This window comes from Leisingera coralii, assembly GCF_049056525.1.
Lineage (GTDB): Bacteria > Pseudomonadota > Alphaproteobacteria > Rhodobacterales > Rhodobacteraceae > Leisingera > Leisingera coralii.
Genome location: NZ_JBHUPT010000004.1, coordinates 1 through 55,689, shown reverse-complemented (window position 1 = coordinate 55,689; position 55,689 = coordinate 1). Strand labels below are relative to the sequence as shown.

The window sequence follows — 55,689 nt, the reverse complement described above, 5'->3', positions numbered from 1 at the left end:
CGGGCCGGCGCGTTACACGTCCCAGTGCTGCCGGGTGAATTCGGTAAAGGCCTCCATTTCCTCCGGCAGCGGCTCGCGCCCGGTGAACACCTTGAGGTATTCCGGCGTCACCTCCAGCCGGTGGGCGTGGCTTTCGTTCGGGTCGGCCATGTCATAGCCGAGCTGCATGTAATAAAGCACCTTGGCGCGGGTCACCGCCTCGCGCTCCGGGTAGCCGTAGCGTTCGAACATGCCGGTCAAGGCTTCGACGCGGCGGCGGTCCGAGCGGTCCAGCAGGCTGCGCACCTTGCCGGAGCGGCGCGACCAGTCACGCACCGCAAAATCCAGCGCAGTGTTGAACAGATTGGGGTTGGTGATGCAGTGGAACACGTTCAGCACCGCCCCGGTAATGGTCTTGGCAGGCGCCTCTGCCTGGCGGACCATGCCGGCGGTGTTGGTCTGCTCCCAGGTCTTGAGCAGCGCGTCCAGCAGATCCTGGCGCGACTTGAAGTACCAGTAGAAGGACGAGCGCGAGACCTGCATCCTTTCCGCCAGCGCCAGCACCTTCACCTGCTCCACCCCGTCAGAGATCAGCACGTCCATCGCCACATTCAGCCAGTCATTGCGGGTGACCTTGATATTGCCGACCAGCGGCTCGGCCTCCGGATCGTCGCGGTGAAGAACAGGTTTCTGCGTCATGTGCGGCCCTTCGGATCATTCGCGTTTGCGGGCATCTTATGCCGGGTGCCCAGCCAGCGCCAACATGGCAATTCCGCAGACCGGTAACAGCGGCGGTAATCAAGTGCCCCTGTGGCCACAGGCCCTGAACTGTAGGGCTGTGCCGCACTGGAGTGGCCTGGCACGCGTATGTGACCAGATGTGATCGCCGCGCCTCCGGCGGGCGGAACCGTCACGAATCCGGCACGGATACAGCGTGGCAGCCCCAATCGGCATCAGACTGCGCGCAGCAAATACCGGCAAAATTTCCCTTTCACCGCGGGCCTCTGGCCAAATGGGGTTTGACTAAACCGCCCCCGGCGCGCGAAGGTGAGGCAAAAAAACAGGGGAAAACACGAACTCATGCACGCCTTGAACCAGCCGGGCGGACACATCTGAATGCGCCCGCTGCTGTCCGTCGAAAACCTCAGCATCGGATTTAACAAGGACGACTCCGTCGTTCAGGACGTGAGCTTTGCCGTCCGGCCGGGTGAGACACTGGCGCTGGTCGGGGAAAGCGGGTCGGGCAAGACGATCTCCTGCCGCGCGGTTCTGCGCATCCTGCCGAAGGTGGCGCAACTGCGCTCCGGGCGCATCCTGCTGGACACCGGCAAAGGCCAGATGGATCTGGCCACGCTGGAGGAACGCCGGATGCGCGATGTGCGCGGCAACACCGTGTCGATGATCTTTCAGGAGCCGATGCGCTCCTTGTCCCCTTTGCACCGGATCGGCAACCAGGTGTCCGAGGTGCTGTGGCTGCATGGCCGCAAAAGCGAGCGCGAAGCCCGCGAAATTGTGCTGGAGTGCTTTGAGCGGGTTGGCTTCCCGGAACCCGACCGGACCTACCGCTCCTATCCGTTTGAACTGTCCGGGGGCATGCGCCAGCGGGCGATGATCGCCATGGCGATGGTAGCCAAGCCACAACTGCTGATCGCCGACGAACCGACCACGGCGCTGGATGTGACGACCCAGGCGCAGGTGCTGGGGCTGATGAAGGATCTGCAGCGCGAAACCGGCATGGCGATGATCCTGGTCACACATGACCTGGGCGTGGTCGCCAACATGGCCGAGCAGGTGGTGGTGATGCACAAGGGGCGGGTGATGGAATCCGGCGGGGCGGAGCCGATGCTGCGCGCGCCTGCTCATCCCTATACCCAGGCGCTGTTCAAGGCCGCACCCGGCATTCCGGATGAGGCGGTGGTCGCCATCCCGCCCTCGCGCGATGACCTGATCATGGAGATGACGTCGGTCTCCAAGACCTACACGCTCAGGGCCAGCAAGGGCTGGCAGGCGCCCACCCTGATCCACGCCTGCCGCGAGATCGACCTGCGGGTGTCCCGCGGAGAGACACTGGCGATCGTCGGCGAAAGCGGCTCCGGCAAAACCACCGCGGCGCGGATCGCGCTGGGAGCGGAACTGCCCGATCCCGGCGGCGAAGTTCTGTTCCGCCCGGCTCCGGGAGAACCTCCGGTTACCGTCCACGACATGGACCGCGCCGCGCGCACCGCCTTTCAGCGCCAGGCGCAGATGGTGTTCCAGGACCCCTATTCCTCGCTGTCGCCGCGGATGCGCATCCAGGACACTCTGGTGGAACCGCTGGACATCCACCGCATCGGCAGCCGCGCCGACCGCCGCGACAAGGCGGCGGAGATGCTGCGCCTGGTCGGACTGTCGCCGGACATGCTGAAACGCTATCCGCACGCGTTCTCCGGCGGCCAGCGCCAGCGCCTGTCGATCGCCCGGGCGCTGATGCTGGACCCGGCGCTGATCGTCTGCGACGAGCCGACCTCGGCGCTGGATGTCTCGGTGCAGGAGCAGATCCTGCGGCTGCTGGAAGAGATCCGCGACCAGAAAAAATTGTCCTACCTCTTCATCAGCCACGATCTGGCTGTGGTCGCCCGGATTGCCGATGAAGTGGCGGTGATGCGGCGCGGGCTGATTGTCGAACAGGCACCGCCGGAAACCCTGTTTTACAATCCCCAGCACCCTTACACCAAGGCGCTGATCGCTGCCCAGCCCGAGCCCGATATCGACCGGCCCATCAACCTGAAACTGGTGGCCCAGGGAGCCGGCGCACCGGAATGCTGGCCCGAGGAGTTCCGCTTCAATGGCTCCGAAGCGCCGCCGCTAGTGAACATGCTCCACCTGGAACACGGCCACAAGGTACGCTGCCATGTTTGATGCCCTGAAACCCCTCCTCGCCGCTGCGCTCTGCCTGGCACCTCTCACCGCTCAGGCCGGGCCCGAGGTGCAGGAGAGCGCCTTCTGGAGCTCCGAGGTCAAAGCTGGTTACATGCCGCCTGCCGCCAAGCGTATACCCGAGGTGCCGCTGGTGGTGGATCTGGCGGCCAAGGGGCGTGAATTCGGCATTCAGGGCGGCACGCTGAACACCATGGTCACCCGCTCCAAGGATATCCGCCAGATGGTAGTCTATGGCTATGCGCGGCTGGCCGGATACGACGAAAACTACCAGCTGCAGCCGGACGTCCTGCTGAGCTTCGAGAGCGAAGACAACCGCCGCTTCACGCTGAAACTGCGCCCTGGCCACCGCTGGTCCAGCGGCGACCCCTTCACCTCGGCCGATTTCCGGTACTGGTGGGAAGACGTTGCCAACAACGAATTGCTGAGCCCGGCCGGACCGCCCGATTTCATGCGGGTGCAGGGCAAGCTGCCGCGGGTGAGTTTTCCCGACGAGACCACTGTCATCTACGAGTGGGACGCGCCCAACCCCGGCTTCCTGCACCTGCTGGCCCAGGCCCGCCCGCCCTTCATCTACCGGCCGGCAAAGTATCTGAAACAGTTCCATGCCGATTATGCCGATCCGGAGATTCTGGCAGAGGAAGTCGATTACGCCCGCGTCAAAAGCTGGGCGGCGCTGCACAACAAGTACGACAACATGTACAAGTTCGATAACCACGAGCTTCCGACATTGCAGCCCTGGATCAACGCTTCGCCTGGCAAGAAGATCCGCCACCAGTTCGTGCGCAATCCCTATTATCACCGGATCGACAGCCGCGGCGTGCAACTGCCCTATATCGACACGGTGGAAATGGAGATCGTCACTGCCGGGCTGGTGGCGGCCAAGTCAAACGCGGGCGAGACAGACCTGCAGGCCCGCGGCCTTGGTTTCCGAGACATTCCGATCCTGCGCAAGGGCGAGAAGGACGGCCGGAACTATACGACCTACCTCTGGGGCTCGGGCGCTGCGTCGCAGATTGCCATCTATCCGAACCTCAACGTGAACGACCCGGTCTGGCGCGAGATCCTGCGCGACGTGCGGGTGCGCCGGGCGCTGTCGCTGGCCATCAACCGGCGCGCCATCAACCGGGCGCTCTATTTCAATCTGGCCAAGCCCGGCGCCATGACAGTGCTGGAGCGGAGCGAATTCTTCGACCCGGCGCTGCGCGAGGCCTGGGCGGACTTCAACCCGGAGCTGGCCAACCAGCTGCTGGACGAGGCAGGCCTCACCGAAAAGGACGGCTACGGCATCCGCTATCTGCCCGATGGGCGGCGGATGGAGCTGGTGGTGGAAACCGCAGGCGAGCGTGAAGAGGTGGAAAACGCGCTGCAGATCATCACCGACGACTGGCGCGATGTCGGGGTGAAACTGGTGATGCGGCCGCTGGACCGCGACATCCTCCGCAACAGGGTGTTTTCGGGCACCACCATGTCGTCTGCCTGGTTCGGCTGGGACAACGGGCTGCCGCAGGCCTATACCTCGCCCGCCTATCTGGCACCGACCGATCAGGTGTTCCTGTCATGGCCCAAATGGGGTCAATACTACCAAACCGGCGGCAACGCGGGCGAGCCGCCGGATATGGCCCCCGCCCAGCGGCTGATGGAGCTGCTGCAGGACTGGAACATGGCCTCCACCCATGCAAAGCGCGCCGCCGCCTGGCGCGAAATGCTGAAGATTCATGCGGACCAGGTCTATGCCATCGGCGTGGTGGCCGCCGCACCGCAGCCCGTCGTGGTCAGCAACCGCCTGCGCAACGTGCCGGAGAAGGCGATCTGGGCCTGGGACCCGGGTGCGCACTTCGGCGTCTACCACCCGGATGAGTTCTTTTTCGAAGATGGCGAGGGCTGATGGAAATCCTGCGATACGCCATTTACCGCTTTGGCACCATGCTGCTCACGCTGCTGGTGGTGTCGGTGCTGATCTTTGCCATCATCAACCTGCCGCCCGGCGACTACCTGTCGAACCAGATCGCCGAGCTGCAAGCCACCGGCCAGTCCGCGGGCGTCGCCAAAGCGGAGTTCCTGCGCAAGGAATATGCGCTCGATAAGCCGCTGTGGCAGCAATACATGATCTGGATGGGCTTCATGCCCGGTCCGCACGGATTCTCCGGCATGATCCAAGGCAACTTCGGCTGGTCCTTCGAGTTCGATAGCCCGGTGGCCGATATCGTCGGAGACAGCCTGTGGCTGACCGTTCTCGTGAACCTGGCGGCAGTGGTGTTTGTCTATGCGGTGGCGCTGCCGCTGGGCGTTCTGGCCGCCGCCCGGGCCCGCACCTGGGTCGACTACTCCACCGCCTTTGTCGGCTACCTGGGGCTGGCCACGCCGAACTTCCTGCTGGCACTGATCCTGTTCTACTACGGCCACCGCTGGTTCGACCTGCCGATCGGCGGACTGATGGCACCCGAATTCGAAGGCGCGCCGATGAACTGGGAGAAGGTGAAATCCATCCTTGTCCACCTGATCGTGCCAACCTTCGTGATCGGCACCTCCGGTGCCTCCGCCATGATGCAGCGGCTGCGGGCCAACATGCTGGACGAATTGGGCAAGCCCTATGTGGAAACCGCCATCGCCAAGGGCATGGCGCCCTCCCGCATGCTGGCAAAATACCCGCTGCGGATCGCCTTCAACCCCTTTGTCGCCGATATCGGCAACCTGCTGCCCGCGATGATTTCCGGCTCGGTGCTGGTGTCGGTGGTGCTGGGGCTGCAGACCATCGGCCCGACCCTGCTGACCGCGCTCAAGACCCAGGACATGTTCCTCTCGGGCTTCGTTCTGATGTTCGTCGCCCTGCTCACCCTGATCGGCACCATGATCTCTGACGTGCTGCTGGTGCTGCTCGATCCCAGAATCCGCTACGAGGGACGCGACGCATGACCCAGCTGCCCGATGGACGTTACGTCGACGATGAACCCTTCGACCCGCAGGCCTCTTTGCTGGAGCTGGAGCGAAAGGACCTGGACGCCCCCAACTGGCTGCTGGTCTGGCGCAAGTTCAAGACGCACAAGCTGGGACTGATCTCGGGCATTTTCCTTCTGATTGCCTACGGCCTGATCCCGTTTGCCGGCTTCATTGCGCCTTACGGCCCCAATCAGCGGTTTTCGGAGCATCTTTACTCGCCGCCGCAATCCATCAAGCTGTTCCACGAGGGCGAATTCGTCGGGCCTTTCGTTTACCCGATGACATCCGAGGCAAACCTTGAGACCTTTCAATGGGAGTTCAAGCCGGACACCTCGCGCCCGCTCAAGCTTTCGTTCTTCTGCGAGGGCAGCACCTATAACCTGGCCGGTTTCATCGAAAGCAACCGCCACCTGTTTTGTGCCAGCGAGGAGGCAACGATCTTCATCCTGGGATCCGACCGTCTGGGCCGCGACATCTTCAGCCGGGTATCGTATGGGGCGCAGCTGTCCCTGACGGTGGGCCTGATCGGGATTTCGGTTTCCTTTGTTCTTGGGATATTCTTCGGCAGCGTCGCCGGCTATTTCGGCGGCCGGATCGATTGGATGGTGAACCGGGTGATCGAGATCCTGCGGTCGCTGCCGGAGCTGCCCTTGTGGCTGGCGCTTTCTGCCGCGGTGCCATCGAACTGGTCGCCGGTTGCGGTGTTCTTCATCATTTCGATCATCCTCGGCATTCTTGACTGGCCCGGACTGGCCCGTTCGGTGCGCTCCAAGTTCCTGTCCCTGCGGGAAGAGGAATATGTCCGCGCAGCCGAGATGATGGGCGCCTCCTCCGGGCGGGTGATCCGCAAACATCTGCTGCCGAACTTCATGTCGCACCTGATTGCCTCGGCCACCCTGTCTATCCCGGCAATGATCCTGGGCGAAACCGCGCTCTCATTTCTTGGCCTTGGCCTGCGGGCGCCTGCGGTCAGCTGGGGGGTGATGCTGAATGACGCGCAGAACCTGACCGCGGTCGAGATCTACCCCTGGCTGGCCGTTCCGATGCTGCCGATTGTCATTGTCGTGCTGGCTTTCAATTTCCTCGGCGACGGTCTGCGCGACAGTCTGGACCCCTATCAGCAATGACGCTGCTTGCCGCCCTGCCTGCTGCGGGCGCCTACCGCCTCACCGGCACAGGTCAATGGCGCAGCGCCTTTGCGGTGACGGAGCTGGCCAATGCCTCGATTGCCGCCGTGGGCCTGGAGCTTGCGCAGCTGATAGAGGCGCTGAACCTCGCGCCCTCAGCCCCGGAGGTCACCGTCAATCAGCGGCTGGCGTCCCTCTGGTTCAGCTACAGTTTCCGCCCCGATGGCTGGGAGCTCCCCAGCCTGTGGGATGCAATCGCGAGTGTGTATGAATCGCAGGACGGCTGGATCCGCTTGCACACCAACCTGCCGCACCACCGCCGGGCCGCGCTGCGGGTGTTGGGATGCGCGGGTGAGCGCAGCGCCGTGGCCACCGCGGTGCGCCAATGGCAGGCGGACAGGCTGGAGAGTGAAATCGTGGCCGGAGGCGGGGTGGCAGCTGCCATGCGCAGCCGCGCGGACTGGCTGGCGCATCCGCAAGGCCGCGCCATCGCGGCGGAGCCGCTGGTCCAGTGGGCCTCCCCCCGCACCGTCCGGCTGCGGGATCGGCCCCAGGCTACGGCGGAACGCCCGCTGGCGGGGCTCCGCGTGCTGGACCTGACCCGGGTTCTTGCGGGGCCGGTTTCAACCCGAACCCTGGCCGGGTTCGGAGCCGATGTGCTGCGCATCGACCCGCCCGGATGGGATGAGCCAGGGGTGATCACCGACATTTCCCTGGGCAAGCGCATGGCCGCACTGGATCTCACCAAAGGTGAAGACAGGCTGGTGTTAGAAACCCTGGTGGCGAAGGCGGACGTGCTGGTGCACGGCTACCGCCCCGGTGCTCTGGACGCGCTGGGATACGGTGCAGACAGCCGCCGCCAGCTCGCGCCAAACGTGGTGGAGGTGACGCTGGACGCCTACGGCTGGACCGGCCCCTGGGCGGCCCGCCGTGGCTTCGACAGCCTGGTGCAGATGAGCGCGGGGATTGCCGATGCCGGCCGCGCCTGGGCCAAGTCGGACAGGCCAACTCCGCTACCGGTACAAGCACTGGACCACGCCACCGGCTATCTGATGGCTGCCGCGGTGCTCTCAGCGCTCACCGCAGCGGCCCGGAGAGAAGAGGTTCCCTCAGCGTATCTCTCCCTGGCGCGCACGGCTGAGCTGCTTGCGGGATTGGCAATAACGGCCGAAGGCCCGGGACTCTCCACGCCTGCGGGCAGCGACTATGCCGAAGAGATCGAGAACACTGGCTGGGGCCCGGGCCGCCGTCTCGCGCCACCGCTCAGGGTTGGGTCAAGCCCGATCCGCTGGAACCTGCCTGCTGGCCGCTGCGGCAGCAACGCGGCCTCTTGGCCGGAATAACCGCATAGGAAGGGGCGCTGCCCCTCTTGGCCTGCGGCCAATTCACCCCGGGGTATTTTGGACCAGAAAGAAGCCCGGTTCTGCGGGCTGCGTGTCTGTATGAGGCAAATACTCCCGCCGGAGGCAGCGGCGCGCGGCAGCGCGGCGCCACGCCCAACCCCAAGCGGAGCGCGCCAGCGGTCCGGCGCGGGGGCAGGAGAGCGTCCGTGCGCAGCCTCAGCGGTCGTCGCCTCCGGGTCCGCCCATTTCTTCCAGCATGTCTTCGTCGATGGCCGCCTGCACCGCACCCACCGCAGCGTCCTTCTGCTTCGGGGTCAGCTCATCCTCCTGGTCCGGCGCCAGCCGCACTGTGACTTCACGATGGGCAAACTTGACGCCCTCGCGGGCAAACAGCTCGCGGATCTCCTGGTACACACGTTTCCGGACGATCCACTGATCCCCCGGCTTGGTCATGAATTTCACCCGGATGATCATCGCCGAGTCCTGCATCTCGATCACGCCCTGGGACTTCAGCGGCTGGATGAAGGTGTGGCCGACAACCGGATCATCCATCAGCCTCTGGCCCAGCTTCTTGATCAGCTTGCGGACCTTCTCCACATCGGTGTCATAGGTCACCCGCAGCGGCAGCTTCATCATTACCCAGTCGCGGGAATAATTGGTCAGCACCTTGATCTCGCCAAAGGGAATGGTGTGCAGCGCGCCCAGATGGTGGCGCAGCTGGAAGGAGCGGACCGAAATCTTCTCGACCGTGCCCTTGACGTCGCCAATGTCGATGTATTCGCCCTTACGGAAGGCATCGTCGATGAGGAAGAAGGCACCCGAGAAGATATCCCGCACCAGCGCCTGCGAGCCGAAGCCCAGCGCCAGGCCGACCACACCGGCACCGGCAAAAAGCGGACTCACGTTGATGCCAAGCTCCAAGAGCACAATCAGCACGATCGACACCAGCACCACGGCCAGAATCCCGCCGCGGAACAGCGGCAGCAGCGTTGCCAGCCGGCTGGCGCCCCCCGCACCGCCTTCATCACCCAGTTCTGCCTCGGGAAGGCCGCCTGCCTCCTCGTCGATCTTGCTGTCAATCCAGATCCGGAACAGGTGATAGACGATGTAGCCGATGAACAGGATCACCGTCACATCGACCACCCGTTCGGCGGCGGTGGTCCCGGTCCAGCTGGCCTCCGGGTTCCAGACGATTACCAGCGAGTAGGCTCCGACCACAAAGGCGAGAATGCCTGCAACCCTGCGGGCAAGATCCTCATAGGTGGCAATCGGGTGCTTGGACCGCGGCGCTATTTCCTCTTCCTCGGCTTCGTCTTCCGGTTCCGGCACTGCACCGTCCTGCGGCACGTCCACGGCTTCCGCATTCATCGTCGCGGCAGCTGCCGGTCCGGGCGTCTCCGGAAGGATCTCCGTCGCGGCAGGCGCCTCAGCGGCCGGGGTGGCGGGTTCAGCCTCCCCAGCTTCCTCCGCCTCCGCCGCCTCGTCCTTCACCAGGCGGGCGCGGCTGAAATACCGCTCGATGCCATAGTTGATCGCCCCGTAGACAACCAGGATCGTGGTGAGCACGAAATAGCTCCCCGCCATCAGCGGGATCGAGATGTCCTGTTCCAGAACCAGATCAAAGGCCAGCTTGAGCCAGCCGAAAGCCATATAGACCATCAGGACAGGCGCCCAGGCCACGGCCAGGACCCGCACCAGCCAGGAGCAGCCCTCGGGCGCCCTACCCGCGCGGATGGCGTTTGAAATCGCCCGCCTGTTGACCAGAACCATCAGCAGATTGCCCAGGGTCCCCACCAGGGCAAGAACCCCGTAGACCAGCGCATAGACATTGTAGTTGAGGCCGAAATCCCCGACCCAGGTGGCAAAGAGCGTCGAGGAAATGTCATAGGTCGCCAGCAGCGATGCCCAGATATAGAGCCGCTTGGCATCCCGGTCGGAAAACACCGGTATCCGGTACTGGGCCAGGAACGGCGACAGCACCATCCGCCACAGGTCGGACACCGTGCGCGCCAGAAAGAAGGCGGTGTAAACAGCCGTCACGGTGAATTCGATGGACGGATCGCCAGAGGCGCCGAAAATCAGGTAGGAGATCAACGCCGCGAACACCATCGCAAAAACCGTGGCGCCAATCCCCATCAGAAACCGGAAGACCAGGAAGGGCATCTTTTCCTGATATCCTTTTGGGGTCTCCTGGATTCGCGCGACCACGAACCGTTTGGCAAAGCGCTTGCCGTAGATCTCCGTCGACAGCCAGCGGCCGATCAGCAGGAACAGCACGCTCCAGCCCATCACCTCGACATAGGTCATGATACGCCCGTCGGGACTGGTCTGGCGCAGGATGTACTGCATTTCGAAGACCGAATAGGGCAGCGCCTCCAGCCGGCTGTTCAGCTCCGCCCGGAAGGCGGCGACCCTGGATTGCGCCTTCATCAGGACCGAGGGCTGCTCCATCGCGTCAGAGCCCGGATGCCCGGCGTCCGGCTCCGCCGCAGGCGGTGCATTCAGCAGCTGGCTGCTTCTGTCGACCACAACCACGCTGACACCGCTTTCCGCCGCCTGTTCAATCGCCTTGGAGAGCGCGTCCGCCGCGGCCGTTTCACTTTCCTGCGCGCCAGCGTGAGGCGCCACCCCGACACTCAGCAGCAGGCACAGGAGGAACCGGAACAACATTTGCAGCATGGCCGCCTATCCTTTTGGAAACTTGCATCAAATTAACCACGCGCAAGAGCGTTGCGCAAATGGCGCGCGCGCAATTTCCTGTGCGCTGCGCAACAGAGGCGCATGATTGCATGCGCACTGGGTCCGGGCTATACAATTCCAAATATCCGCCCTCTGGGCGGTCAGCTGTTCCAAGTTCCTGCAAAACCCTGCCAGGACCGGACGCTGCAAAGGCAATTACTGACCGCGCCCCGCCCAATCCGGCTGCGGTGCGCGCAATCTGAGGCGGACGATGGCGGAGCACAACAGCACGCGCCCGGGGACGAGCGGCAGCACAGGCCGGCGTGCCCCCGGCGCCGCCGGATCCACCCTCTTGCCCGGCGCGCTCCGGGACCCCGATCAGGCACTCCTATGACGGCAACAGGCACCCATGAGACCGCAGCGGACACCGGCACTCGCGGACCGCGGATCATGTTCTACAGCCACGACACCTTCGGGCTGGGGCATCTGCGCCGCTCGCGGGCGCTGGCGGGGGCGATTACCGCAGCCAACCCGGACGCCTCAGCGCTGATCCTCACCGGCTCGCCGGTGGCGGGGCGGTTTTCCTTTCCGACCCGGGTCGACCATGTCCGCCTGCCCGGTGTGATCAAACGCGCCGATGGCTCCTATGCCTCGCGCACAATGGGCATGAGCATCGAGGAAACCGCCGAGCTGCGCGCTGCCCTGATCCGCTCGACGGTGGAACAGTACGAACCGGATGTTCTGGTGGCCGACAAGGAGCCCACAGGGTTTCGCGGCGAACTGATGCCGGCGCTGGAGCTGCTGAAGTCCAAGGGCCGCTGCAAGATGGTGCTGGGCCTGCGCGACGTCCTGGACGAGCCCGAGGTGCTGGCCGCCGAATGGGAGCGCAAGCACGCGGTAGAAGCCACCCGCGACTTCTATGACGAGATCTGGGTATACGGGCCGCGTTCTGTCTATGACCCGACCGCAGGGTTGCCCTTCACACCCGAGATGCAGGCCCGGATGCATTGGACCGGCTACTTGCGCCGTGACCTTGGCCAAGTGGGCGAGCCGCCGGAGCAGCCCTATCTGCTGGTCACCCCCGGCGGCGGCGGTGATGGCGAGATGATGGTGGACCTGGTGCTATCGGCCTATGAAGCCGATCCGGAGCTGTCGCCCCGCGCAGTACTGGTTTACGGCCCCTTCCTGTCCGGCGAAACGCGCGAGGATTTCGAGGAGCGCGTCGCCAGGCTCGACGGCCGCGTCACTGCTGTCGGCTTTGAATCTCAGATCGAAACGCTGTTTGCGGGCGCCCAAGGTGTGGTTTGCATGGGCGGTTACAACACCTTCTGCGAGGTGCTGTCCTTTGACAAACCCGCAGTGATTGTGCCCCGCACCACCCCGCGGCTGGAGCAATGGATCCGCGCCAGCCGCGCCGAAGAAATCGGCCTCACCACCATGCTGGACGAGACCCGCGACGGCTGGACCGCCCCGGCGCTGGCCAAGGCGATCCGCGCGCTGGCGACCCAGCCGCCGCCCTCTGCCGCGGGCTCCGAGGGGCTTTTGGACGGGCTGGACTATGTGACCCGCCGGGTCTCTGCACTGCTGCAGGCCACGCGCCGGGAGGCTGCTGAATGAGCGCTCCCCGCCCGCCCCTTGCGGTGGTGGTCAAGGGCTGGCCGCGGCTGTCCGAGACCTTCATCGCCCAGGAACTGGTCGCCCTGGAAGCGGCTGGACACACGTTCGAAATCTGGTCCCTGCGCCACCCCACCGATATCAAGCGCCACCCGCTGCATGCGCAGCTGCAGGCCAAGGTCAACTACCTGCCGGAATACCTGTACCAGGAGCCGGAGCGGGTCTGGCGCGCCCGTGCCGTTGCGCAGGACCTGCCCGGCTACGCCGAAGCTTACCGCATCTGGCGCGCCGATCTGCGCCGCGATCTGACCCCCAACCGTATCCGCCGCTTTGGCCAGGCCTGCGTGCTGGCGGCTGAAATGCCTGACGAAGTGCTGGGCCTCTACGCGCATTTCCTGCACACACCCTCCTCCGTCGCGCGCTATGCCGCGATCATGCGCGGCCTGCCGTGGAGCTTTTCGGCTCATGCCAAGGACATCTGGACCTCGCCGGACTGGGAGCTTCAGGAGAAACTCTCCGCCGCCCATCACGGCGCGGCCTTTGGTGCCACCTGCACCGGCTTTGGCGCCAGGCACCTGCAAGATCTGGCGGATACACCGGGCCGGGTTGATCTGGTTTATCACGGGCTCGACCTGTCCCGCTTCCCTGCCCCGCCGGAGCGCAAAACACGCCAGCCGCAAGATCCCGTGCACTTCATGTCCGTCGGACGGCTGGTCGAAAAGAAAGGCTTTGACCGGCTGATTGCCGCGCTGGCGCTGCTGCCCGCGGGCCTCGACTGGCACTGGACCCACATCGGCGGCGGCGGTCTGGGCGATCTTTTGCAGGGCATGGCAGAGGATGCAGGTATCGACCAACGCATCACCTGGCGCGGGGCCTGCGACCAGCCCGAGGTGATCGAGGCGATGCGCAGCTCCGACCTGTTTGTGCTGCCGAGCCGGGTTGCGGCGGACGGTGACCGTGACGGGCTGCCCAACGTGCTGATGGAAGCCGCCTCGCAAACTCTGCCGATCCTGTCGACCCCGGTCTCCGCCATCCCGGAGTTCATTACCCACGGCACCCACGGCCTGCTCAACGAAGACAGTCCGGAGGCCTTGGCCGAGTCCCTGCTCTACGCCGCCCGCCATCCGCAGAAAATGGCAGAGATGGCCGGCGCCGCACTGGCCCGGCTGCGCTCGGATTTCGGCATGGAGCCCGGCATTGCCCAGCTCTCCAAACGGCTGACGGCGATGCTGCAGGACAGTTGACAGGTCATGCCGCAGGGAGCCGGAAAGCGGGTCGCCTTCTACGCGCCGATGAAGCCGCCGCACCACCCGGTGCCCTCCGGCGACCGCGAGATTGCCCGCAACCTGATGGGCCTTCTCACCGCCAGTGGCGCAGACGTGCAGCTGGCCTCGGACCTCAGGACCTATGACAAGCACGGCGATACCGCGCTGCAGGCAGACCTGCGCAAGGCCGCAGAGGGCGAGACCGCCCGGCTGATCCGGGAGTTGCCGGCGGCTGACCTCTGGGTCACCTACCACAACTACTACAAGGCGCCGGATCTGATCGGCCCCGCCGTGGCCCGCGCCCGCCGCATTCCCTATGTGCAGATCGAATCCACCCGCGCGAAAAAGCGCCTGACCGGGCCTTGGGCTGGCTTTGCCGAAGCTGCCCACGCTGCCGCCGATGCCGCTGCGGCGATCTTCTATTTCACCGCGCAGGACCATTTCGCACTGGAGCGCGACCGCTGCGGCGGCCAGACCCTCGCGCACCTGCCGCCCTTCCTGCCGTCTGAGGATCTGCCCGCAGCGTCTTCCCTGGACGGCCCGATGCTGACCGCAGGCATGATGCGCGCGGGCGACAAGCTCGCCTCCTACCGCATCATTGCGGAGACACTTGCGCACTTGCCTGGTGACTGGCGGCTGGACATTGCCGGCGGCGGCCCGGTCCGTTCCGAAGTTGAGACGCTGATGGCCCCCTTTGGCGGCAAGGTCCGCTTTCTCGGCCAGCTTGACCGCGAGGACCTGTCAGCTGCTTACTCCAACGCCTCCCTGTTCCTGTGGCCTGGTGTGAACGAAGCCTTCGGCATGGTCTATCTGGAGGCGCAGGCCCATGGCCTGCCGGTTGCCGCTCAAAACCGCCCCGGCGTGCGGGATGTGCTGCTGCCCCGGCCCTACCCGGAGCCCGAAGACGGCCCGGAAGCTCTCGCAGCTTTCACGGCGAGCCTGCTTGCAAACCCCGCGCTGCGTTCCGGAATTGGCCGGGAGGCACGCGGGTACATCGCCCGGCACCACCTCGCCCCTGCCGCCGCCCGCCGCTTTTGGGAGGTTACCGCCCTGCTGATGGAGACACGCGCATGATCCGCCTCGCCCTTCTCCGCCACGGCCATACCGCCTGGAACCGCGCCGGCCGCATCCAGGGGCGCAGTGACATCCCGCTGGACGATCAGGCCCGGGAGGAACTGCGCGGATACGCCCTGCCCGACCCCTGGAACGCCGCGGAACTCTGGTCCAGCCCGCTGATGCGTGCGGCGGAAACCGCCGAACTTGTCGCAGGCCGCCCGCCCCGCACCGCTCCGGAGCTGACCGAAATGAACTGGGGCGACTGGGAGGGGCTGCACGGGCTGGACCTGAAGGCCGACCCAGACAGCGGCTTCCGCGATATCGAGGAATGGGGCTGGCACTACCGCCCTCCCGGCGGTGAGAGCCCGGCTGAAGTCTGGGCCCGCATCGATCCCTGGCTGCACAGCCTGGCGCGGGACACGGTCGCGGTCTGCCACATCGGCATCATGCGGATGATCCTGGCCCGCGCCCACGGCTGGAACTTTGATGGCCCCGCCCCCTTCCGCATCAAGCGCAACCGGCTGTTTGTGGTGGAAATCGGGGGAGCCTCCCTCTCCCCCTGGGCCGAGCCTGTCCGGCTGATCCGCGAGGGGAGCTCATGAAAGTCCTGATTGCCGTCACCCACCTCCTCGGCACCGGCCACCTTTCGCGCGCGCTGACACTGGCACGTGCCTTCACCGCGGCCGGGCACCAGGTCCAAGTGGCCTCCGGCGGTTTCCCCGCCCCGCAGCTCAATGCCGAAGGGGCCGGCCTGATCCAGCTGCCGCCGCTGCGCTCGGATGGGGTGGATTTCACCCGGCTGCTGGCCGGGGATGGGTCCCTGGCGGAGGAAACATATCTGGCCCGCCGCCAGGACGCCCTTTGTGCAGCACTGCACAAGCTGCAGCCCGATGTGCTGATCACCGAACTTTACCCGTTCGGCCGCCGCTCCCTGCGCCGGGAATTCCTGGCGCTGCTGGAAGCGGCCCATGCGCTGCCCCGGCGGCCGGTGGTCCTGTCCTCCATCCGCGACATCCTCGCCCCGCCCTCCAAGCCGGAGAAAGCTGAAAAGGCCGATCAGGTCATCGCCCGGTACTACGATGCGGTGCTGGTCCACTCCGATCCCACGGCTACCAAACTGGAAGCCAGCTGGCCGGTTTCGCCAATGCTTGCGGCCAAGCTGCGTTACACCGGGTATGTGGCGCCACCCGCCGCCGGGCCGCATCCCAAGCTGAAAGGCCGCGGCGAGGTGCTGGTCAGCGCCGGCGGCGGCAGCGTCGGCACGCCTCTTTACCGGGCAGCCCTGGAAGCGGCCAAACATATGCCGGACACCCCCTGGCGCCTGCTGGTCGGCGGCACGGACGCCGAAGCGCGGATCGCGGAGTTTGCCGCCACAGGCTCCCCTGCCCGGCTGGAACCGGCGCGCAGGGACTTCCGGCAGATGCTCTCTCACGCCGCCGCCTCGGTCAGCATGTGCGGCTACAACACTGCGCTCGACCTGTTGCAGGCCGGCACGCCCGCGGTCCTGATCCCCTTTGATGCGGGTAACGAGACCGAACAGGGCCTGCGTGCCGCCAGCCTTGCCCCGCTGAACGGCATGGAAGTGGTCAAAACGGCAGAGCTCACCCCCGAAACGCTATGCGCTGCGGTCAAGGCGGCAATGCAGGCGCCGCCGCGGCTTGCAGGCGGTTTCAGGTTTGACGGAGCCGCCCGGAGTGTGGAGATTGCCGCAGAACTTGCGGGAGGGCGCGGATGACACCGGATTGGAGCGGTCTGGACCGGGAACTGGAGCACTGGCAGGAGGCAGGAATGACGCTGCCCTTGTGGTGGCGGGACGACGATGCAATGTCCCAGTCGGCCGAACTGGACCGCTTGGCAGAGCTCTCCGCGGAGCTTGATCTGCCAGTGCACCTGGCAGTGATCCCCCAAGGCACTACGGCAGATCTGGCCCGTTTTGTTGCAGACAATCCGCAGCTGATCCCGGTGGTGCACGGCTGGGCGCACCAGAACAACGCCCCAGCAGGCGAGAAAAAGGCAGAGTTCGGGGCCCACAGGCCGCTGGACGAACTGCTGGACGATGCCGAGCGCGGACTGGCCCGGCTGCGGGAACTATTCGGCGCCAGCCTGCGGCCGATGTTTGTGCCGCCCTGGAACAGGGTCTCGCCGGAAATGCTGACCTGGCTGGCCGGTGCCGGGTTCACAGCGGTCTCCACCTTCGGCCCGCGCAGCAGCGCCAAACCCGCCTCCGGCCTGTTGCGGGTGAACACTCACCTGGATCCGATCGACTGGAAGGGCTCCCGCAGCCTGCTGCCTCCGGACCAGCTGATCGCGCAAGTAACGCGCCAGCTGCGCGACCGACGCCTGGGCGATGCGGACAACGCAGAGCCTTACGGCCTGCTGACCCACCACCTGGTGCATGACGAGGCTGTCTGGAGCTTCACCGCCGCGATCGCCAAACGCCTGCTGGCTGGCCCGGCCGAGGCTTGGATCTATGATGAAAGGATGTCCTGAATGAGCCGCCTCGACTCCATGCTGCGCCGCCTCACCGCCCAGCGCGACGGCCTGAACTGGGCCGCAGAGCAGATCAGCGCGATGGAGGGTGATGTGCTGGACATGGGGCTTGGCAACGGGCGCACCTATGACCATTTGCGCGAAATCCTGTCCGGCCGCCGGATCTGGGTGATCGACCGGGTGCTGCAATGCCACCCCTCCTGCATCCCGCCGGAACAGGACTTCCTGCAGGGCGAAGCGAAACCGATGCTGGAGCGGCTCGCCGGCGAAGGCCGCCGTATCGTTCTCGCGCATTATGACTTCGGCTTCGGGGTCAAGGAAAAGGACGTCGCCGAGGCCGCCGCCCTGTCTCCCGCCATCGCCCGCGTCATGGCCCCGGGCGGCATCATCGTTTCCGGCCAGCCGCTGGCTGGGTTCGAGGAGCTTGACGGCCCCGAAGGCATCCCGCCCGGCCGCTACATGTTTTATCGGGCCGGCTGATTCAGGTCCCGTCCGGCCCCGGGCCGGGCAGCGCACGCCCCCGCCCCAAGAGGGCGGGCGCTTCCCCCGCTCCCGCGGCAGGACGGTCAGGCCACCCGCAATCCGCGCGACCAGACCCCGCGCACCGCAGGCGTGCCAGCGGTCACACGGAACCGGATCAGATCGGCGCGCTTGCCGGTCTCCAGCCGCCCGCGGTCATCCAATCCCACCGCATCGGCCGGCGCATGGGTTACCGTGCCCAGGCCGCGCGCCATGTCGCCCCACAGCCCGCCCAGCCTGACCGCCGCCATCAGCAGCGCGGCCGGCACATAGTCCGAAGACAGGATGTCCAAAAGCTCCAGCTCCGCCAGCTCATGCGCCGCCACATTTCCGGAGTGCGAGCCGCCGCGGATCAGGTTCGGCGCGCCCATCATCACCCTGATGCCATGGGCATGGCAGGCCTGCGCCGCCTCCACCGTGGTCGGGAACTCCGCCAGCTGAATACCGTGGCCTGCCGAAACGGCCACCTGCCCTGCGGTGGTATCGTCATGGCTTGCCAGCACCGCACCGAACCGCTTGGCCGCCTTCACTGCCTCGGCCTCATGCAGATCGCCATAGGTGTCGCGCAGCTCCTTCAGATGCGCGATATGCGCCTGAAAGCCCGCGTCGTCGAACCCGTGCTTGCCCTTCACATACTGCTCCAGCTTGGAGAGGTCGCGGAATTGGCGCTGGCCCGGGGTGTGGTCCATCAGCGAGACCAGCCCGACCCGGTCCACCTCACCAAAGGCCTCCAGTTCCTCGACCAGGGAATCCGAGCAGACCTCCGCCCGCAGGTGCAGGAAATGCGAAATCTTCAAAGCCTCCGCCGCCCGCAGCTCCAGCAGCTCGCTTGCGAGCTCGCGGGCATAGGCACCATAGCGGCTTTCCTTGCGGCTGATCGAGCCGACGCGCATCGCATCGAACACCGTGGTGATACCAGTGCCCGCCAGCTCCGCATCATGAGCAATGATCGCGCTGGCATGCGGCCAGTCGACCTTGGGGCGCGGCTGGATATGACGTTCCAGGTTGTCGGTATGCAGCTCCACCAGCCCCGGGCAGACAAAATCGCCCGCACAGTCGATGGCACCCGCCGGAACCGCAGTGCCCTCTGCGAGATCTGCAATCTCGCCGCCGGCAATCTTCACGCTGCCGGTGCGGGTTTCGCCCGGAAGCACCAGCGTGGCATTGGCAAGGATCAACTCTTCTGTCATCTGAACTTCACATCTTTCGAGCTATGGAAGGCCACGTTTAGGAGGCCAATGTGACATTCACGCGATACGCGATCTATTACGCTCCCCCTGCGGATGCCGAGTGGAGCCGGTTCGGTGCCAGCTGGCTGGGCTGGGACATGGAGGCAGGCCGCAGCCTGCCCCACCCGGAAGGAACCGGACTGGACGTTGCCGCGATCACGGATGTTCCGCGCAAATACGGGCTGCATGCGACCCTGAAGCCGCCGATGCGCCTCGCCGAAGGACAAACCCAAGCCGGGCTTGAGGCCGCCTGCGCAGCGCTGGCTGCTGCGCAAAAGCCGGTCACGCTGGACGGGCTGCACCTCGCCCGGCTGGGCCGTTTCCTGGCGCTGCGACCCACCGGTGACGAGAACGCGCTGAACGCCCTGGCCGCCGCCTGCGTCACCGAACTGGACCAGTTCCGGGCGCCGCCTGCCGAAGCGGAGCTGCAACGACGCCGCGCCGCGGGCCTGAGCCCGGAACAGGACAAAAACCTCTCCCTCTGGGGCTACCCCTATGTTCTGGAGCAGTTCCGGTTCCACATCACGCTCTCCGGCAAGCTGCCCAAGCCGGAGCTGCCCGCCGTCGAGGCGGCTCTTGAGGAGCACCTGATCCCGCTGCTGCCCGCACCGCTGGTGATCCGCGATATCGCGCTGGCGGGCGAAGCGCCGGACGGAAGATTTCACCTGATCCACCGCTACGCCCTTTCCGGATGAAGGGCTGACAGCGCGGCGGTCACAGCCGCACTGAGCGCACCGCTGTTGTCGATCTCATGCACTCTGCGCAACCCTTCCGGCAAGGGATTGGCCGCCCGGGACAGCCGGCGCTGGACCTCTTCGGCATCCTCCCGCCCGCGGCCAGAGAGCCGTTTAGCCAGCACCTCGGGCCGGGCCGTTACCGAAAGCACGATGAAGCCGCCGAACGCCTCCTGCGCCTCCAACAGCACGGCGCGGGAGAGATTCACCAGCACACCGCCCGATCCTTCCCGCAGCTTTTCGATGTCACGCGGGATGCCATAGTGCAGCCCATGCGCCTGCCAGTGCAGGGCAAAGACACCATTCTCCGCAAGGGCGGAAAATTCGGCCTCCTTGACGGCGTGGTAATCCTCCCCGCCCGCCTCGGGCGCGCGGGTGATCACCCGGCGCATCAGCCGCAGTTGCGGACCTGAGACCGCCAGGGCAGACATCAGGCTGTCCTTGCCTACCCCCGAGGGCCCGACCACCCCGATGACGGGTCCCTTTTCAGCGGGCGCGCTCATGCCGCGGCCTGGGGCGCAAAGCCCGACACATCCACGAACCGGTCGCAAACCTGCTGACGCGCCGCCTCATCGTGAAAAATGCCGATGATCGCCGCCCCGCGCGCCTTGGCGCCTTCGATCAAGCCCAGAACGGTGCCGCGGTTCTGAGCATCCAGGCTGGCCGTGGGCTCGTCCAGCAGCAGCGCCGGGTAGCCATAGGCAAAACCGCGGGCAATGTTCACCCGCTGTTGCTCGCCGCCCGAGAAAGTGGTGGGGCTGATGCTCCACAGACGTTCCGGGATATTGAGCTGCGCCAGCAGCGACGCTGCCGTGTCGCGCGCCTGCTCCAGCGGCGTACCGACGGCCAGCAGCGGCTCGGCCACCACATCCAGCGCCGGCACCCGCGGCACCACCCGCAGGAACTGGCTGACGTAGCCCAGCGTCTTGCGGCGCAGCGTCAGGATCTCGCGCGGCTCGGCCTTGGCGACATCGACGCCGCCAACCATGACACTGCCCGAGGCCGCCAGGTAATTTCCGTAGATCACCCGCATCAGGGTGGACTTGCCCGCCCCGGAAGCCCCTGTCAGACCGACGCATTCACCGGGCTTAACGCTCAGGCTGGCATTTTCCATCACCGGGATCACCGCGCTGCCCTGATTGTGCAGGGTGAAACTCTTGCTCACATTGTTCAGTTCAATCATCGCCCTGCCCTCAGACTTGCAGCACGCTGGAGACCAGCAGCTGGGTATAGGCGTGCTGGGGATCGTCCAGCACCTGATCCGTCAGTCCGGTTTCCACCACGCGGCCATCCTTCATCACCATCAGCCGGTCCGCCAGCAGGCGCACGACGGCCAGGTCGTGCGTCACGATAATGGCGCTCAGCCCCATTTCCCGCACCAGCCCGCGGAGCAGGTCCAACAGGCGCGCCTGCACCGAGACATCAAGCCCCCCGGTCGGCTCATCCATGAACACCAGCCGCGGGCCGGTCACCAGATTGCGGGCAATTTGCAGCCGCTGCTGCATACCCCCGGAGAAGGCCGAGGGGCGGTCGTCGATCCGGGTCTCCGAGATCTCAACCCGGCCCAGCCAGTCGGCGGCACGCTCACGGATCGAACCGTAGTGCCGGTCCCCCACGGCCATCAGCCGCTCGCCGATGTTGCCGCCGGCCGAAACCGACATCCGCAGCCCATCGCGGGCGTGCTGGTGGACGAAAGCCCAATCGGTCCGGCCCAGCATCCGCCGTTCCGGCTCCGGCATGGTTACGGTGTCGAACGGCCCGTCGGCGCGGGTGTCAAAGATCACCTCGCCCCGGTCCGGTGTCAGATGGCCCGCAAGACTGTTCAGCAGGGTCGACTTGCCTGACCCGCTCTCGCCCACGATCCCCATCACCTCGCCGGGGTACAGGTCAAAGCTCACATCGGTGCAGCCGATCCGCGCGCCGTAAAGCTTGGCCACGTCCCTCACTTGTAGCAAAGGGGTCATCACGCTGCCTCCTCCCCCAGGCGGCCGGTGTGGCCTGCCTCGCGCCGCGTGCGGCAATAGTCGGTGTCCGAGCAGACAAACATCCGGCTGCCCGCGTCATCCAGGATCACCTCATCCAGATAGCTGTCCTCCGCCCCGCACAGGTCGCAGGGATGGTCCGCTTTGCTGGCTTCAAACGGGTAATCCTCGAAATCCAGCGACACGACCTGTGTATGGGGCGGCACCGCATAGATCCGCTGCTCGCGGCCGGCACCAAACAGCTGGATCGCCGCCATTTCCATCTTCGGGTTGTCGAACTTCGGGATCGGCGACGGGTCCATGACATAGCGCCCCTCCACCTTCACCGGATAGGCATAGGCGGTGGCAATTGCGCCGTGCTGCGAAATGTCCTCATAAAGTTTCACGTGCATCAGCCCGTATTCCTGTAAGCTATGCATTTTGCGGGTCTCAGTCTCACGCGGCTCCAGAAAGCGCAGCGGCTCCGGGATCGGCACTTGGTAAACCAGGATCTGGTCTTCGGTCAGCTCCGCCTCGGGGATCCGGTGGCGGGTCTGGATGATGCTGGCTTTTGCCGTTTCCTCGGTGGTTGCAACGCCCGCCGTCTTTTCAAAGAACTTGCGGATCGAGACCGCGTTTGTGGTGTCATCGGCGCCCTGATCGATCACTTTAAGAGTGTCATCTGGCGTCAGCGCCGCGGCTGAGACCTGCACGCCGCCGGTGCCCCAGCCATAAGGCATCGGCATCTCCCGGCTGGCAAAGGGCACTTGGTAGCCTGGCACCGCCAGCCCCTTGAGGATCGCCCGGCGGATCATCCGCTTGGTCTGCTCGTCAAGGTATGCAAAGTTGTAGTCAGACATCTTGCCCTCGAATTAGAAAATTGTGACCCAAACCGGATTGGAGCGCAGTATTTTGATGGAAAACATTCTCGGTTATGTCTTGGCCGTTGGACTTGGCGTCCTGATTTGGGCTCTCGTGCGCATTTTTCGCACCTTGCGCGCAGGCGGCTATGACCACGCGATGCGCCGCCCATCTGGACATAATCACACGAGTATTGACCCGGTTGATGCAAGCCTTGCGTCCCATGGCCCTGGCTCTGGCCGTCCTTGGGGCCGAGGCCACGACAGCGGAGGATTCGACGGAGGTGACGCAGGCGGCGGTGGAGGCGACTAAGCTCATTCCGCAGCCTCCTTTGCCGCCAGCGTCTCAGCCAGCTCTGCCGCTTCCCGGCGCAGTTTGCGGACCAGTTCCAGCTCGGACTGGAAGTCGACGTAATGCGGCAGCTTGATGTGCTCCAGGAAACCAGTGGCCTGAATGTTGTCGGCGTGGCTTAGCACAAACTCCTCGTCCTGCGCGGCGGCGCCGACATTGTCCTCGCCCAGCTCCTCCCAGCGCAGCGCCCGGTCGACCAGCGCCATGGCGATGGACTTGCGCTCTGACTGGCCGAAAACCAGCCCGTAGCCGCGGGTGAACTGCGGAGGCACTGTCTTGGAGCCCTTGAACTGGTTCACGGTCTCGCATTCGGTCAGCTCCACCTCGCCGATCTCGATGGCGAAACCCAGCTCCGGGATTTCCATCTCTACCGGCACCGTGCCGATGCGCAATTCGCCAACAAAGGCGTGGTTGCGCGCGTAGCCTCGCTGAGTGGAGTAGGCCATGCCGAGGATAAACCCCTCATCCCCGCGTGTCAGCGACTGCAGCCGCACCGCGCGGCCCGCCGGGAAGGACATCGGCTCCCGGGTCAGATCGCCCGGTACCGCGTCCGAGGCCGGCTCTCGCTCGATTATATCCTCGCCCTGCAGGAATTCGGTGATATGCGGCGTGGCCTCATTGCGCGGCTCCGCGACCGGCGCTTCGGGCACCTCGCCGTCGGCGGCCAGTTTGAAGTCCAGCAGGCGGTGGGTGTAGTCAAACGTCGGCCCCAGCACCTGCCCGCCCGGCGCGTCCTTGAAGGTCGCCGAGATCCGGCGGTCGCAAGCCATGTCCCCGGTCTCTACCGGCTGCGAGTAGCCGAACCGCGGCAGGGTGGTGCGGTAGGCGCGGATGAGGAAGATCGCCTCGATCAGATCGCCGCGTGCCTGCTTGATCGCCAGCGCGGCAAGGTCCGGATCATAGAGCGAGCCTTCGGCCATTACCCGGTTCACCGCCAGGCTCAGCTGCTCGCGAATCTGGGCGAGCGACAGCTCGGGCACATCCTTGTCGCCTCGGCGCTCCTCGGCCAGCCAGGCATGGGCGTTTTCAATGGCGCGCTCGCCGCCTTTGACTGCAACATACATGGGCTCAAGCCTCCGCCGTGATCTGAATCGACCGCGGCAGCGCGGCCACCTGCGCCCCCGCGGTGAAGAAGAAGTCCACGCCCAGCGGGTAGTGAGCCGCATTGTTCTGGAATGCGGCAAGCTCCGGCAGCTGCATCCGGGCGGTGCCCTTGATGCCGGGACCGCTCAGCACCGCATTGGGTGCGCCAAAGCCGGGTGTTTCGACAATCAGCGTGGCCGAGCGGTCGGGGAATTCCGGGGTGCCGATGCGGAAGCGGTTCAGCGGCATCAGCGCGTCCCACCTGCCGAGCGCGAAATCCGCTTGCTCCGCCGGGACAACCGGCGCGCCGGTGTGAAACGCCAGCCAGCCGCGCAAGGCGCCCGTGTCCACGTCCGGCGCCAGGTAGACACCTGTTTCCGGGTCGCAAAGCGTCAGCAGCAGGCTGCCCGCCGCGATCGAGATCCCCTCGGGCGGCGTGGCACCGGTGATCTCCTGGACCCGGCCGGGCCGGGCCATCGCGTTCATCGCGGCGCGGAAAGCATGTGCCGAAGCCACCGGCGGATTGCCGAAGCCGCCCGCATAGACGGCGTTCCGGGTGTCCAGGCTCATCAGTCCTCTCCCCGCACCATGGTGAAAAACTCGACCTTGGTCGCTGCTGCCTTGGCGGCGCGCGCGTCTTTCTGCGCCTGCCGGTCTTCAGCCAGGGGCGCCAGAACCGCTGCCCGCAAGCTCGCCGCCGCACCGGTCTGCATCAGCGCATCGACCTTTGCAGCGATCGTTGCCTTGGCCTTGCTGCGGCCCTGCACGTAGCCGTGGCCGACGGTGCCATCCTCCAGCGACAGCGCACAGCGGGTGACGGTCATCTCACCCAGGTTGAAGGGCGCGCCAGTCCCGCCCATGCGGCCCCGCACCATGACGCCGCCCGCCTCAGGCGCGCGCAAAAATTCGCAGGCCGGATCTGCTCCGCAGGCCTGCCACAGCTCGGTCAGCCGGGCCTCGTCAGCAGAAGCCAGCAGGCTCATCCAGCCCTTCCGGTCCTCTGCAGAAAAAGTGGTGTTCATCTGTCTATGCCTCTTGGCCGGGTTGTCTACATTAACTATACAACTAGACAAATATTACCCGAGTCGCCCTGACCGGCGCAATCCGGGAGTTGTGAAAGTTACGTGACATGGCCCGCACCCCCGTCTGGAAATCCATCGCCATCGCCCTGACCGACGATATTGCGCAGGGCCGGTACGAGACCGGAGGCAAGCTGCCGGCTGAGGCGCAGCTGTCGGCCCGGTTCGGTGTCAACCGCCACACCGTGCGCCGCGCACTGGCGGAGATGGCAGAGCAGGGCCTGGTGTATTCCCGCCGCGGTGCAGGGGTGTTCGTGGCTGCCAAGCCAACCGACTACCCGATCGGCAAGCGGGTGCGGTTCCATCAGAACCTGGCGCGAGAGGGCCGTACTCCGGCCAAGAAGCTGCTGATGCTGGAAACCCGCGCCGCCGGGCTGCGCGAGGCGGAAGCGCTGGGACTGGAGGCAGGCGATCCGGTGCATGTCTACGACGGGCTGTCGCTGGCCGATGGCCAGCCCATCGCCCTGGCCCAGGCGGTGTTTCCCGCCGCGCGGCTGCCGGGGCTGCGCGACGCGCTGGAGGAGGACAGCTCGATCACCAGCGCCCTGAAACGCTGCGGGGTTGAGGATTATACGCGCCTGGAAACCCGCATCGCCGCCAAGCTCGCCACCGCCACACAGGCGCTGCATCTGCAGATCAGCGAAGGGGCGCCCATCCTGCGCACGACGTCAGTCAGCGTGGACACGGATGGCACCCCGATCGAGTTCGGCCGAACCTGGTTTGCAGGCGACCGGGTGACACTGACGGTTGGCGGCGAAATCTGAAGCGGAGTGCTCCCGCCTGCTCAGGTGCAATTGAAATTGCCCCTCACAGTTGGGCATAGCGCCGCGCTGACGCGCGGCGCGGCAGCTCTCCGCCAGAGCCGGGCCAAATGCCACGCCTGCGGCCGTGCGTCAGACCGGTTCCTCGTTGGCGCGGCGGAGGCAGATCATAATTAGCACAGCACTTCGGGGCGCTTATCTCACTGGTTCCCGGGACTGCACCGCGCGCAGCGCGGTGCTGCGCCCAACCATTCAGGGCATCTGTGATGCCCGGAATGGGCGGGAGTGCCTCCGCTGCGTTATTGCTCGGCGTTGAAGACAAACAGCGTCTCGCCGTTGATCTGGTAGCCGTTGATCAGGTCCTTCGCCTTGTCAGAGACCAGCCAGCTCTCCAGCTGCATCGCCGGATCGTTCTTCACGTGGCGGTGCTTTTCCGGGTTCACCGGGATATAGGCGTACTGGTTGAACAGCACCGGATCCCCCGCAAACAGAAGCGCCAGACCGGCCTTGTTGCCGAAGTTCAGCCAGCTTGCACGGTCCGACATGATATAGGCATCCATGCCCGCCGCCGTGTTCAGCGCAGCGCCCATGCCCGCGCCAACCGCCCGGTACCAATCGCCAAACCCCTCGGGCTCAAGCCCCGCAGCCTTCCACAGCGACCGCTCCTTCTTGTGGGTGCCGCTGTCATCGCCGCGGCTGACGAAGGAGGCCTCCGCCGCGGCAATCTTCCGCAACGCCGCGGCTGCGTCCTCGGAACCGGCTACCCCGGCGGCATCGCCCTTGGGGCCGATGAAGACAAAGTCGTTGTACATGATCTCGCGCCGGTGGGTGCCGTTGCCGCCCGCCAGAAACGTCTCCTCGGCGGTCTTGGAATGCACCAGGATCGCGTCCACGTCGCCCGCTTCGCCCAGGCGGATCGCCTGGCCGGTGCCGACCACCAGCAGCTGCAGATCCAGCCCCAGATCCTTCTTGATCTCCGGCAGCAGGATCTCCGCCAGGCCGGAATTGTGGAAGGAGGTGGTCACCGCCATCTTCATCTCTTCCGCCAGCGCGGCGGTGGCAAAGGCCATGGAGGAAATGGCACCAATAATCAGACGTTTCATTCGACAATATCTCCGTTCAGAAATGCACGCCCCTGCGGCGTTTGCGGCCCGGTAAAGAAATTCTCCGCCGGGCTGAATTCGTGGATGCGGCCGCCCAGCACAAAGATCACTTCATCCGCCAGCCGCCGCGCCTGCCCCATGTTGTGTGTGGACATGATGAGCCGTGTGCCGCTCCCGGCGGCATGGGCCAGGATCTCTTCGATCTCGCGGGTGGCGCGCCCGTCCAATGCGGCGCAGGGCTCGTCCAGGAACAGAACCTCCGGCTCCCGTACCAGGGCCCGGGCCAGCGCCAGCTTCTGCCGCTCTCCGCCGGACAGCATGGTGGCCTGGCGCTGCAGGATTCTGCCCAGGCCGACACGGGCCGCCCAGTCCGCCGCCCGCGTGCGCGCCTCGCGGCGGCCCACGCCCGTCAGCCGCAACGGATAGGCGATGTTGTCGATCACTGTGCGGCGCATCATTACCGGGGTTTGAAACACAAACGCCTGCCGCTTCTGCGCCTCTTCCACCGGGCAGGCCCAATCCAGGCTGCCGCCGTTCATCCGAACGATGCCGTGCAGCATCTTCAAAAGCGTGGTCTTGCCTGCCCCGTTGGGGCCAATGACAATCGAGGTGCCCTGCCCGCCCAGCGTCAGGTCAACCGGCCCGACCAGCACCTTGCCCCGGCGGCGCACTTGCGCGCCCTTGGCCACCAGCGGAAACATCTGCATCACCAGCGCCCCTCGCTCTCGGTGCGGCCCAGCCAGTGGATCGCCAGGTTGACCGCAATCGCCAACGCAATCAGCACGAACCCAAGCCCCAGCGCCATGGCGAACTCGCCCTTGCCGGTCTCCAGCGCAATCGCAGTGGTCAGCACCCGGGTGGCATGGTCGATATTGCCGCCCACCACCATGATCGCGCCCACCTCGCCAATCGCGCGGCCAAAGCCCGCCAGCGCCGCAGTCAGCAACGCCCGCCGTCCGTCCCACAACAGCGCCTGGATGCGCTGGAACTGGGTAGCGTTCATCGAGATCAGCAGATCGTGGTAATCGCTCCACAGCTCCCGCAGCGACTGATGCGCGACCGAGGCCACCAATGGCACCACGATGATCACCTGCGCGATGATCATCGCCGTGGGCGTGAACAGCAGGCCAAAGACGCCGAACGGCCCGGCGCGGGACAGGAATACATAGACCACCAGCCCCACCACCACCGGCGGCAGCCCCATCAGTGCGTTCAGCACCGCAATCGTGGCCCGCCGCAGCCGGAAGCGGCGCACCGCGAGAAAGGCCGCCAGCGGCAGCGCGATGGCACAGGCGATGGCCAGCGCGGTCAGCGTCACCCGCAAGGAGCGCAGGGTGATCTCCACCAGATCCGCGTCCAGCGTCACCAGCAGCCAAAAGGCCTGGCACAGTCCTGCCCACAGATCATTCATCGCGTCCGGTCGCTCTCCCAAAGGGCCCCAATTCAGCCCGGTTTAACATGGCTTTGCGCGGCTCCAAATCACAGGACAGGACGCCGGGACAGCCAAAAACGGCACTCCAGCTGGAAATTTATGCCATTGATCCCCATCTCTGAAATACCAGCGTCCCTAAGATGCCGCCTGTTAGCGCCAAATCACCGCATTTGGGTGCAAAACACCTCACGCGCGCTTGCGTGCGCGTTTTGAACGTGAAACAACCCCCGCCCAAAGTGTCACCCCGGACGCAACCTTGAGGAAACGCCATGTTCGACCTGCAATCCATGCGGGATCAGCTCGCCGCCCACTATGATCTGGCCCCCAACCCGGCCCTGGCCGAACAGATGGCGGATATCTACGCCCGTATGGACCGCGTGGTGAATCCCATCGAATGGGCCACCCATGCGCCTTATGTTGCGGCCATCCTGGAGCTGAAAAAGCAGCGCAACGCGGTGATTCTGGCGCATAACTACATGACGCCCGAAATCTATCACGGCATCTCGGACTTTGTCGGCGACAGCCTGCAGCTGGCGATCGAGGCCACCCGGGTCGAGGCCGACGTGATCGTCCAGTGCGGCGTGCATTTCATGGCCGAAACCTCCAAGATCCTGAGCCCGGAGAAGACCGTTCTGATCCCCGACATGGAGGCCGGCTGCTCGCTGGCCGAAAGCATCACCGCCGAAGGCGTCGCGGAAATGCGCCGCCGCTACCCGGGCGCGCCGGTGGTCACCTATGTGAACACCACCGCCGAGGTGAAAGCCGCGTCGGACATCTGCTGCACCTCCTCCAACGCCGCGCAGATCGTTGCGGCAATGGAAGAAGACACAATCATCATGACGCCGGACCAGTATCTGGCCCAGAACATCGCCCAGCAGGTTCCGGAAAAGAACATCGTCTGGTGGGAGGGCTCCTGCATCGTGCATGAGCAGTACACCGCCAAGGACCTGCGCGACTTCCGCGAGTGGAACCCGGGCACCCGGCTGATCGCCCACCCCGAATGCCCGCCCGACGTGGTGGCCGAGGCGGACTTCTCCGGCTCGACCAGCGGGATCGTCAAATACGTGACCGACGAAAAACCGGAAAAGGCGCTGCTGATCACTGAATGCTCGATGGCTTCGAACATTGCCGATCAGCTGCCTGAGGTGGAATTTGTCGGCCCCTGCAACATGTGTCCCTACATGAAGAAGATCACGCTGGAGAAAGTCCTGTGGTCGCTGCACACCATGACCGAGCCGGTCGAGGTGGATCCCGAAGTGGCCGAAAAGGCCCGCGTGGCGGTGCAGCGGATGATCGACCTCAGCCAAAAACTGGGCATCTGATCCGTGATCGAAACCGGCCGTATCGTCATTGCCGGCGCAGGTCTGGGCGCGCTTTACGCCGCGCTTGAGCTGGCACCCCGGCCGGTTCTGGTGATCTCCCCCGAATCCTTGGGCGAAGGCGCAAGCTCCGCCTGGGCCCAGGGCGGCGTGGCTGCCGCCATGGCCAATCATGACACGCCTGAGGCCCACGCCGCCGATACCCTGCAGGCAGGGGCCGGCACAGTCGACCCCGAAGTCGCCGCCATGGTCACGAAGGTGGCGCGCGAGCACATCATCGACCTCACCGAGCTCGGCACCCCCTTCGACCGCGACGCGGACGGCAACTACGTGATGAGCCGCGAGGCCGCCCATTCCGCCGCCCGCGTGGTCCGGGTGAAGGGTGATCAGGCGGGTGACCAGATCATGCGGACGCTGATTGCCGCCGTCCGCGCGGCACCGTCCGTGCAGGTGCTGGAAAACACCCAGGCCGTGCGGCTGGAGACCGAGGGCAGCACCGTCACCGGCATCTGGATCACCCGCGCAGATGCGCCCTCTGCCCCGGTGCTGATCAAGGCGCCCGGCGTGCTGCTGGCGGGCGGCGGCTCCGGCGGGCTTTATGCCCACACCACCAACCCGCCCCGCATCCGCGGCCAGGTGATCGGTTTTGCCGCCCGCGCCGGCGCCCGCATCGCCGACCCGGAATTTGTACAATTCCACCCCACCGCCTTTGACATCGGCGAAGACCCGGCGCCGCTCGCCACCGAAGCCCTGCGCGGCGAAGGCGCGGTGCTGATCAATGCGGACGGCGAGCGCTTCATGCTGGCTGAGCATCCTGACGCCGAACTTGCCCCCCGCGACATTGTCGCCCGCGCCATCTTTGCCGAAACGCAAGCCGGCCGCCGCCCGATGCTCGACACACGTGAAGCTTTGGGATCGGAGGTGCTGACCCGCTTCCCAACCGTAGCCGAAACCTGCGCCCGCGCGGGCATCGACCCGGTGCAGGAGCCGATCCCCGTTGCCGTCGCCGCCCACTACCACATGGGCGGGGTCGATGCGGACATGAAAGGCCGCACCAGCCTGGCAAACCTCTGGGTCTGCGGCGAGGCGTCCTCGACCGGGCTGCACGGCGCCAACCGGCTCGCCTCCAACGGCCTGCTGGAGGCGCTGGTCTATGCCCGCAATGCCGCGCAGGACATGGCGTCCTTGGACACCCCAACAGACGCAGAAGAGGTCCGCCCCAGCTTCCCGGAAGGCGGGCAGGACCTGGATCCGGCCGCGCTGAAAGCCTTGCGCGAAACCATGACCGCCCACGCCGGGGTGCGCCGTACCGGCACCGGCCTGAAACAGGCGCTCGCCGCCATTGCCCGGCTTGAAGCCGAACAGGCGGCGGACGAAAACTTCACCAACATGTGCGCAACCGCCACGCTGATCGCCGCTGCCGCGCTCCAGCGCGAGGAAAGCCGCGGCGGTCACTTCCGCGACGACTTCCCCGAGGCCGACCCTGCGCAGGCCCATCGCACCCGCATCACCCTGGACGAGGCGCTGGCCATCCGCGCCAAGGTTCAAAAGGAACTGACATGAGCACCCAATTCGCCACCCTGCCCGACCTGATCCTGGAACCGATGGTGCGTGCCGCCCTGATGGAGGACCTGGGCCAGAACGGCGACATCACCACCCGCGCGGTGATCCCGGCCTCCGCCACCTACTCCGCCCGGCTGAACGCCCGCGAGGACGGTGTGGTCTCCGGCATGCAGATCGCCCGTATCGCCTTTCACCTGGTGGATGCCGGGCTGAAGGTGGAAACCCTGCTCCCCGACGGCTCGCCTTGCAAAAAAGGCGACACGCTGATGACCATCGAAGGCTCTGCCGCCTCGATCCTGTCGGGCGAGCGCGTCGCGCTGAATTTTGCAGGCCGCCTGACCGGCATCGCCACGCTGACCGCGGCCTTTGCGGCAGAAACCAGGGGCACCGCGACCCGCATCACCTGCACCCGCAAAACCACTCCGGGCCTGCGCATTGCCGAGAAACAGGCGGTGCTGCACGGCGGCGGCTACAACCACCGGTTCGGCCTGTCGGACGCAATCCTGATCAAGGACAACCACATCGCGGCTGCCGGCGGGGTGAAAGCAGTGCTGGAAGCCGCCAAGGCCAGCGTCAGCCACATGATGAAAGTGGAAATCGAGGTCGACACCCTCGGCCAATTGGCCGAGGTCATCGCCACCGGCGGCGCCGATGTAGTGCTGCTCGACAACATGGATACGCCCACGCTGGCCAAGGCAGTCGAGATGGCCAAGGGCCGTGTCGTGACCGAAGCTTCCGGCAACATGCGGCTGGAGCGCATTGCCGAGGTGGCAGCGACCGGGGTCGACTACATCTCCTCCGGTGCGCTCACCCATTCGGCGCGCACCCTGGATCTGGGCCTCGATTTCTGATTTTGCCCGGGCAGGCAAGCCGCAGGCGGCAGGTCCCCGCCTGCCAGCCCTGATTTGCCTGGACTAGTCCGTCTGACGCAGCCGGCGAGCCGCCTCCAGCTTGCCCTCCCGCAGCGCCTCGGGAGACAGCATCAGCACTGAACCGCCTGCTACCTGACGCACCTCGAACCCTCTTCCGCCCTGCAAGCCGCCGCGCAACTCGTCCGGCAGCGCTGCGCAATCCTCGGGGCGGCTCTCGCACATCACGATGTCCCGCCCGGTCAAATGATGCAGGCGGAACGCAACCGACTGGTCGTTTTGCAGATCCGATTTCCTGGCGGCCTCCAAAGACAGATAGGTGCCGGTGACATAGACCGGGCCCTGGCCCTCTTCCAGCTCCACTGCCATTGCCCGGCTTACCCTGTGCCATTCAGACAGGAACCGCTGGGTCAGCCCGCCGAAGATCACGTAGACCGCTGTCACCGTAAACAGCAGGTTCCGGCTCAGCCGCGCGCGCCCGCCGTCGCGCAATGCGGTCACGAACAGCCCGACGAACACGGCTCCGAAGATCCACAGGAACCCGCCGGACCGCACCGGCATATCAATGCCGCTGCGGATCACCTGCAGGCAGATCAGCGCCAGCCCCAGGACGGACCCGGACAGCAGGTAAAGCGCCCGCCATTTGTCCTGCCGCAGCACAACCCAAACGGCGCAGGCCAGCAGCCCCGCCTGCAGCAGCGCCAGGACCTCGTTGTTGTAGGATCCCTTCTGCGCCAGGCCGATCAGGAATAGCCAGGCCAGTTTCGAGTTCTCCAGCGCAGAGGCCAGATCCTGTGCCGGGCTGGGGTTGCGCCATTCCGCCATCGGCACGCCGAACACCCCATGCACAGCATAGTTCAGCGAATAGATCGCCAGCATGCCCAGCGCGAAACTGGCGATGAACAGCGCCAGCAGGCCCGTCAGGTCCCTGGCCGAACGTGCAACACCGGCGCGGGTCAGGCTCAGCCCCAGAATCAGGAACGGATAGGTGGTGTAGGCCATCAGCGAGGCCGGCACAAAGGCCAGCATCAGCCAGCGGCAGGCCCGCTCGTTCAGCCTCGTGGCCAGCCAGGCATAAAGCGCCACGATGGCCAGCCCCGGGATCAGCGTGTTGAACCACATTGAGATCAGTACCCAGGGAAAGCCGAGTCCGGCGAACAGCGCCACCATCACGCGCTGCCAAATCTCCGCCTCGCGGCCAAAGGCGTTGTGCACCAGGCAGCCGAGGTAGACCGCCCACAACAGCTGATAGGCCAGGAAATTCAGCCAGGCCGGAGTCACGAAACCGCGCAGATGCCACAGGTAATTGACCCAGCGCCCCTCGGTCAGGGTCTTCGAGTAGAACAGCGATGGATCCGCCAGCAGCGCCGGGTAGTCATCGTGCCGGATCATCGGGTCCGGCAGCTGGAACAGCGCCGCCAGCAGCAGCATCGCAAAGACCGCAGCCACCGTGACCGGCAGCTGCGGCAGGGCGCGCCGCTGCGCAAGGCTGCTGCCGGCGGAGGCCAGTGTCATCCCGCAGCCTCCTGCAGGCGGCGGGCGCGGCGGGCCAGCACCGCGGCACGGCCCTGGGCGATCCTGGTCACCATCGGCTGCGGCATCAGCGAAACAATGCCGCGCCGCATCCGCCAGCCCAGGCTGCCCGCCAGCGGCACCTTCTGCCCGGCGGGGATTTCCGTTGCCTGCACCTCCTGCGGCAGCCCTTCCCGGCCCGCGGCATTGGCATAAAGCACGGTGTTGTAGCGGTACCAGGGCTCGACACCCTGCATGTGCTTCAGACGGGGGCGGGCAAAGTCAAAGGCGGTGAAACCGCGCGCCGCGAACATCTCCTGCCAGAAGGACAGCGGCTTTTCGTTGATATGGAACTCGCCCCCCTGCCCCGGCACCGCAGCCGAGAACAGCACCCTGTCGGCATGGCGGGCCAGGCTGTCGACCAGCTTCTCCGAGGCCGCCTCGGGCAGGTGCTCACCCACCTCCAGGCTTTGCGCCAGATCGAACTTGCGGCCCAGGTCAAAGGGTTTGGTCAGGTCGGCGGCATGGAATTGCTGGCGCGGGATCGCCAGACGGTCGCGGTCGACATAATCACCGTCAACGCCGGCCACATCGGTCACACCCGCGTTAATCCATTCGCTCAGCCACACCCCGCGGCCGCTGCCCAGGTCCAGCACGCTGGCGGCCTGCAGTTGCGGCTGCACCACCGAAATCATCGCCTGTGCCGAGGAGCGCGCGCCCTGGTCGATATAGTCGTAAAACTCGTTGGAATAGATGTGGGACATGATTGCTCCGATCGTTCCTCAGCCAGCCGCGGCATACACCCAGAGGCGGAAAATGACGAAATTCTGAACCGGCAGGATCACCGTGACGGCAGCGGCGGACAGCCAGTCCGCCCAGCCCAGAGCCGGGCCGATCACGCCGGTGATCAGCGCCGAGACGGCAAAACCCGCGGCAATGGTGCAGGCAAACCGCGCCATCTGGTCCGGCAGAGCCAGCGGGCGGCGGAAGGTCCACCAGGTTTGCAGCACGTATTGCACCGCAACCGCAGCGGCAAAGGCCAGCGCATTGGCCGGCGCCTGCGCCAAACCGGCCGCCAGCAGCGCGGTATAGCCCAGCACATACAGCCCCGCGACCGTGGCGCCCACGATGGAAAAGCGCAGGATCTGCCCTGCGTCCCCCATGGTCACGACGCTTCCTTGCGCAGCGGCGCGGGCTCGATCTTCACCGGCTCCGCAGGTGCGCCTTTGCCGGTTTCCTCCGACAGGAAATACATTGGCCGCTGCTTGCTCTCCATATAAAGCCGCCCGATGTACTCCCCCATGATCCCCAGCGTCAGCAGCTGAATCCCCGAGAAGAAGGAAATCGCCAGCAGCATCGACGCCCAGCCCGGCGCGGTCTGGTACAGGATCAGCGACAGGAACACATAGACCGCCATCAGGAAGGTCACGTAGAGGCTCAGGAACGCCAGCCGCGTCGCCATCTTCAGCGGTTTGGTGGAAAACCCGGTCAGCGCATCCGTGGCAAAGCGCAGCATCGCCCGGAACGGGTACTTGGTGACGCCGGCGACCCGCGCATCACGCACATACTCCAGCCCGATCTGCTTGAACCCCGCCCAGGCGAACATGCCGCGGATGAACCGCGCGCGTTCCGGCATCGCCAGCACCGCATCCAGCGACCGGCGGCTGACCAGGCGGAAATCGCCGGTATCCTTGGGGATGTCCACATCCGACAGCGTGTTCAGGAAGCGGTAGAACAGATAGGCAGTGGCCTTCTTGAACAGGGTCTCCCCCTGCCGTTCAGCCCGGCGCCCGTAGACCACGTCATAGCCGCGGTCCATCATCATCATCATGTCGGGCAGGATCTCCGGCGGGTCCTGCAGGTCGGCGTCCAGCATGAAGATGCGGTCGCCCCGCGCCGCTTCCAGACCCGCGGTCAGCGCCACCTGGTGGCCGCGGTTGGCCGACAGCCGTATCCCCCGCACCACCGGGTGCCTGGCATGGGCCGCCTCGATCGCCGCCCAGGTGCCGTCGCTGGAGCCGTCATCCGCCAGGATGATCTCGGCGTCCTGCGCCCATGGTTCAATGGCCTGCACCAGCCGCTCCACCAGCAGGGGGACCGACTCTTCTTCATTGTAGCAGGGCACCACTACGGAAAGCTGCACTTTCTCGCCCTCAAATCTGTTTGTTAACCGCTCGTTAACCACGATACTGGCCGATCCGGCGCAGGAAGGGCAACGGCAGCCCGATGAGAGCTGAATTTGCAATCAAATGGTTAAGGGCCTGTGTGCTTTGAGTAACGCACTGTGGCAAAACCAAGGCAAATGCGGACGAATTGCCGAAAATCCGCCCGCATCCCGCCCCGGTCTACAGCACGCCGCGGGGAATCGTTTCCTGCCACTCCTTGGTCAGGACAACCTCCCTGCCTGCACCTTCATAGGCGGTTACCTTGCGCCAAAGATAGAAGTTCTCCCGGTCGCAGGTCACCTTGTTCTTGGTATCGATCGCAACCTGCCAGCCGCCGCGCTCGAACTCGAAGGTCCAGTCGCTGGCAAAACCCGCTGTGGCGGGATCCTCCGGATGCACCTCGTAGTGCATGGTCACATGGCTGCCCACGCACATGCCGTGATAGGGATCCACCGCCTTGCCGTAATCGTCAAAGGTATCCAGCACCAGCGCGCCGTCCTCCCGCGTCCAGGTCCTGGAGGTGCCGCTGGCCTCCCGCAGCCGCTCCGCCTGCAGCACGGGGTAATCGCGCGGCGCGCCGGGATTCTGCGGATTGATTTCCTGCTCCACGTTGCGCTCCGGCAGCACCAGAGCGCAGTCCTCCAGATGCAGCGTCACTTCCGCGGTCTCCGGCGCAGGCCAGACGATGGGCCAGTATGACGCCGACAGCGCCAGCCGCAGCACATGCCCCGGTCTCAGGCGGTGCGCGCATTCGTTCAGCTCGATCTCCGCCTCATAGCGCTGCCCCGGCACCAGCTTTGCCGGCGCTTCAAACCCGTTGCGGCAGGTGAGGTTCAAGGGGCGGAAAGTGATCCGCTGCGACACCCCTTCGGGTGAGACATCGCACAGCCGCGCCACCAGCTGCGCCACCGGCTTGTCGACGCTGAACGCGACCTTCACCCGCGGCCGCCCCAGCAGTTCCAGCGGCTCCGCCAGCGGCGTGGTGTCGAAACAGGCCGACAGCGCATCATCAACCGCCTGGTCCCCCGCCAGCTCATTGTCAAACCGCATCCCCGGGCAGAAATAGCCGGAAGCCTGCCCCACCGTGGCGGGATTGCTGACAGCTGCAGTCCCTTGCCCGGGCGTTTCCGCCAGCACGCCCTGCCCCAGATGCATCACCCGGTCCCGCACATTTGGCGAAGGCCATTGCGCCTCCGCCACCCAGCGGCCCTGGCGCGGTTTGTTCTGCATGGTGGGGTTGAAGTGTTCCTGCATGAAGACACGGTAGTCCGGCAGGTCTTCGGCGCCGGTCTCCCCGCCCTTCAGCCACTTGCCGAACCAGCGCAGCACCTCTCCGTGGAAATCCGCCGGATCCAGCTTGGCGATATGGGCATAACGGTGCTCCCAAGGTCCGATCAGCGCCTTGGCGGGCACGGTCAGATTGGCCGCCAGCGCGGGCGGTGCATTCACATAGGCGTCCGCCCAGCCGGTAGTCGCCAGCACCGGCGCCTGGATCGCGGACCAATCCTCGCAGACCGAGCCGTGCTTCCAGAAATCCCCCCGGGTCTGGCGCCGCAGCCACTCGGCAGCCATGAAGGGCATCCCCTCGATCCGCTTGATCCAGTCCTCGCGCCAGTCCGCCCGGTGCTCCGGATCCGCGGGGCGCGACTGATAGGCAAACATCTGGCTGCCCCAGTTGGCGTTGTCGCTCAGCAGGCAGCCGCCCATGTAGTGAATATCGTCAGCATAGCGGTCCACGGTCGAGGCCACCGACACCACTGCTTTCAAAGCCTCCGGACGGCGAAACGCCAGCTGCAACCCGTTGAACCCGCCCCAGCTGATGCCGATCATGCCGATATTGCCGTCGCACCATTGCTGCGCGGCAATCCAGGCCAGCACCGCCTCGCCGTCACTCAGCTCCTGTTCGGAGTACTCATCGTCAAACACCCCTTCGCTGTCACCGGTGCCCGCAATGTCCACCCGGATGCAGGCGTATCCTTCAGCGGCAAAAACCGGATGCGTGGTCTCATCCCGGGGCGCGGTGCCATCGCGCTTGCGGTAGGGCAGATATTCCAGAATGGCGGGAAACGGCCCCTCCCCCTCCGGCATCCACATCCGCGCCGACAGCCTGCGGCCGTCCGGCAGAGCGATCCAGGTGTTCTCAATGATGCTGTAAGCGCCAGCCATGCTCATGTCCTTTGTCTGGTCCGGGCAAAGCCCCTTGGCGGCACTCTCGCCAAACCAGCGCCATCTGGAAAGTGAGCACTTGTGCGCAGGAGTAAGCGATTGTACGCAGTCTGGCAGCTCCCTTGAGAAAGCCAGCGCCGATGACAGCAGATTTCTCCCGCAACCTGCGCAGGCTGTGCGCCGATACCGGCAGCATCGCCCAGGTCTGCCGCGAGATCGGCATCAACCGTCAGCAGTTCAACCGCTATCTCAACGGCCACGGGCTGCCCTCGGCCCATAACCTGTACCGTATCGCCCGCTATTTCGGACTGGAGGAGGAGGCGCTGTTTGCCCCGCATCAGAACTTCCGCCAGCAGCGGGGCGCGGCCGCCGCTGTCTCGGCCCCGGCGCTGCACTTCAGCAGCCTGTTCCGCGATCAGGCCCGGCATCTGCGCCGGTTCATGGGGGTCTACCACGGCTATTTCCGCACCCCGACCTGGCCCGGCCAGATCGTGCGCTCGCTGATTTGGCTGCGGCCCCAAGACGGCTGCGCCGTCACCCACACGTTTGAGCGTGCCACCGCCCGCGACGGCAGCATCCGCCAGCGCAGCCGCTATGCCGGCCTGGCCACTTTCCGCAACAACCGCATCTGCATGTATGAATCACCCCGCCGAGGCGGCGGCTATTTGTCGGAAACCGTGCTGATGCCCGCCCATGCGCAGCAGGTGTCTTATCTGCAGGGGCTGACACTGGGGATCTCCGCAGGTCCCGGCCAGGCGCCCTTTTCCACCCCCACCGTCTGGGTCAGGATCAGCGAAAAGACCTCCGCCCGCGAGGCCCTGGCCGCCACCGGCGCCTACCCGGAGGCAAGCCCTCGCATCGAACCGAAAGTGCGCCGCCTGCTGGGACAGCAGCCGCCGCTGAGCGTGGATCTGAGCACTTAGGGCAGATGCACGCCAGGCTGCGCGCCAGGCTGCGCCTTACATCGGCAGCTTCGGCGCCGATTTCTCCAGCGCCAGCTCCGCGTCCGAGAATTTCCACGGCCCCCGCACTCCCGGCACCCCTTCCGGCGCGATCTGCATCCCGCGGTGCTTGATCTGCGGATCTTCGAAGGCCTGGCCAATGGTGTTGATCGGACCGGCCGGCACTGTCGCCGCTTCCAGCGCCGCCAGCAGGTCCGCTTGCGTCCACTCCGCCAGCATCTCCTCCAGGATCGCCGTCAGCGCCTTGCGGTTGGCGACCCGCAGCTGGTTGGTCTGGAAGCGGTCGTCCGCCTTGGCCTCCGCCAGCCCCAGCACATCGCACAGCCGCTGGAACTGCCCGTCGTTGCCCACCGCCAGGATCACGTGGCCATCCTTCACCGCCATCACCTGGTAGGGTGCGATGTTCGGGTGGTCGTTGCCCAGCCGCGTGGGGCTGTCGCCGGTCGCCAGATAGTTCATCGCCTGGTTCGCCAGCAGGGCCGTTGCGCAATCCAGCAGCGACATGTCCAGATGCTGGCCGCGTCCCGTCCGGTGGCGCTGCTCTACCGCCGCCAGAATGCCGATCGTGCCGTAAAGCCCGGTGACAATATCGGTAATCGCCACACCGACCTTCTGCGGCTGGCCGTCCTGCGCGCCGGTGATCGACATCAGCCCGGACATGCCCTGCAGCAGGAAGTCATACCCCGCCCGCTTGGCATAAGGCCCGTCCTGGCCAAAGCCGGTCACGGAGCAGTAGATCAGCCGCGGATTGACTTGGCTGAGGCTTTCATAGTCCAGCCCGTATTTCTTCAGTCCGCCGACCTTGAAGTTCTCGATCAGGATGTCGGCGTCCTTGATTAACTCGATTACCGCCTGCTTGCCTTCCTCGGTGCGGAAGTCGGCGGTCACACAGCCCTTGCCGCGGTTGGCCGCATAGTAATAGGCGGCCGTCCGGTCGCCATCGCGCTCGATGAACGGCGGCCCCCATTTGCGGGTATCGTCACCGTCCGGGCTTTCCACCTTCACCACATCGGCGCCCAGATCCGCCAGCGACTGGCCGATCCAGGGCCCGGCAAGAATGCGGGCAAGTTCAACCACCTTGAGGCCTGCAAGCGGGGTCATGGGCACTCCTCCCTATTGGTGCCGTCGTCTTCGCTAGCATGCTTAGCGGCTGCACCGCTATCCTGCAATGTTTGATCAAATCCCAGTCCGGCGAAAGCGCCCCGCAGACTGGACGCCGGAATTCGGCGCGAATTCCGGCCCGGAAAACACGTGTTTTCCAAGCCGTTTCCCGCGCCGGGAAACGGGCCTCTCCTTGTTACGGCGTCCGGTTCTCTCCGCGCATATCAGCCTGTGTATCCAGAGCTGGGTTCAGCGGGCAATTTCCTGATGGAATGCCGCAGGACAATATGTTAGCGATAACTCAACTTTAACCGGCCACATGCCAGCTGAGGCAATTGAATTGCCCCGTCTCAGGCGGCACAATGACCCGGCCCCGGGTTCTTTCCTGGCCTCAATGGAACAGCGATGTAAAATCAATGGTTTCCCGCGTCATCCCCGTCCAGCCCTTTGACCTCGTGCTGTTTGGCGCGACCGGCGACCTGGCCCGCCGCAAGATCCTGCCGGCCCTGTTCCACCGGTTCCAGATCGGCCAGTTCAACACTGAATGCCGGATCATCGGCAGCTCGCGCAGCGAGCTGAGCGCGGAAGAGTTCCGCAGCCAGACCGCCGAAGCCATCCGCGATTTCGGCCAGGATGTGGAGACCACAGCCGAGGAAATCGCCGGTTTCACCGCACTCCTGGACTATGCCGCGGTGGATGCCCGCGGCGAGAGCGGCTGGGACGTGATTCACGGGAAACTGCGCGACGATGCGGTCCGTGCGTTCTATCTCTCGGTGGGCCCCGGCCTGTTTACCGATATTGCCCGGCGTCTCAGCGAAACCGGCATCGCCACGCCCCAAAGCCGCATCGTGCTGGAGAAGCCTTTTGGCCATGACCTCGCCTCGGCCCAAGCGCTGAACGCGGCGCTGCGGGAGCACTTCGAGGAACAGCAGATCTACCGGATCGACCATTACCTGGGCAAGGAAACGGTGCAGAACCTGATGGCGCTGCGCTTTGCCAATTCGCTGTTCGAGCCGTTGTGGAACTCCTCCCATATCGACCACGTGCAGATCACCGTCGCCGAAAGCATCGGCATCGAGGGGCGCGAGGAATACTACGACAAATCCGGCGCCATGCGGGACATGGTGCAGAATCACCTGATGCAGCTCCTCTGCCTGACCGCGATGGAGCCGCCGGCCCATTTCGCCCCCAATGCGGTGCGCGACGAGAAGGTCAAGGTGATCGAGGCGCTGCGCCCGGTGCCGCAATCCAGCATCGCCCGCGGCCAGTACCGCGGCCGCAACGGCGGCAAGGCGGGCAGCAGCTACCGCGATCACGCGGGCAACCCCGCCAGCCGCACCGAAAGCTATATCGCGCTCAAGGTCGAAGTGGCGAACTGGCGCTGGGCCGGCACGCCGTTCTACCTGCGCACCGGGAAATGCCTGCGCGACCGGGTGAGCGAGATCGCGGTCTATTTCCGCGACCCGCCGCACAACATCTTCGAAGGCTCCGGCCCGGTGCACGGCAACGTGCTGGTGATCCGGCTTCAGCCCGACGAAGGCATCACCCTGAAAACCACCATCAAGGACCCCGGCCCCGGCGGCATGCGCCTCACCGGCGCCAACCTGGACATGACCTTCGCCGATGAGCTGCCGGAGTCCGGCCGCCCTCAGGACGCCTACGAGCGGCTGATCATGGATGTGATCCGCGGCAACCAGACCCTGTTCATGCGCGGCGACGAGGTCGAGGCCGCCTGGGCCTGGGCCGATCCGACCATTGCCGGCTGGGAAGACACCGGCGACGCCCCGCAGCCCTACGACAGCGGCAGCGCCGGCCCCGACGACTCGCTTTTGCTGATCCACCGCGACGGCCGCCGCTGGCGCGGTATCGGAGCCTAAGACCGCCGCCCTCCCCTTTGCCCCCGCAGTTTGCTACAAAGGCCTCCCATGAGCTTGAATTCCACACTGGCCGCCGTCACCGACCGCATCATCGCCCGCAGCGAGACCACCCGCGCCGCCTATCTGGAACGGATGCGCGCTGCCCGCGGCAAGGGGCCAGCGCGGGCGCATCTGTCCTGTTCCGGCCAGGCCCATGCCTATGCGGCCACCGGGCCCGACCAGCAGGAGCTGGCCGCAGGCAGCCAGGGCCACCTCGGCATCGTCACCGCTTACAACGACATGCTGTCGGCGCATCAGCCGTTTGAGACCTATCCCGCACTGATCCGAAATGCAGTGCGCAGGACAGGCGGCACCGCGCAGGTGGCTGGCGGCGTGCCCGCGATGTGCGACGGCGTCACCCAGGGCGAGGCCGGCATGGAGCTCAGCCTGTTTTCCCGCGACACCATCGCCCTGGCTACCGGCGTCGCGCTCAGCCACAACGTCTTCGACGCGGCCGTGTTCCTCGGCGTCTGCGACAAGATCGTGCCGGGACTGGTGATCGGGGCGCAGGCCTTTGGCCATATCCCGGCAGTGTTCCTGCCCGCAGGCCCGATGACCAGCGGCTTGTCCAATGACGAAAAGGCTCATATCCGCCAGAAATTCGCCGCTGGCGAGATCAGCCGCGAGGAGCTGCTCAAGGCCGAGATGGCCGCCTACCACGGCCCCGGCACCTGCACCTTTTACGGCACCGCCAATACCAACCAGATGCTGATGGAGTTCATGGGGCTGCACCTGCCCGGGTCGTCCTTCGTGAACCCCGGCACCCCCCTGCGCGAGGCGCTGACGGTGGAGGGCGCCAAACGCGCCCTGTCGCTCAGCGCCCTTGGCAACAATTACACCCCGGTCTGCGACGTGCTGGACGAGAAGGCCTATGCCAACGGTATCGTCGGTCTGATGGCCACCGGCGGCTCGACCAACCTGCTGATCCACCTGATCGCCATGGCGCGGGCGGGCGGCATCCTGCTGGACTGGCAGGACTTTGCAGAGCTCTCCGACGTGGTGCCGCTCCTGGCCCGTGTCTATCCCAACGGGCTGGCGGACGTGAACCATTTCCACGCGGCCGGCGGCCTCGGCTACATGATCGGCGAGCTGCTGAAGACAGGCCTCCTGCACCCGGACACAAGGACCGTGGCGGGCGAAGGGCTGGAGCATTACACGCAGGAACCCTTCCTGACCGAGGACGGCCTCACCTTCCGCCCCGGCCCCGGGCAAAGCCTGAACGACGCGGTGCTGCGCCCGGCGGAGGCGCCGTTCCAGAAGACCGGCGGGCTTAAGCGGCTGACCGGCAACCTGGGCACCGCCGTCATCAAGGTCTCGGCGGTCGCGAAGGAGCACCATGTGGTCGAAGCCCCCGCCCGCGTCTTCCACGACCAGGAAGAGGCCAAGGCGGCCTTCAAGGTGGGCGAGCTGACCGGCGACGTGATCGTGGTGGTGCGCTTCCAGGGCCCGAAGGCCAACGGCATGCCCGAACTGCACAGCCTCACCCCTTTCCTCGGCATCATGCAGGGCCGCGGCCAGAAGGTGGCGCTGGTCACCGACGGACGGATGTCTGGCGCATCCGGCAAAGTGCCAGCCGCGATCCACGTGGTGCCAGAGGCTCTGGATGGCGGGCCGATCTCCCGGATCCGGGACGGCGACCTGCTGCGGCTGGATGCGGTGAAGGGCACGCTGGAAGTCCTCACCGAAGGCGCGGTGGAGCGCGAACCCGCCACCGCCGATCTCAGCGCCTATCAGCACGGCACCGGCCGTGAGCTGTTTTCCCTGTTCCGCCGCTCGGTTGCTTCGGCCGACGAAGGCGCCAGCGTGTTTGGAGTGTAAACCATGCGGATAACCCCTCAGGACGCCAGCCTGCGCACCTGCGAGATTTGCGCCCTGGCGCCGGTGATGCCGGTGCTGGTGGTGGAGGACGCGGCCCACGCCCGCCCCCTGGCCGAAGCGCTGGTTGCCGGTGGCCTGCCTGCGCTGGAGGTCACTCTGCGCACCGGTGCCGCGCTGGACGTGATCCGCGAGATGGCACAGGTGAAGGGCGGTGTGGTGGGGGCCGGGACGCTGATAACCCCCAAGGACGCCGAAGCCGCCAAGGAGGCCGGCGCCCAGTTCGGTGTCTCCCCCGGCGCCACGGACTATCTTCTGGATGCCTGTGAATCCATCGGCCTGCCGCTCTTGCCCGGCGCCGCCACCGCGACCGAGGCAATGCGCCTGCTGGCCCGCGGCTATGGAATGCTCAAGTTCTTTCCGGCCGAAGCCTCCGGCGGCGCTCCGGCGTTGAAGTCCATTGGCGCGCCGCTGCCGCAGATCTCCTTCTGCCCCACCGGCGGCATCAGCCCCGCCAATGCCGAAACCTACCTGAGCCTGCCCAATGTGGTCTGCGCCGGCGGCAGCTGGGTGGCCCCCACGGATCTGGTCAGGGCCGGCAACTGGAGCGCCATCGAAGCACTGGCGCGCGACGCCAGCCGGCTTGGAAAAGGTTAAGCTACCGCAAAATCATTCTGGTATTTCCGCCCGCCACGGCGGATTTGCTCCGGCACGCGAAACCGAGACCGCCGCCGCCCTCACGGCAAATTGCAGGCACACCCGCAGATCCTCCCCGGTAATTTCGCCTGCCGCAGCAGCTCTCAGCAGACCCCGCTCCTGCGCCTTGGCCAGAAAGCCCGCATTGAACGTATCGCCTGCCCCGACCGTGTCAGCGACCGCGACGGGCACGGCATCTGCCGTCATAATCCGTCCGTCCGGCAGATGGGCCTCAGCCCCCCGTGCGCCGAGGGTCAGCAGCACCAGTTTGGGCCCAGCGGCGAACAGGCTGCGCAGTTTCGCGCCCGTGTCCCCGCGGGGACAGAGCCAGGAAAGGTCCTCTTCCGAGACCTTCACGATATCCGCCAGCGCAACCATTTTCTCCAGCCGCGCACGGTAGGCCGCCTCATCCCTAGCAAATCCCGCGCGCACATTCGGGTCCAGCATCAAGGGGCGGCGGCCTGCCTCACGCTGAGCCAGCGCCAGGTAGGTGTCTGCCGCGGGCGGGTTGCACAGGCTGATGCCGCCAAGCAGCAGCGCTTCCACGCTGTCCGGCAACTCCGGCAGGTCCTGTGGTATGAGTGAGGATCCGGCGGAGCCGGTATCATAGAAACTGTAGCTAGCGTTCCCGTCCGTCAGGTGGACAAAGGCCAGGGTGCAGGGCCGCGGGCTGATCACAGCCAGGGAGCTATCCACCCCGGCCTCCGCCAGGGCCTGCGACAGCTGCTGCCCGAACACATCCGTGGACAGCCCGGTGAACAGCCCTGCCCGCCCCCCGAGACGGCCCAGCGCCAGTGCGGTGTTGAACGACGCGCCGCCGCCATGCGGGACATATGCCGTCTGCCCGGCAGAGGTCTTGCCGGGGATCATGTCGATCAGCGCCTCGCCGCAGCAGAGGATCATCGCGCGGCCCCGCCGCTGCCGAAGCCAAGCGCGTTCTGATAGGCAAACAGCGCGGGCAGCCCGCCGGTGTGCAGCAGCAGCACTTTCTGCCCCTTGCGGATGGCGCCCTCCTCCAGCAGCCCCAGCAGCCCGGCAAAAGTCTTGGCGGAGTAGACCGGGTCCAGGAGGATGGCTTCGGCAGCGGCCATGCGCTGCAAAGCGTTGCGTGTCCCGCGTCCTGCTCGGCCATAACCGGGTGCCAGGGCGCCGTCCCAGGTGAGGATGTCCCCGCCGGGAAAAGGCCGCGGGATGTTCATCAGATTGGCCAGCTCTGCGGTCACCTGCTCCAGCCGCGCCTTCTGGGCTTGTGCATCGCGGCGCACGCAGATGCCAAAGACCGGCGCGGTAATGCCGGCCAGGCGCACACCGGTCAGAAAGCCGCCATGGGTGGCCCCGCTGCCCGAAGGCACCACGGCGGCATCGAAACCGCCGATCTGCGCCGCCAGCTCCGCTCCGCCCTGCACATAGCCCAGCGCACCCAGCGGCGGATGGCCTAGGCCCAGCGGGATGATGTAGGGACTGCGGCCTGCCTTGCGCAGCTCCTCTGCCCGCGCTTCCAAAGCGGCATCGGCGCCGGCTTCGTCCTCTCCCTCCGGGTAACTCATGGTCTCCGCACCCAGGATATCCGACAGGAAGACGTTGCCCGAACTGTAGTAGAGCGGATCCATGCCCGGCACCCGCTCCTCGCGCTGCAGCACCGCCTGCATCCCGTATTTCGCGGCCGCCGCGGCGGCGGTGCGGGCAAAGTTCGACTGCACCGCGCCGGTGATCAGGATGGTGTCCGCCCGGGCCGCCCGCGCAGCGCCGATATAGAACTCCAGCTGCCGGGTCTTGTTGCCGCCGAAACTGAGGCCGGTCAGGTCGTCGCGCTTGATCCAAAGGTCGAGATCCAGCTCCTCCGACAGACAGTCCAGCCGTTCCAGCGGGGTCGGCTGCGACAGCAGGCTGGCACGGGGGAAAGCAGAAAGGAGCGTGTCAATCCGGGGCATGGCAGCCTCCTTCGGTTGATCAAATCAGGCGCAGCGGCCGGCTTGCAGAACAGCCGTGCGTAAAAACACCGTAAAAGCCTGAGTGCCGGCGGAACACCTGTATCGCGGTTCAAGTGTGGTTCGACTGTGGCGCAGCCGCCTGACAGGTCAACAGAAATCTGTGCTTGCCACGCCCCAAGGCCACGGCAGCCCGGCATTCTGCGGCGCAATTCTTTCATCCAGTTGCCTGTGTGCAATTTGCCGTCCCCCTGCGTCAGCCTGCTTGAGGCCAGGGGCACGGTTGCTTTCCACCCCAGCAGCCCCCATGTCCCCTGCAACATACTGGAAATCAAAGGACCTGCATGATGGCAGACAGCTCAAACCGCCCCGCCCTGCGGGTCGACATCATCTCCGACGTGGTCTGCCCCTGGTGCGCCGTGGGCTACAACCAGCTGGCCTTTGCCGCCCGCCGCGCCGGGGTGGCTCTGGACATCCACTGGCAGCCGTTTGAGCTGAACCCGGATATGGCGCCCGAAGGCGAGGACCTGCGCGAGCATCTGGCCGCGAAATACGGCAGCACGGCGGAGCAGTCGGCCCAAGTGCGGGCGCAGCTGACAGAAATTGGCGAAGCGCTGGGGTTCACCTTCCGCTTCTTTGACGGCATGCGGATCTACAACACCTTTCAGGCGCATCAGCTGATCGAATGGGCCGAAGAGCACGGCAAGGGCCACGAAATGAAACAGGCGCTGCTGAGCGCTTACTTCACCGATGGCAAGAATGTCTCGGATCCGGAGGTGCTGGTGGAAACCGCCGAAAGCCTCGGCCTGGACGGCGCCGGTGCGCGTGCGGCCCTGGAGAGCGGCAAACACGCGGACAACGTGCGCCAGCGCGAGGCGTTCTGGATGCAGCAAGGCATCCGCGGCGTGCCTGCCATGGTGTTCAATGGCCGCCACTTGGTGACCGGCGCGCAAGGGGTGGAGAATTACGCCAGCATTCTGGAGCAGTTGGGGCTGACAGCAAAAGCGTTTTGACTGCCGGGATTTCGGAAAACGCCTAGGTGCAGATCAGTACGCTGAGCGTTCGCCCGGGCGGGAGCGGAACGCGCCCGCCGTGGGGCGGGCGGACGCGTGCCTGCCGCTGGCGCGACAGGCGAAAGGACACTAGACCAGTCAGGTCTACCCCTGCGGCAAGCACTGGGTGATTGCGGTTTCCAGCTTGTCCACCACCTCGGTGATCTGCTCATCAGTGATGATGAAGGGCGGTGCCAGCAGGATGTGGTCGCCGTTCTGGCCGTCACGGGTGCCCGACATCGGGTAGCAGATCAGCCCGGCCTGGAAGGCTGCCTTCTTGATCCGCCCCGCAAGCCCCAGCGCCGGATCAAACGGCTCCTTGGTGTCCCGGTCGGCGACCAGCTCCACCCCGCGGAACAGCCCGCGGCCGCGGATGTCGCCCACATTGGGATGCTGGCCGAAACGGTCCTCCAGTGCCGCCTGCAGCTTCTCTCCCATCTGAGCGCAGCGCTGCACCAGGCCGCGCTCCAGCATCGCCTTGACCACGGCCAGGCCCGCGGCGGTCGCCACCGGGTGGCCGATATAGGTGTGGCCGTGCTGGAAGAAGCCGGAGCCGTGCTCGATCGCCTCATAGATCTGCCGGGTGCAGAGCATCGCGCCGATCGGCTGGTAGCCGGCGCCCAAGCCCTTGGCGATGCAGAGGATATCGGGCGCCACGCCGTCCGCCTCGCAGGCAAACAGATGCCCGGTGCGGCCCATGCCGCACATCACCTCGTCCAGGATCAGCAGCACGCCGTATTGGTCGCAGATCTCGCGGATGCGCTTGAAATAGCCCTCAACCGCCGGCACCGCGCCGGAGGTGGCGCCAACAACCGGTTCCGCCATGAAGGCCATTACGGTCTCGGGGCCGAGGCGGAGGATTTCCGTCTCCAGCTCATTCGCCACCCGCTGGCCGTAGTCATAGGTGCTCTCGCCCTCAGCCCGGCCCACATACTCATAGCAGGGCGAGATATGGGTGATATCGATCAGCAGCGGTGCAAACTGGGTGCGGCGCCATTCATTGCCGCCTGCCGCCAGCGCGCCAAGGGTGTTGCCGTGGTAGCTCTGTTTGCGGGCGATGATATGGCGGCGCTGCGGCTCGCCGCGCTCCAGGTGGTACTGGCGGGCGAGCTTGATCGCGGCCTCGGTGGCCTCCGATCCGCCGGAAACGAAATAGACCCGGTCAATATCCCCCGGCGCGTTGGCCACCAGCAAGTCCGCCAGCTCTTCCGCCGGTTCCGAGGTGAGGAAACCGGTATGGGCAAAGGCCAGCTTGCCGACCTGCTCCTGCACCGCCTTGATCACATCGGCGTCGGAATGGCCCAGGCAGGAGACTGCCGCGCCGCCGGAGCCGTCGAAATAGCGCTTGCCGTCCGCGTCGATCAGATAGCAGCCGTCACCGGCAACAGCGGTGGGCAGGCTGGCTTTGGTGTGGCGGGGAAAGACATGACTCATGATCAGCACTCCTTGAGCGTATGGCCCTGGGCCTTTGCGGCCTGAACGAAGGCGGCAACCGAGGCTGCATTATCTGCCAGCAGCCCGCCTTCCGGTGTTTCGATGTTATTCTCAAATCCGATTCGCGCATCCCCTCCGGCAGCAACCGCCGCCAGCAGGCAGGCCTGTTCATGCCGCCCGAAGGCGCAGACGGCCCAGTTGAGGTGCAGACCCGCCGCGGCGCCCCGGAAGACGGTGAGCCCCTCGGGCCGGGCCAGAACCGGCGGATTGTACTTGCCCAGAACAAAGATCGCATCGCGCATGGCGCCCGGAACGGTGCCGTCCTGATACCAGGCGCGCAGCTGGGCAATGCAGTCCGGACCGTACAGGATGTGCTGCACCTGCGTGCCTGCTTCCGCGCACAGGGCATAGGCGCGCGCGGCCAGGTCCGCGTCCCGTGCCATTTCCCGCACCGAGACAGAGGCCGCCGCCGGGCGCAGCGCCTCCAGACAGGCGAACTGGGCGGCCACGTCGTAGAGGCCCGCGCTTTCCGTGGTGATCTGCACCGCCATCGCCGGCGCGCTTTCCCGCACCGCATCAAGGGCTTCGCGGTAGCGGCCCGCATCCAGCGAATGCCGCCCCTCATCATCGCGCACATGCAGGTGCAGCGCATGGGCCCCTGCAGCAAAACAGGCCGCCGCGGTTTGTGCCGTCTGCTGCAGTGTCACCGGCAGTTGCGGATGATCACCGTGCCCCCGCCGTGCCCCGTTGGGGGCCACCATCAAACTGTATTCCGCCACCGGTCTCCTCCTTTGCCGCCTGACCCGCAGCGACTCGCGCCCGGGCTGCCCGCAACCTGGCCTGTCAGCACATCCGCTCTCAAGGAGGCAATATCAGAACATATGTTTTATCGATCTGCCCCGGCGGGCTGCTGCCGTATCGTACCACCCGGCCGCCTCTGGACTTAAGCAAGCAAATGCTCTGGCCCTAACGAATTCCGCGAAACTGACGTTTCTGGTACATAATACGCCTTAAAGCCCGTGTAGGGTGCCGGGCAGCCCGATTCACTTCCAATGCCGAAAGGACATGTCATGGACGGCACGTTCAACGAAAACGATCTTTCCCGCGTGGTGGAGGCCGACAAGGCCCACATGTGGCACCACCTGTTCCAGCACAAGGCGCTGGAATCCTCCGACCCGCGCATCATTGTCGAGGGCAAGGGCATGCGCGTCTGGGATCAGAACGGCAAGGAGTTCCTGGATGCGGTCTCCGGCGGCGTCTGGACCGTCAACGTCGGCTATGGCCGCGAGAACATCTGCAAGGCGGTTTACGACCAGCTGATGAAGGTCTGTTATTTCGCCAACTCCGCGGGCTCCATCCCCGGCGCGCTGTTTGCCGAGAAGCTGATCTCCAAGATGCCGGGCATGACCCGCGTCTACTACACCAACTCCGGATCGGAGGCCAACGAGAAGGCCTTCAAGATGATCCGCCAGATCGCCCACAAGAAATACGGCGGCAAGAAAACCAAGATCCTGTACCGCGACCGCGACTACCACGGCTCCACCCTGGCGACCATGTCGGCCGGCGGCCAGGACGAGCGCAACGCGCAGTACGGCCCGTTTGCGCCGGACTTCGTCCGCGTGCCGCACTGCATGGAATACCGCAAGCATGAGCTGGGCCTGGAGCACCTGTCCGGCCGCGAGTTCGGCATCGCAGCCGCAGACAAGATCGAGGAAGTGATCCTGCGCGAAGGCCCGGACACCGTGGGCGCGCTGTGCCTGGAGCCGGTGACCGCAGGCGGCGGCGTGATCGAAGCCCCCGAGGGCTACTGGGAGCGGGTGCAGGAAATCTGCAAGAAGTACGACGTGCTGCTGCACATCGACGAAGTGGTCTGCGGCGTCGGCCGCACCGGCAAGTGGTTCGGCTACCAGCAGTACGGCATCAAGCCCGACTTCGTGACCATGGCCAAAGGCGTTGCCTCCGGCTATGCGGCGATCGCCTGCATGGTCACCACCGAGGAAGTCTTTGAAATGTTCAAGGACGACGCGGGCGATCCGCTGAACTACTTCCGCGACATCTCCACCTTCGGCGGCTGCACCGCTGGTCCCGCTGCGGCACTGGTCAACATGCAGATCATCGAGGACGAGAACCTGCTGGACAACTGCGTTGCCATGGGCGAGCGGATGCTGAACAACCTGCGCGCGCTGCAGGAAAAGCACGCCGTGATCGGCGACGTGCGCGGCAAGGGCCTGTTCCTGGGCGCCGAGCTGGTGCAGGACCGCGAGACCAAGGAGCCAGTGGACGAGAAACTGGCGCAGCAAGTGGTCGCGGAATGCGGCGCGCAGGGCGTGATCATCGGCGTCACCAACCGCTCGCTGCCGGGCCGCAACAACACCCTGTGCTTCAGCCCGGCGCTGATCGCAACCGCCAGCGACATCGACGCGATCTGCGACGCGGTCGACAAGGCCCTGACCAAGGTTTTCGGCTGACAACTTCTCCCTGTTGGACGAACTGACTGCGCCCCGGACTCCCCGGGGCGCTTTTTTGTTTGACACAAAGGAGCTTAGACCAGACGCACCGCAACCCCGCCATCCACTGCCACCGGCGCCCCGGTCACAAAACTGGCACGGTCCGACAGCAGGAACAGCGCCGCTTGGGCGATTTCCTTCGGCGCAGCCATCCGTTTCATCGGGTGCAACCCTGCGATAAAGCTGTGGATTTCCGGATTGTCGCCTGCCATTGCGGTCTTGGTCCCACCCGGCAGCACGGCATTCACCCGGATGCCATCCGCCGCAAGATCTGAAGCAAGCGATTGGACCAGCCCGGCCAGTCCGGCCTTTGACGCGGCATAAGCCCCCATGCCCGGCATCCCGCCGTTGCTGACGCCGACAAAGGAACCGGTAAAGACCAGCGATCCGCCGCCCCGCGCTTTCAGAGCTGGAACTTGCGCCTTGGCACAGAAAAAGGCGCCAGTCAGGTTGGCGGCTATCACCGCGTCCCAATTGGCGGCGTCCATTTGCTCCACCGGCCCGGTTTCACCCATCATACCCGCGTTATTGAAGGCACCGTCCAGCCCGCCGAACTCTTCTGCGGCAAGCGCCACCAGCGCCTGTGAATAGGCTTCGCTGGTGACATCACCAGCCAGAAAGGCAGCCTTGCCGCCGCTTTGGCTGATCTGCCCCGCAAGGGTCTCCAGTTCATCCTTCCGCCGCGCGCCCAGCACGACATTGGCCCCTTCTGCCGCAAACAGCAGCGCCGCGGCGGCACCAATGCCACTGCTGGCGCCGGTGATGATCAGTGTCTTGTTCTGAAGTTCCATTGTCATAGCCTCCGTTGATTGGATGGCATTGACCAAAGCGCCCCCAGCTTCTCCGCTCGACCCGTTTCCTGCGCTTGCCGCTTGGGGCAGGTCCTTTACCGCAAGAAACGGGTCAAACAGCTTTCCGGGTCAAGGGGGCCGCCCGCCCCGCCGCCAGGCGGCAGGGCAATCTTCGATTGCTTCGCGACGGGCGGGAGTACCCCGCCTGTCACGGACGCCTCAGATCAGCTGGAACAGGATGCCCGACAGGACCGCGCCGCTCACTCCAAGCCCCAGGTAAGCCGCAAAGACCCTCGGCTTGACCAGCGACCAGACAGCGGCCATGGCAGGAACCGAGCTGACCGCGCCTGCTACCATGAAGGCCATCGCCGCGCCTGCGCTCATCCCCTGCTCCATCAGCCCCGCCAGCAGCGGCGGCGCGACATAGGAGTTGAGGTAGGCAGGCATGCCGACCAGCGCCGCGGTGGCAATCGGCAGCACACCCTCGCCGCCCACCAGCCCGGCGATCACATCGGCCGGCACATAGTGGACCAGAAGCGATTCCAGCACATAGGCCAGTGCCAGCCATTTCAGCAGGAAGAGACCATTTGAGACGAACTCCTCGCGGAACTTCACCTTGCGGTCCGCCTCTGTCCAGAAGCGCCAGTTCGGCTTGGCGTCCGCCTTCGGCCCGCCGCAGCCGCAGCAGCTTTTGCTTTGCTGCTTGCGCAGCGGATTGGCAAACACCCCCTGTCCCCGCAGCAGTTTGATGGCAAAGCCGCCAAACAGCCCCAGCGCCACTGCCGCCACTGCCTTGCCTATGGCAAAGGGCCAGCCCAGCGCACCCGCGGTGATCAAAAGCGTCGGAGGGTCGATCAGCGGCGAGGACAGCCAGAACGCCATCACCGCCGACAGCGGCGCGCCAAGCGCCAGGAGGCCGGCAATGAACGGAATCACCTCGCAGGAGCAGAACGGCGCCAGCCCGCCGAACAGCGCTGCCAGCAAAATCATCCGCGTCTCGCGCCCCTCGAAGGCACGCGCCATCATCGCCTCGGCCCCCGTCGCTTTCAGATAGGCCAGCAGCAGGACCGCAAACAAAATGTATCGCGCAGTGCTGCCAAGCGCTGCCAGGGTGAATTCCACGACAGACCGGAAGTTGCCCGGATCAAGAACCGCTGCGCCTGCCAGCAGGGCAACGCTCAGCGCCCAGGGCGTCTTGAGCCGGCTGCCCAGCGTTCTTGCCTTGCCGGGGTTTTGTGTCAGTTCAACCATCGTTTGCCGCCTTCTTGCCGGCATCCGCGCAGCATTCGCTGAGGATGAAACCGGCCAACGCCTCCAGCCGGGAGAATTCGGCGCGGCTGATGGTTGAACGCCCCACACGTTCCTGCGCCACCACACCGGCGCCGGTGAGGAATTTCAGATGGTGCGCCAGGGTTGAGGGCGCAATGCCGGTGCGCTCCTGGATGTCCCCGACCGTCAGCCCGGCCTCGCCCGCCCGGATCAGGCAGCGCAGCACCTGCAGCCGCGCCTCCGATCCCATCGCGGCAAAGCCCTGTGCAGCTTCTTCCCAGTGCATGATGTCAGCTCCTCTTGATTCTATAAAACTAGTTTTATGGTTTCTTTGAGCACATTTCAAGAGCGCTGCGTTTTGTCCGAACCAATATTTGCCGGCCGCGACCTGCGATCCGGCTTGCGAAGCCAGAGCAAGGCGCAGATTCCTCCAAACTGGCCCTAAGTCCAGATTGCACCGCGTTTAAGTCCACCCTAAGGTGGCGCGCATGGCCATCTCCGTTGACACATTCTTCCTCAACCCGGACGCCCAGGGCACCCTGCAGGCGCAGATCCAGGAAATGATCGCCGAGGGCATTCTGTCCGGCCGGTTCCGGGTCGGGGAGAAGCTGCCGTCCTCGCGCAAGCTGGCGGCGCATCTCGGCATCAGCCGGATCACCGTGACGCTGGCCTATACCGAGCTGCTGGCGAACGACTATCTCACCTCGCGCGGGCGGTCGGGCTATTTCGTGTCGGAGAACGCCCCGGTGCCGCCTTCCTATACACCGCAGCAGAAGGCCGGCGATGCAATGGACTGGGACAAGGTGCTGGCGCGCAGCTTTACCGGCGGCGACACACCGCGCAAGCCCCAGGACTGGCGCGACTACCGCTATCCGTTCATTTACGGGCAGGCGGATGCGTCGCTGTTCGACCACGCCAACTGGCGGCTGTGCGCGCTCAGGGCACTGGGGCAGAAGGATTTCGCGGCGCTGGCGAATGACTACTTCGACCAGGATGACCCGCTGCTGATCGAATACATCGCCCGCCACACGCTGCCGCGGCGCGGTATCACTGCGCGGCCCCAGGAGATCCTGATCACGCTCGGGGCCCAGAATGCGCTGTGGATCACGTCTCAGCTGCTGCTGAACCGCAAGCGCCGGGCCACGGTGGAGGATCCGGCCTATTACACCCTGCGCGACCAGGTGGTGCAGACCCGCTGCCAGATGGATTGCATTCCGGTGGATGAGGGCGGGCTGCCGCCGGAGAAGATCCCGGAAGGCACCGATGTGATCTTCTGCACCCCCAGCCACCAGAGCCCGACCACCTTCACCATGCCGATGGAGCGGCGCAAGGAGCTATTGCGGCGGGCCAGCGATATCGACGCGGTGATCGTCGAGGATGACTACGAGTTCGAGATGTCGTTCCTCGGCGCCCCTTCCCCATCGCTCAAATCGCTCGATACCGAGGGGCGGGTGATCTATGCCGGAAGCTTCTCCAAGTCGCTGTTTCCCGGGCTGCGCCTGGGCTACCTGGTTGGATCGGAACCGTTTATCCGCCAGGCCAGGGCCTTGCGCGCCAGCGTGCTGCGGCATCCGCCGGGCCACGTGCAGCGCACGGTGGCCTATTTCCTGTCGCTGGGGCACTATGATGCGCAGATCCGCCGCACCGCCAAGGTGCTGCATGACCGCCGCGCCGTGATCGAGGATGCCATCCGCGCGCACGGGCTGGAGATTGCAGGCGTCGGCGGCTATGGCGGCTCCGCCCTGTGGATGCGCGCGCCGGAGGGGGTGGACACTTCGGCCGTGGCGGAGCGGCTGAAAGAGAAGAGCGTGATCATCGAACCCGGCGCGCCGTTCTTTGCCGCCGGGAACCGCAAGCAGAACTACTACCGGCTGGGGTATTCCTCGATCCCCGCCACCCGCATCGAACCCGGTCTCGCTCTGCTCGCGAGCGCATTGAAGCAGGGCTGAGCCCCCGCATACTTCCGGGCGGCTCCCGCGCCCGCGCAAGCAGCGGCTGTGCCGGCGCAGGCTGGCGGCCTTGGGCCCGGCGCCGCGCCTGGCGGCGCGGCGCGGTCACTCGAAATTGCGGGGGCAATTACGGGGACAAGGGGCGGATCACAG

The 55,689-nt window shown here is 65.6% G+C and carries 51 protein-coding genes; 24 read left to right on the top strand and 27 right to left on the bottom strand.

Annotated features, from left to right (window positions below):
• Positions 1–12: 12 nt before the first annotated feature.
• Entirely contained in the window at positions 13–678 is a 666-nt protein-coding gene (locus tag ACFMBG_RS02400) for a TetR/AcrR family transcriptional regulator (protein WP_421053135.1), read from the bottom strand.
• A gap of 417 nt (positions 679–1,095) precedes the next feature.
• Between ACFMBG_RS02400 and ACFMBG_RS02395 the strand changes: the two genes are divergently transcribed.
• From ACFMBG_RS02395 to ACFMBG_RS02375, 5 genes are read left to right on the top strand one after another with little or no spacing between them, the layout of a single operon-like run.
• Entirely contained in the window at positions 1,096–2,877 is a 1,782-nt protein-coding gene (locus ACFMBG_RS02395) for an ABC transporter ATP-binding protein (RefSeq protein WP_421053134.1), read from the top strand.
• Positions 2,870–4,783, top strand: coding sequence for an ABC transporter substrate-binding protein (locus tag ACFMBG_RS02390; RefSeq protein WP_421053133.1), 1,914 nt, complete (start codon positions 2,870–2,872; stop codon positions 4,781–4,783). The genes ACFMBG_RS02395 and ACFMBG_RS02390 overlap by 8 nt, the downstream gene beginning before the upstream one ends.
• Positions 4,783–5,811, top strand: a complete 1,029-nt coding sequence (locus ACFMBG_RS02385) for an ABC transporter permease (protein WP_421053132.1) — start codon at positions 4,783–4,785, stop codon at positions 5,809–5,811. The genes ACFMBG_RS02390 and ACFMBG_RS02385 overlap by 1 nt, the downstream gene beginning before the upstream one ends.
• Positions 5,808–6,962: an ABC transporter permease gene (locus ACFMBG_RS02380; RefSeq protein ID WP_421053131.1), complete on the top strand. Its 1,155-nt coding sequence runs from the start codon at positions 5,808–5,810 to the stop codon at positions 6,960–6,962. The genes ACFMBG_RS02385 and ACFMBG_RS02380 overlap by 4 nt, the downstream gene beginning before the upstream one ends.
• The gene (locus ACFMBG_RS02375) at positions 6,959–8,305 is read left to right on the top strand and encodes a CoA transferase (protein ID WP_421053130.1); all 1,347 of its coding nucleotides are present in this window, start codon (positions 6,959–6,961) and stop codon (positions 8,303–8,305) included. Before ACFMBG_RS02380 ends, ACFMBG_RS02375 begins: the two co-directional genes overlap by 4 nt.
• A gap of 216 nt (positions 8,306–8,521) precedes the next feature.
• Here ACFMBG_RS02375 and ACFMBG_RS02370 read toward each other — a convergent pair whose 3' ends face one another.
• Positions 8,522–10,984, bottom strand: a complete 2,463-nt coding sequence (locus ACFMBG_RS02370; protein WP_421053129.1) for a mechanosensitive ion channel family protein — start codon at positions 10,982–10,984, stop codon at positions 8,522–8,524.
• 390 nt (positions 10,985–11,374) lie between these two features.
• On the opposite strand from ACFMBG_RS02370, the gene ACFMBG_RS02365 reads away from it, so the two are divergent.
• From ACFMBG_RS02365 to ACFMBG_RS02335, 7 genes are read left to right on the top strand one after another with little or no spacing between them, the layout of a single operon-like run.
• On the top strand, positions 11,375–12,601 hold the full coding sequence (locus ACFMBG_RS02365; RefSeq protein WP_421053128.1) for a glycosyltransferase family protein: 1,227 nt from the start codon (positions 11,375–11,377) through the stop codon (positions 12,599–12,601).
• Positions 12,598–13,842, top strand: coding sequence for a glycosyltransferase family 4 protein (locus ACFMBG_RS02360; RefSeq protein ID WP_421053127.1), 1,245 nt, complete (start codon positions 12,598–12,600; stop codon positions 13,840–13,842). The genes ACFMBG_RS02365 and ACFMBG_RS02360 overlap by 4 nt, the downstream gene beginning before the upstream one ends.
• Positions 13,843–13,848: 6 nt before the next feature.
• The gene (locus ACFMBG_RS02355) at positions 13,849–14,937 is read left to right on the top strand and encodes a glycosyltransferase family 4 protein (RefSeq protein WP_421053126.1); all 1,089 of its coding nucleotides are present in this window, start codon (positions 13,849–13,851) and stop codon (positions 14,935–14,937) included.
• Positions 14,934–15,521 carry a histidine phosphatase family protein gene (locus tag ACFMBG_RS02350; protein ID WP_421053125.1) on the top strand — a complete coding sequence of 196 codons (588 nt, stop codon included), beginning with the start codon at positions 14,934–14,936 and terminating at the stop codon, positions 15,519–15,521. The genes ACFMBG_RS02355 and ACFMBG_RS02350 overlap by 4 nt, the downstream gene beginning before the upstream one ends.
• The gene (locus tag ACFMBG_RS02345) at positions 15,518–16,654 is read left to right on the top strand and encodes a glycosyltransferase family protein (RefSeq protein ID WP_421053124.1); all 1,137 of its coding nucleotides are present in this window, start codon (positions 15,518–15,520) and stop codon (positions 16,652–16,654) included. Before ACFMBG_RS02350 ends, ACFMBG_RS02345 begins: the two co-directional genes overlap by 4 nt.
• The gene (locus tag ACFMBG_RS02340; protein WP_421053123.1) at positions 16,651–17,409 is read left to right on the top strand and encodes a polysaccharide deacetylase family protein; all 759 of its coding nucleotides are present in this window, start codon (positions 16,651–16,653) and stop codon (positions 17,407–17,409) included. Before ACFMBG_RS02345 ends, ACFMBG_RS02340 begins: the two co-directional genes overlap by 4 nt.
• A complete protein-coding gene (locus tag ACFMBG_RS02335; RefSeq protein WP_421053122.1) occupies positions 17,410–17,889 on the top strand; it encodes a class I SAM-dependent methyltransferase in 480 nt (159 codons plus the stop codon).
• Between the two features lie 86 nt (positions 17,890–17,975).
• Here the strand turns inward: ACFMBG_RS02335 and ACFMBG_RS02330 are convergent, their stop codons facing one another.
• The gene (locus ACFMBG_RS02330; protein WP_421053121.1) at positions 17,976–19,118 is read right to left on the bottom strand and encodes an alpha-D-ribose 1-methylphosphonate 5-triphosphate diphosphatase; all 1,143 of its coding nucleotides are present in this window, start codon (positions 19,116–19,118) and stop codon (positions 17,976–17,978) included.
• A gap of 50 nt (positions 19,119–19,168) precedes the next feature.
• Between ACFMBG_RS02330 and ACFMBG_RS02325 the strand changes: the two genes are divergently transcribed.
• The gene (locus ACFMBG_RS02325; protein WP_421053120.1) at positions 19,169–19,852 is read left to right on the top strand and encodes a DUF1045 domain-containing protein; all 684 of its coding nucleotides are present in this window, start codon (positions 19,169–19,171) and stop codon (positions 19,850–19,852) included.
• Here ACFMBG_RS02325 and phnN read toward each other — a convergent pair.
• Genes phnN through phnG form a run of 8 tightly spaced genes read right to left on the bottom strand, consistent with a single transcriptional unit; the run spans position 19,834 to position 25,169 of the window.
• The gene (phnN, locus tag ACFMBG_RS02320) at positions 19,834–20,394 is read right to left on the bottom strand and encodes a phosphonate metabolism protein/1,5-bisphosphokinase (PRPP-forming) PhnN (RefSeq protein WP_421053119.1); all 561 of its coding nucleotides are present in this window, start codon (positions 20,392–20,394) and stop codon (positions 19,834–19,836) included. The genes ACFMBG_RS02325 and phnN overlap by 19 nt on opposite strands.
• Positions 20,391–21,074: a phosphonate C-P lyase system protein PhnL gene (gene phnL / locus ACFMBG_RS02315; RefSeq protein WP_421053118.1), complete on the bottom strand. Its 684-nt coding sequence runs from the start codon at positions 21,072–21,074 to the stop codon at positions 20,391–20,393. The genes phnN and phnL overlap by 4 nt, the downstream gene beginning before the upstream one ends.
• Positions 21,075–21,084: 10 nt before the next feature.
• Positions 21,085–21,855: a phosphonate C-P lyase system protein PhnK gene (gene phnK / locus ACFMBG_RS02310; RefSeq protein WP_421053117.1), complete on the bottom strand. Its 771-nt coding sequence runs from the start codon at positions 21,853–21,855 to the stop codon at positions 21,085–21,087.
• Positions 21,855–22,712, bottom strand: coding sequence for an alpha-D-ribose 1-methylphosphonate 5-phosphate C-P-lyase PhnJ (locus ACFMBG_RS02305; RefSeq protein WP_421053116.1), 858 nt, complete (start codon positions 22,710–22,712; stop codon positions 21,855–21,857). Before ACFMBG_RS02305 ends, phnK begins: the two co-directional genes overlap by 1 nt.
• Positions 22,705–23,031 (bottom strand): hypothetical protein, encoded by a 327-nt coding sequence (locus ACFMBG_RS02300; protein ID WP_421053115.1) that lies wholly within the window; start codon positions 23,029–23,031, stop codon positions 22,705–22,707. Before ACFMBG_RS02300 ends, ACFMBG_RS02305 begins: the two co-directional genes overlap by 8 nt.
• A complete protein-coding gene (locus ACFMBG_RS02295; protein WP_421053114.1) occupies positions 23,028–24,128 on the bottom strand; it encodes a carbon-phosphorus lyase complex subunit in 1,101 nt (366 codons plus the stop codon). The genes ACFMBG_RS02300 and ACFMBG_RS02295 overlap by 4 nt, the downstream gene beginning before the upstream one ends.
• Positions 24,129–24,132: 4 nt before the next feature.
• A complete protein-coding gene (gene phnH, locus ACFMBG_RS02290; RefSeq protein ID WP_421053113.1) occupies positions 24,133–24,717 on the bottom strand; it encodes a phosphonate C-P lyase system protein PhnH in 585 nt (194 codons plus the stop codon).
• Entirely contained in the window at positions 24,717–25,169 is a 453-nt protein-coding gene (gene phnG / locus ACFMBG_RS02285; protein WP_421053112.1) for a phosphonate C-P lyase system protein PhnG, read from the bottom strand. Before phnG ends, phnH begins: the two co-directional genes overlap by 1 nt.
• A gap of 107 nt (positions 25,170–25,276) precedes the next feature.
• Between phnG and phnF the strand changes: the two genes are divergently transcribed.
• Complete coding sequence (phnF, locus tag ACFMBG_RS02280) at positions 25,277–25,990, top strand: phosphonate metabolism transcriptional regulator PhnF (RefSeq protein WP_421053111.1); 714 nt, start codon at positions 25,277–25,279, stop codon at positions 25,988–25,990.
• 296 nt (positions 25,991–26,286) lie between these two features.
• Here phnF and ACFMBG_RS02275 read toward each other — a convergent pair whose 3' ends face one another.
• The 3 genes from ACFMBG_RS02275 to ACFMBG_RS02265 are packed head-to-tail and all read right to left on the bottom strand — an operon-like array spanning position 26,287 to position 28,501.
• Positions 26,287–27,090, bottom strand: coding sequence for an ABC transporter substrate-binding protein (locus ACFMBG_RS02275; protein ID WP_421053110.1), 804 nt, complete (start codon positions 27,088–27,090; stop codon positions 26,287–26,289).
• Positions 27,087–27,797 carry an ATP-binding cassette domain-containing protein gene (locus ACFMBG_RS02270; protein ID WP_421053109.1) on the bottom strand — a complete coding sequence of 237 codons (711 nt, stop codon included), beginning with the start codon at positions 27,795–27,797 and terminating at the stop codon, positions 27,087–27,089. The genes ACFMBG_RS02275 and ACFMBG_RS02270 overlap by 4 nt, the downstream gene beginning before the upstream one ends.
• Positions 27,797–28,501: an ABC transporter permease gene (locus tag ACFMBG_RS02265; RefSeq protein ID WP_421053108.1), complete on the bottom strand. Its 705-nt coding sequence runs from the start codon at positions 28,499–28,501 to the stop codon at positions 27,797–27,799. Before ACFMBG_RS02265 ends, ACFMBG_RS02270 begins: the two co-directional genes overlap by 1 nt.
• Positions 28,502–28,791: 290 nt before the next feature.
• Here ACFMBG_RS02265 and nadA point away from each other — a divergent pair, with 290 nt between their 5' ends.
• The 3 genes from nadA to nadC are packed head-to-tail and all read left to right on the top strand — an operon-like array spanning position 28,792 to position 32,255.
• Positions 28,792–29,844, top strand: coding sequence for a quinolinate synthase NadA (gene nadA / locus ACFMBG_RS02260; RefSeq protein ID WP_421053107.1), 1,053 nt, complete (start codon positions 28,792–28,794; stop codon positions 29,842–29,844).
• A gap of 3 nt (positions 29,845–29,847) precedes the next feature.
• Positions 29,848–31,404, top strand: coding sequence for an L-aspartate oxidase (locus ACFMBG_RS02255; RefSeq protein WP_421053106.1), 1,557 nt, complete (start codon positions 29,848–29,850; stop codon positions 31,402–31,404).
• Positions 31,401–32,255 (top strand): carboxylating nicotinate-nucleotide diphosphorylase, encoded by an 855-nt coding sequence (nadC, locus tag ACFMBG_RS02250; RefSeq protein WP_421053105.1) that lies wholly within the window; start codon positions 31,401–31,403, stop codon positions 32,253–32,255. Before ACFMBG_RS02255 ends, nadC begins: the two co-directional genes overlap by 4 nt.
• Before the next feature lie 63 nt (positions 32,256–32,318).
• Here nadC and ACFMBG_RS02245 read toward each other — a convergent pair whose 3' ends face one another.
• The 5 genes from ACFMBG_RS02245 to ACFMBG_RS02225 form a co-directional block, all read right to left on the bottom strand.
• A complete protein-coding gene (locus ACFMBG_RS02245; RefSeq protein ID WP_421053104.1) occupies positions 32,319–33,788 on the bottom strand; it encodes a hypothetical protein in 1,470 nt (489 codons plus the stop codon).
• On the bottom strand, positions 33,785–34,549 hold the full coding sequence (locus ACFMBG_RS02240; RefSeq protein ID WP_421053103.1) for a class I SAM-dependent methyltransferase: 765 nt from the start codon (positions 34,547–34,549) through the stop codon (positions 33,785–33,787). Before ACFMBG_RS02240 ends, ACFMBG_RS02245 begins: the two co-directional genes overlap by 4 nt.
• An 18-nt stretch (positions 34,550–34,567) precedes the next feature.
• Entirely contained in the window at positions 34,568–34,948 is a 381-nt protein-coding gene (locus tag ACFMBG_RS02235) for a GtrA family protein (protein ID WP_421053157.1), read from the bottom strand.
• A 2-nt stretch (positions 34,949–34,950) separates the two neighbouring features.
• Positions 34,951–35,928 carry a glycosyltransferase family 2 protein gene (locus tag ACFMBG_RS02230; protein WP_421053102.1) on the bottom strand — a complete coding sequence of 326 codons (978 nt, stop codon included), beginning with the start codon at positions 35,926–35,928 and terminating at the stop codon, positions 34,951–34,953.
• Positions 35,929–36,130: 202 nt separating this feature from the next.
• Positions 36,131–38,116, bottom strand: coding sequence for a CocE/NonD family hydrolase (locus ACFMBG_RS02225; RefSeq protein WP_421053101.1), 1,986 nt, complete (start codon positions 38,114–38,116; stop codon positions 36,131–36,133).
• A gap of 140 nt (positions 38,117–38,256) precedes the next feature.
• Here ACFMBG_RS02225 and ACFMBG_RS02220 point away from each other — a divergent pair, with 140 nt between their 5' ends.
• The gene (locus ACFMBG_RS02220; protein ID WP_421053100.1) at positions 38,257–39,039 is read left to right on the top strand and encodes a helix-turn-helix transcriptional regulator; all 783 of its coding nucleotides are present in this window, start codon (positions 38,257–38,259) and stop codon (positions 39,037–39,039) included.
• 36 nt (positions 39,040–39,075) lie between these two features.
• Here the strand turns inward: ACFMBG_RS02220 and ACFMBG_RS02215 are convergent, their stop codons facing one another.
• The gene (locus ACFMBG_RS02215; protein ID WP_421053099.1) at positions 39,076–40,179 is read right to left on the bottom strand and encodes a CaiB/BaiF CoA transferase family protein; all 1,104 of its coding nucleotides are present in this window, start codon (positions 40,177–40,179) and stop codon (positions 39,076–39,078) included.
• A 416-nt stretch (positions 40,180–40,595) separates the two neighbouring features.
• On the opposite strand from ACFMBG_RS02215, the gene zwf reads away from it, so the two are divergent.
• From zwf to eda, 3 genes are read left to right on the top strand one after another with little or no spacing between them, the layout of a single operon-like run.
• Positions 40,596–42,056, top strand: a complete 1,461-nt coding sequence (gene zwf, locus ACFMBG_RS02210; RefSeq protein ID WP_421053098.1) for a glucose-6-phosphate dehydrogenase — start codon at positions 40,596–40,598, stop codon at positions 42,054–42,056.
• A 48-nt stretch (positions 42,057–42,104) separates the two neighbouring features.
• Entirely contained in the window at positions 42,105–43,913 is a 1,809-nt protein-coding gene (gene edd, locus ACFMBG_RS02205; protein ID WP_421053097.1) for a phosphogluconate dehydratase, read from the top strand.
• 3 nt (positions 43,914–43,916) lie between these two features.
• On the top strand, positions 43,917–44,567 hold the full coding sequence (eda, locus tag ACFMBG_RS02200) for a bifunctional 4-hydroxy-2-oxoglutarate aldolase/2-dehydro-3-deoxy-phosphogluconate aldolase (RefSeq protein WP_421053096.1): 651 nt from the start codon (positions 43,917–43,919) through the stop codon (positions 44,565–44,567).
• Positions 44,568–44,579: 12 nt separating this feature from the next.
• Here eda and ACFMBG_RS02195 read toward each other — a convergent pair whose 3' ends face one another.
• Both ACFMBG_RS02195 and ACFMBG_RS02190 read right to left on the bottom strand, forming a co-directional pair.
• Entirely contained in the window at positions 44,580–45,509 is a 930-nt protein-coding gene (locus ACFMBG_RS02195; protein ID WP_421053095.1) for a carbohydrate kinase family protein, read from the bottom strand.
• Positions 45,506–46,537, bottom strand: a complete 1,032-nt coding sequence (locus tag ACFMBG_RS02190) for a D-cysteine desulfhydrase family protein (protein ID WP_421053094.1) — start codon at positions 46,535–46,537, stop codon at positions 45,506–45,508. The genes ACFMBG_RS02195 and ACFMBG_RS02190 overlap by 4 nt, the downstream gene beginning before the upstream one ends.
• A gap of 344 nt (positions 46,538–46,881) precedes the next feature.
• Here ACFMBG_RS02190 and ACFMBG_RS02185 point away from each other — a divergent pair, with 344 nt between their 5' ends.
• Positions 46,882–47,547, top strand: a complete 666-nt coding sequence (locus ACFMBG_RS02185) for a DsbA family oxidoreductase (protein ID WP_421053093.1) — start codon at positions 46,882–46,884, stop codon at positions 47,545–47,547.
• A 144-nt stretch (positions 47,548–47,691) separates the two neighbouring features.
• Here ACFMBG_RS02185 and ACFMBG_RS02180 read toward each other — a convergent pair whose 3' ends face one another.
• Together ACFMBG_RS02180 and ACFMBG_RS02175 are read right to left on the bottom strand one after the other, a co-directional pair.
• Positions 47,692–49,020 carry an aspartate aminotransferase family protein gene (locus tag ACFMBG_RS02180; protein ID WP_421053092.1) on the bottom strand — a complete coding sequence of 443 codons (1,329 nt, stop codon included), beginning with the start codon at positions 49,018–49,020 and terminating at the stop codon, positions 47,692–47,694.
• Between the two features lie 2 nt (positions 49,021–49,022).
• Complete coding sequence (locus tag ACFMBG_RS02175; protein ID WP_421053091.1) at positions 49,023–49,799, bottom strand: beta-keto acid cleavage family enzyme; 777 nt, start codon at positions 49,797–49,799, stop codon at positions 49,023–49,025.
• Between the two features lie 291 nt (positions 49,800–50,090).
• Here ACFMBG_RS02175 and ACFMBG_RS02170 point away from each other — a divergent pair, with 291 nt between their 5' ends.
• On the top strand, positions 50,091–51,488 hold the full coding sequence (locus tag ACFMBG_RS02170) for an aminotransferase family protein (RefSeq protein ID WP_421053090.1): 1,398 nt from the start codon (positions 50,091–50,093) through the stop codon (positions 51,486–51,488).
• Between the two features lie 74 nt (positions 51,489–51,562).
• Here the strand turns inward: ACFMBG_RS02170 and ACFMBG_RS02165 are convergent, their stop codons facing one another.
• The 3 genes from ACFMBG_RS02165 to ACFMBG_RS02155 form a co-directional block, all read right to left on the bottom strand.
• A complete protein-coding gene (locus ACFMBG_RS02165; protein ID WP_421053089.1) occupies positions 51,563–52,318 on the bottom strand; it encodes an SDR family oxidoreductase in 756 nt (251 codons plus the stop codon).
• A gap of 219 nt (positions 52,319–52,537) precedes the next feature.
• Positions 52,538–53,569 (bottom strand): permease, encoded by a 1,032-nt coding sequence (locus ACFMBG_RS02160; protein WP_421053088.1) that lies wholly within the window; start codon positions 53,567–53,569, stop codon positions 52,538–52,540.
• Positions 53,562–53,873 carry an ArsR/SmtB family transcription factor gene (locus ACFMBG_RS02155; RefSeq protein WP_174148211.1) on the bottom strand — a complete coding sequence of 104 codons (312 nt, stop codon included), beginning with the start codon at positions 53,871–53,873 and terminating at the stop codon, positions 53,562–53,564. Before ACFMBG_RS02155 ends, ACFMBG_RS02160 begins: the two co-directional genes overlap by 8 nt.
• 202 nt (positions 53,874–54,075) lie before the next feature.
• Between ACFMBG_RS02155 and pdxR the strand changes: the two genes are divergently transcribed.
• Entirely contained in the window at positions 54,076–55,536 is a 1,461-nt protein-coding gene (gene pdxR / locus ACFMBG_RS02150; RefSeq protein WP_421053087.1) for a MocR-like pyridoxine biosynthesis transcription factor PdxR, read from the top strand.
• Positions 55,537–55,689: the final 153 nt, after the last annotated feature.

Bases quoted from the DNA above. Each gene is read 5' to 3' on its own strand.
- ACFMBG_RS02160 (WP_421053088.1), bottom strand. From the start codon at position 53,569: ATGGTTGAACTGACACAAAACCCCGGCAAGGCAAGAACGCTGGGCAGC.
- ACFMBG_RS02295 (WP_421053114.1), bottom strand. From the start codon at position 24,128: ATGTATGTTGCAGTCAAAGGCGGCGAGCGCGCCATTGAAAACGCCCAT.
- ACFMBG_RS02335 (WP_421053122.1), top strand. From the start codon at position 17,410: ATGAGCCGCCTCGACTCCATGCTGCGCCGCCTCACCGCCCAGCGCGAC.
- ACFMBG_RS02165 (WP_421053089.1), bottom strand. From the start codon at position 52,318: ATGGAACTTCAGAACAAGACACTGATCATCACCGGCGCCAGCAGTGGC.
- phnL (WP_421053118.1), bottom strand. From the start codon at position 21,074: ATGATTGAACTGAACAATGTGAGCAAGAGTTTCACCCTGCACAATCAG.
- ACFMBG_RS02390 (WP_421053133.1), top strand. From the start codon at position 2,870: ATGTTTGATGCCCTGAAACCCCTCCTCGCCGCTGCGCTCTGCCTGGCA.
- zwf (WP_421053098.1), top strand. From the start codon at position 40,596: ATGGTTTCCCGCGTCATCCCCGTCCAGCCCTTTGACCTCGTGCTGTTT.
- ACFMBG_RS02225 (WP_421053101.1), bottom strand. From the start codon at position 38,116: ATGGCTGGCGCTTACAGCATCATTGAGAACACCTGGATCGCTCTGCCG.
- phnH (WP_421053113.1), bottom strand. From the start codon at position 24,717: ATGAGCCTGGACACCCGGAACGCCGTCTATGCGGGCGGCTTCGGCAAT.
- phnF (WP_421053111.1), top strand. From the start codon at position 25,277: ATGGCCCGCACCCCCGTCTGGAAATCCATCGCCATCGCCCTGACCGAC.
- ACFMBG_RS02400 (WP_421053135.1), bottom strand. From the start codon at position 678: ATGACGCAGAAACCTGTTCTTCACCGCGACGATCCGGAGGCCGAGCCG.
- pdxR (WP_421053087.1), top strand. From the start codon at position 54,076: ATGGCCATCTCCGTTGACACATTCTTCCTCAACCCGGACGCCCAGGGC.
- ACFMBG_RS02240 (WP_421053103.1), bottom strand. From the start codon at position 34,549: ATGTCCCACATCTATTCCAACGAGTTTTACGACTATATCGACCAGGGC.
- ACFMBG_RS02215 (WP_421053099.1), bottom strand. From the start codon at position 40,179: ATGACCCCGCTTGCAGGCCTCAAGGTGGTTGAACTTGCCCGCATTCTT.
- nadC (WP_421053105.1), top strand. From the start codon at position 31,401: ATGAGCACCCAATTCGCCACCCTGCCCGACCTGATCCTGGAACCGATG.
- ACFMBG_RS02370 (WP_421053129.1), bottom strand. From the start codon at position 10,984: ATGCTGCAAATGTTGTTCCGGTTCCTCCTGTGCCTGCTGCTGAGTGTC.
- ACFMBG_RS02305 (WP_421053116.1), bottom strand. From the start codon at position 22,712: ATGTCTGACTACAACTTTGCATACCTTGACGAGCAGACCAAGCGGATG.
- ACFMBG_RS02380 (WP_421053131.1), top strand. From the start codon at position 5,808: ATGACCCAGCTGCCCGATGGACGTTACGTCGACGATGAACCCTTCGAC.
- ACFMBG_RS02345 (WP_421053124.1), top strand. From the start codon at position 15,518: ATGAAAGTCCTGATTGCCGTCACCCACCTCCTCGGCACCGGCCACCTT.
- ACFMBG_RS02395 (WP_421053134.1), top strand. From the start codon at position 1,096: ATGCGCCCGCTGCTGTCCGTCGAAAACCTCAGCATCGGATTTAACAAG.
- ACFMBG_RS02330 (WP_421053121.1), bottom strand. From the start codon at position 19,118: ATGACAGAAGAGTTGATCCTTGCCAATGCCACGCTGGTGCTTCCGGGC.
- nadA (WP_421053107.1), top strand. From the start codon at position 28,792: ATGTTCGACCTGCAATCCATGCGGGATCAGCTCGCCGCCCACTATGAT.
- ACFMBG_RS02185 (WP_421053093.1), top strand. From the start codon at position 46,882: ATGGCAGACAGCTCAAACCGCCCCGCCCTGCGGGTCGACATCATCTCC.
- eda (WP_421053096.1), top strand. From the start codon at position 43,917: ATGCGGATAACCCCTCAGGACGCCAGCCTGCGCACCTGCGAGATTTGC.
- ACFMBG_RS02300 (WP_421053115.1), bottom strand. From the start codon at position 23,031: ATGAGCTTAGTCGCCTCCACCGCCGCCTGCGTCACCTCCGTCGAATCC.
- ACFMBG_RS02170 (WP_421053090.1), top strand. From the start codon at position 50,091: ATGGACGGCACGTTCAACGAAAACGATCTTTCCCGCGTGGTGGAGGCC.
- edd (WP_421053097.1), top strand. From the start codon at position 42,105: ATGAGCTTGAATTCCACACTGGCCGCCGTCACCGACCGCATCATCGCC.
- phnG (WP_421053112.1), bottom strand. From the start codon at position 25,169: ATGAACACCACTTTTTCTGCAGAGGACCGGAAGGGCTGGATGAGCCTG.
- ACFMBG_RS02360 (WP_421053127.1), top strand. From the start codon at position 12,598: ATGAGCGCTCCCCGCCCGCCCCTTGCGGTGGTGGTCAAGGGCTGGCCG.
- ACFMBG_RS02190 (WP_421053094.1), bottom strand. From the start codon at position 46,537: ATGCCCCGGATTGACACGCTCCTTTCTGCTTTCCCCCGTGCCAGCCTG.
- ACFMBG_RS02350 (WP_421053125.1), top strand. From the start codon at position 14,934: ATGATCCGCCTCGCCCTTCTCCGCCACGGCCATACCGCCTGGAACCGC.
- ACFMBG_RS02340 (WP_421053123.1), top strand. From the start codon at position 16,651: ATGACACCGGATTGGAGCGGTCTGGACCGGGAACTGGAGCACTGGCAG.
- ACFMBG_RS02355 (WP_421053126.1), top strand. From the start codon at position 13,849: ATGCCGCAGGGAGCCGGAAAGCGGGTCGCCTTCTACGCGCCGATGAAG.
- ACFMBG_RS02385 (WP_421053132.1), top strand. From the start codon at position 4,783: ATGGAAATCCTGCGATACGCCATTTACCGCTTTGGCACCATGCTGCTC.
- ACFMBG_RS02235 (WP_421053157.1), bottom strand. From the start codon at position 34,948: ATGGGGGACGCAGGGCAGATCCTGCGCTTTTCCATCGTGGGCGCCACG.
- ACFMBG_RS02220 (WP_421053100.1), top strand. From the start codon at position 38,257: ATGACAGCAGATTTCTCCCGCAACCTGCGCAGGCTGTGCGCCGATACC.
- ACFMBG_RS02180 (WP_421053092.1), bottom strand. From the start codon at position 49,020: ATGAGTCATGTCTTTCCCCGCCACACCAAAGCCAGCCTGCCCACCGCT.
- ACFMBG_RS02265 (WP_421053108.1), bottom strand. From the start codon at position 28,501: ATGAATGATCTGTGGGCAGGACTGTGCCAGGCCTTTTGGCTGCTGGTG.
- phnK (WP_421053117.1), bottom strand. From the start codon at position 21,855: ATGACCCCTTTGCTACAAGTGAGGGACGTGGCCAAGCTTTACGGCGCG.
- ACFMBG_RS02365 (WP_421053128.1), top strand. From the start codon at position 11,375: ATGACGGCAACAGGCACCCATGAGACCGCAGCGGACACCGGCACTCGC.
- ACFMBG_RS02375 (WP_421053130.1), top strand. From the start codon at position 6,959: ATGACGCTGCTTGCCGCCCTGCCTGCTGCGGGCGCCTACCGCCTCACC.
- ACFMBG_RS02245 (WP_421053104.1), bottom strand. From the start codon at position 33,788: ATGACACTGGCCTCCGCCGGCAGCAGCCTTGCGCAGCGGCGCGCCCTG.
- ACFMBG_RS02275 (WP_421053110.1), bottom strand. From the start codon at position 27,090: ATGAAACGTCTGATTATTGGTGCCATTTCCTCCATGGCCTTTGCCACC.
- phnN (WP_421053119.1), bottom strand. From the start codon at position 20,394: ATGAGCGCGCCCGCTGAAAAGGGACCCGTCATCGGGGTGGTCGGGCCC.
- ACFMBG_RS02155 (WP_174148211.1), bottom strand. From the start codon at position 53,873: ATGCACTGGGAAGAAGCTGCACAGGGCTTTGCCGCGATGGGATCGGAG.
- ACFMBG_RS02270 (WP_421053109.1), bottom strand. From the start codon at position 27,797: ATGCAGATGTTTCCGCTGGTGGCCAAGGGCGCGCAAGTGCGCCGCCGG.
- ACFMBG_RS02195 (WP_421053095.1), bottom strand. From the start codon at position 45,509: ATGATCCTCTGCTGCGGCGAGGCGCTGATCGACATGATCCCCGGCAAG.